This is a genomic window from Variovorax sp. GW821-FHT10B04, assembly GCF_059415645.1.
This window is the reverse complement of record NZ_JBWKNQ010000004.1, coordinates 561357-618340: the sequence shown is the minus strand read 5'-3', so window position 1 is coordinate 618340 and position 56984 is coordinate 561357. Positions and strand designations below refer to the sequence as shown.

At 67.8% G+C, this 56984-nt stretch carries 48 protein-coding genes (2 of these 48 cut by a window edge); 23 read left to right on the top strand and 25 right to left on the bottom strand.

From position 1 onward, the window contains the following. The 3 genes from AC07PZ_RS13940 to AC07PZ_RS13930 form a co-directional block, all read right to left on the bottom strand. Nucleotides 1-805 carry the 5' portion of an ABC transporter substrate-binding protein gene (locus AC07PZ_RS13940; RefSeq protein ID WP_495295687.1) on the bottom strand. The gene continues 785 nt to the left of window position 1, outside the view, so only the first 805 of its 1590 coding nucleotides appear in the window; its start codon is at nt 803-805; its stop codon lies off the left edge, out of view. Between the two features lie 55 nt (nt 806-860). Further along, nucleotides 861-2045 carry an alpha/beta hydrolase gene (locus AC07PZ_RS13935; RefSeq protein WP_495295686.1) on the bottom strand — a complete coding sequence of 395 codons (1185 nt, stop codon included), beginning with the start codon at nt 2043-2045 and terminating at the stop codon, nt 861-863. A gap of 338 nt (nt 2046-2383) precedes the next feature. Then, nucleotides 2384-3616 (bottom strand): acyl-CoA dehydrogenase family protein, encoded by a 1233-nt coding sequence (locus AC07PZ_RS13930; protein ID WP_495295685.1) that lies wholly within the window; start codon nt 3614-3616, stop codon nt 2384-2386. A gap of 201 nt (nt 3617-3817) precedes the next feature. On the opposite strand from AC07PZ_RS13930, the gene AC07PZ_RS13925 reads away from it, so the two are divergent. Continuing rightward, nucleotides 3818-5704 carry a DUF3857 domain-containing transglutaminase family protein gene (locus AC07PZ_RS13925; protein WP_495295684.1) on the top strand — a complete coding sequence of 629 codons (1887 nt, stop codon included), beginning with the start codon at nt 3818-3820 and terminating at the stop codon, nt 5702-5704. A gap of 67 nt (nt 5705-5771) precedes the next feature. On the opposite strand, the gene AC07PZ_RS13920 is transcribed toward AC07PZ_RS13925, so the two are convergent. The 3 genes from AC07PZ_RS13920 to AC07PZ_RS13910 all read right to left on the bottom strand — a co-directional run bounded on the left by AC07PZ_RS13920 (nt 5772) and on the right by AC07PZ_RS13910 (nt 9175). Continuing rightward, nucleotides 5772-6332, bottom strand: a complete 561-nt coding sequence (locus tag AC07PZ_RS13920) for a TetR/AcrR family transcriptional regulator (RefSeq protein WP_495295683.1) — start codon at nt 6330-6332, stop codon at nt 5772-5774. A gap of 12 nt (nt 6333-6344) precedes the next feature. After that, nucleotides 6345-7853, bottom strand: a complete 1509-nt coding sequence (locus tag AC07PZ_RS13915) for an MFS transporter (protein ID WP_495295682.1) — start codon at nt 7851-7853, stop codon at nt 6345-6347. A 71-nt stretch (nt 7854-7924) separates the two neighbouring features. Continuing rightward, nucleotides 7925-9175 (bottom strand): MFS transporter, encoded by a 1251-nt coding sequence (locus AC07PZ_RS13910; protein WP_495295681.1) that lies wholly within the window; start codon nt 9173-9175, stop codon nt 7925-7927. A 110-nt stretch (nt 9176-9285) separates the two neighbouring features. On the opposite strand from AC07PZ_RS13910, the gene AC07PZ_RS13905 reads away from it, so the two are divergent. Next, nucleotides 9286-10194 carry a LysR family transcriptional regulator gene (locus AC07PZ_RS13905; RefSeq protein ID WP_495295701.1) on the top strand — a complete coding sequence of 303 codons (909 nt, stop codon included), beginning with the start codon at nt 9286-9288 and terminating at the stop codon, nt 10192-10194. A 24-nt stretch (nt 10195-10218) separates the two neighbouring features. Here the strand turns inward: AC07PZ_RS13905 and AC07PZ_RS13900 are convergent, their stop codons facing one another. Both AC07PZ_RS13900 and add read right to left on the bottom strand, forming a co-directional pair. Then, nucleotides 10219-11208, bottom strand: a complete 990-nt coding sequence (locus AC07PZ_RS13900) for a Bug family tripartite tricarboxylate transporter substrate binding protein (protein ID WP_495295680.1) — start codon at nt 11206-11208, stop codon at nt 10219-10221. Continuing rightward, complete coding sequence (gene add / locus AC07PZ_RS13895) at nt 11205-12278, bottom strand: adenosine deaminase (protein WP_495295679.1); 1074 nt, start codon at nt 12276-12278, stop codon at nt 11205-11207. The genes AC07PZ_RS13900 and add overlap by 4 nt, the downstream gene beginning before the upstream one ends. A 125-nt stretch (nt 12279-12403) precedes the next feature. Here add and AC07PZ_RS13890 point away from each other — a divergent pair, with 125 nt between their 5' ends. Next, complete coding sequence (locus AC07PZ_RS13890; protein ID WP_495295678.1) at nt 12404-13384, top strand: LysR family transcriptional regulator; 981 nt, start codon at nt 12404-12406, stop codon at nt 13382-13384. Nucleotides 13385-13475: 91 nt separating this feature from the next. On the opposite strand, the gene AC07PZ_RS13885 is transcribed toward AC07PZ_RS13890, so the two are convergent. Genes AC07PZ_RS13885 through AC07PZ_RS13865 form a run of 5 tightly spaced genes read right to left on the bottom strand, consistent with a single transcriptional unit; the run spans nt 13476 to nt 18360 of the window. Continuing rightward, nucleotides 13476-14366 carry a ribokinase gene (locus AC07PZ_RS13885; RefSeq protein WP_495295677.1) on the bottom strand — a complete coding sequence of 297 codons (891 nt, stop codon included), beginning with the start codon at nt 14364-14366 and terminating at the stop codon, nt 13476-13478. A 14-nt stretch (nt 14367-14380) separates the two neighbouring features. Beyond that, nucleotides 14381-15322, bottom strand: coding sequence for a nucleoside hydrolase (locus AC07PZ_RS13880; protein WP_495295676.1), 942 nt, complete (start codon nt 15320-15322; stop codon nt 14381-14383). A 43-nt stretch (nt 15323-15365) separates the two neighbouring features. Beyond that, a complete protein-coding gene (locus AC07PZ_RS13875; protein WP_495295675.1) occupies nt 15366-16193 on the bottom strand; it encodes a carbohydrate ABC transporter permease in 828 nt (275 codons plus the stop codon). Next, nucleotides 16193-17050, bottom strand: a complete 858-nt coding sequence (locus tag AC07PZ_RS13870; RefSeq protein ID WP_495295674.1) for a carbohydrate ABC transporter permease — start codon at nt 17048-17050, stop codon at nt 16193-16195. Before AC07PZ_RS13870 ends, AC07PZ_RS13875 begins: the two co-directional genes overlap by 1 nt. Nucleotides 17051-17085: 35 nt before the next feature. Beyond that, nucleotides 17086-18360 (bottom strand): sugar ABC transporter substrate-binding protein, encoded by a 1275-nt coding sequence (locus tag AC07PZ_RS13865; protein ID WP_495295673.1) that lies wholly within the window; start codon nt 18358-18360, stop codon nt 17086-17088. Nucleotides 18361-18646: 286 nt separating this feature from the next. On the opposite strand from AC07PZ_RS13865, the gene AC07PZ_RS13860 reads away from it, so the two are divergent. Both AC07PZ_RS13860 and AC07PZ_RS13855 read left to right on the top strand, forming a co-directional pair. Continuing rightward, on the top strand, nt 18647-19717 hold the full coding sequence (locus tag AC07PZ_RS13860) for an ABC transporter ATP-binding protein (protein ID WP_495295672.1): 1071 nt from the start codon (nt 18647-18649) through the stop codon (nt 19715-19717). A 48-nt stretch (nt 19718-19765) separates the two neighbouring features. Continuing rightward, a complete protein-coding gene (locus AC07PZ_RS13855; RefSeq protein WP_495295671.1) occupies nt 19766-20794 on the top strand; it encodes a LacI family DNA-binding transcriptional regulator in 1029 nt (342 codons plus the stop codon). A gap of 61 nt (nt 20795-20855) precedes the next feature. On the opposite strand, the gene AC07PZ_RS13850 is transcribed toward AC07PZ_RS13855, so the two are convergent. Beyond that, on the bottom strand, nt 20856-21773 hold the full coding sequence (locus tag AC07PZ_RS13850; RefSeq protein ID WP_495295670.1) for a LysR family transcriptional regulator: 918 nt from the start codon (nt 21771-21773) through the stop codon (nt 20856-20858). A gap of 116 nt (nt 21774-21889) precedes the next feature. Here AC07PZ_RS13850 and AC07PZ_RS13845 point away from each other — a divergent pair, with 116 nt between their 5' ends. Next, nucleotides 21890-22729 (top strand): dioxygenase family protein, encoded by an 840-nt coding sequence (locus tag AC07PZ_RS13845; protein WP_495295669.1) that lies wholly within the window; start codon nt 21890-21892, stop codon nt 22727-22729. Nucleotides 22730-22764: 35 nt separating this feature from the next. Then, on the top strand, nt 22765-23388 hold the full coding sequence (gene ypfH, locus AC07PZ_RS13840) for an esterase (RefSeq protein WP_495295668.1): 624 nt from the start codon (nt 22765-22767) through the stop codon (nt 23386-23388). A gap of 155 nt (nt 23389-23543) precedes the next feature. Here the strand turns inward: ypfH and AC07PZ_RS13835 are convergent, their stop codons facing one another. Beyond that, nucleotides 23544-24341: a hypothetical protein gene (locus tag AC07PZ_RS13835; RefSeq protein WP_495295667.1), complete on the bottom strand. Its 798-nt coding sequence runs from the start codon at nt 24339-24341 to the stop codon at nt 23544-23546. Nucleotides 24342-24429: 88 nt separating this feature from the next. On the opposite strand from AC07PZ_RS13835, the gene AC07PZ_RS13830 reads away from it, so the two are divergent. Beyond that, nucleotides 24430-24558 carry a hypothetical protein gene (locus AC07PZ_RS13830; RefSeq protein WP_495295666.1) on the top strand — a complete coding sequence of 43 codons (129 nt, stop codon included), beginning with the start codon at nt 24430-24432 and terminating at the stop codon, nt 24556-24558. On the opposite strand, the gene AC07PZ_RS13825 is transcribed toward AC07PZ_RS13830, so the two are convergent. From AC07PZ_RS13825 to AC07PZ_RS13815, 3 genes are all read right to left on the bottom strand, one after another. Next, nucleotides 24555-26405, bottom strand: a complete 1851-nt coding sequence (locus AC07PZ_RS13825) for an AI-2E family transporter (protein ID WP_495295665.1) — start codon at nt 26403-26405, stop codon at nt 24555-24557. The genes AC07PZ_RS13830 and AC07PZ_RS13825 overlap by 4 nt on opposite strands. A gap of 128 nt (nt 26406-26533) precedes the next feature. Beyond that, nucleotides 26534-27727, bottom strand: coding sequence for a serine hydrolase domain-containing protein (locus AC07PZ_RS13820; protein WP_495295664.1), 1194 nt, complete (start codon nt 27725-27727; stop codon nt 26534-26536). After that, nucleotides 27720-28715, bottom strand: coding sequence for a Bug family tripartite tricarboxylate transporter substrate binding protein (locus AC07PZ_RS13815; protein WP_495295663.1), 996 nt, complete (start codon nt 28713-28715; stop codon nt 27720-27722). Before AC07PZ_RS13815 ends, AC07PZ_RS13820 begins: the two co-directional genes overlap by 8 nt. A gap of 168 nt (nt 28716-28883) precedes the next feature. Between AC07PZ_RS13815 and AC07PZ_RS13810 the strand changes: the two genes are divergently transcribed. The 3 genes from AC07PZ_RS13810 (at nt 28884) to AC07PZ_RS13800 (ending at nt 32389) form a co-directional block, all read left to right on the top strand. Continuing rightward, nucleotides 28884-29792 (top strand): LysR family transcriptional regulator, encoded by a 909-nt coding sequence (locus AC07PZ_RS13810; protein ID WP_495295662.1) that lies wholly within the window; start codon nt 28884-28886, stop codon nt 29790-29792. A gap of 93 nt (nt 29793-29885) precedes the next feature. Then, nucleotides 29886-30470 (top strand): putative pterin-binding protein, encoded by a 585-nt coding sequence (locus AC07PZ_RS13805; RefSeq protein WP_495295661.1) that lies wholly within the window; start codon nt 29886-29888, stop codon nt 30468-30470. A gap of 20 nt (nt 30471-30490) precedes the next feature. Then, nucleotides 30491-32389 (top strand): putative bifunctional diguanylate cyclase/phosphodiesterase, encoded by a 1899-nt coding sequence (locus AC07PZ_RS13800; RefSeq protein ID WP_495295660.1) that lies wholly within the window; start codon nt 30491-30493, stop codon nt 32387-32389. On the opposite strand, the gene AC07PZ_RS13795 is transcribed toward AC07PZ_RS13800, so the two are convergent. The 3 genes from AC07PZ_RS13795 to AC07PZ_RS13785 are packed head-to-tail and all read right to left on the bottom strand — an operon-like array spanning nt 32376 to nt 35949. After that, nucleotides 32376-34010 carry a GMC family oxidoreductase gene (locus tag AC07PZ_RS13795; RefSeq protein WP_495295659.1) on the bottom strand — a complete coding sequence of 545 codons (1635 nt, stop codon included), beginning with the start codon at nt 34008-34010 and terminating at the stop codon, nt 32376-32378. The two genes, AC07PZ_RS13800 and AC07PZ_RS13795, sit on opposite strands and share 14 nt — an antisense overlap. After that, nucleotides 34007-34585 (bottom strand): sugar dehydrogenase complex small subunit, encoded by a 579-nt coding sequence (locus tag AC07PZ_RS13790; RefSeq protein WP_495295658.1) that lies wholly within the window; start codon nt 34583-34585, stop codon nt 34007-34009. The genes AC07PZ_RS13795 and AC07PZ_RS13790 overlap by 4 nt, the downstream gene beginning before the upstream one ends. Nucleotides 34586-34596: 11 nt before the next feature. Next, entirely contained in the window at nt 34597-35949 is a 1353-nt protein-coding gene (locus AC07PZ_RS13785) for a cytochrome c (protein WP_495295657.1), read from the bottom strand. 554 nt (nt 35950-36503) lie between these two features. Between AC07PZ_RS13785 and AC07PZ_RS13780 the strand changes: the two genes are divergently transcribed. Further along, nucleotides 36504-39314 (top strand): hypothetical protein, encoded by a 2811-nt coding sequence (locus AC07PZ_RS13780; protein ID WP_495295656.1) that lies wholly within the window; start codon nt 36504-36506, stop codon nt 39312-39314. Nucleotides 39315-39343: 29 nt separating this feature from the next. Here AC07PZ_RS13780 and AC07PZ_RS13775 read toward each other — a convergent pair whose 3' ends face one another. The 4 genes from AC07PZ_RS13775 to AC07PZ_RS13760 all read right to left on the bottom strand — a co-directional run bounded on the left by AC07PZ_RS13775 (nt 39344) and on the right by AC07PZ_RS13760 (nt 44269). After that, entirely contained in the window at nt 39344-40549 is a 1206-nt protein-coding gene (locus AC07PZ_RS13775; RefSeq protein WP_495295655.1) for an ABC transporter substrate-binding protein, read from the bottom strand. A gap of 101 nt (nt 40550-40650) precedes the next feature. Then, nucleotides 40651-41853 carry an acyl-CoA dehydrogenase family protein gene (locus tag AC07PZ_RS13770; RefSeq protein WP_495295654.1) on the bottom strand — a complete coding sequence of 401 codons (1203 nt, stop codon included), beginning with the start codon at nt 41851-41853 and terminating at the stop codon, nt 40651-40653. 35 nt (nt 41854-41888) lie between these two features. After that, a complete protein-coding gene (locus AC07PZ_RS13765) occupies nt 41889-43466 on the bottom strand; it encodes a class I adenylate-forming enzyme family protein (RefSeq protein ID WP_495295653.1) in 1578 nt (525 codons plus the stop codon). Further along, a complete protein-coding gene (locus AC07PZ_RS13760; protein ID WP_495295652.1) occupies nt 43463-44269 on the bottom strand; it encodes an enoyl-CoA hydratase/isomerase family protein in 807 nt (268 codons plus the stop codon). Before AC07PZ_RS13760 ends, AC07PZ_RS13765 begins: the two co-directional genes overlap by 4 nt. A gap of 277 nt (nt 44270-44546) precedes the next feature. Between AC07PZ_RS13760 and AC07PZ_RS13755 the strand changes: the two genes are divergently transcribed. The 11 genes from AC07PZ_RS13755 to AC07PZ_RS13705 all read left to right on the top strand — a co-directional run. Beyond that, nucleotides 44547-45338: an ABC transporter ATP-binding protein gene (locus AC07PZ_RS13755; protein WP_495295651.1), complete on the top strand. Its 792-nt coding sequence runs from the start codon at nt 44547-44549 to the stop codon at nt 45336-45338. Then, nucleotides 45335-46141 carry an ABC transporter ATP-binding protein gene (locus tag AC07PZ_RS13750; RefSeq protein ID WP_495295650.1) on the top strand — a complete coding sequence of 269 codons (807 nt, stop codon included), beginning with the start codon at nt 45335-45337 and terminating at the stop codon, nt 46139-46141. The genes AC07PZ_RS13755 and AC07PZ_RS13750 overlap by 4 nt, the downstream gene beginning before the upstream one ends. Next, nucleotides 46138-48105, top strand: coding sequence for an AMP-dependent synthetase/ligase (locus AC07PZ_RS13745; RefSeq protein WP_495295649.1), 1968 nt, complete (start codon nt 46138-46140; stop codon nt 48103-48105). Before AC07PZ_RS13750 ends, AC07PZ_RS13745 begins: the two co-directional genes overlap by 4 nt. Further along, nucleotides 48105-48977, top strand: coding sequence for a branched-chain amino acid ABC transporter permease (locus AC07PZ_RS13740; protein WP_495295648.1), 873 nt, complete (start codon nt 48105-48107; stop codon nt 48975-48977). Before AC07PZ_RS13745 ends, AC07PZ_RS13740 begins: the two co-directional genes overlap by 1 nt. Next, nucleotides 48977-50023, top strand: coding sequence for a branched-chain amino acid ABC transporter permease (locus AC07PZ_RS13735; RefSeq protein ID WP_495295647.1), 1047 nt, complete (start codon nt 48977-48979; stop codon nt 50021-50023). Before AC07PZ_RS13740 ends, AC07PZ_RS13735 begins: the two co-directional genes overlap by 1 nt. A gap of 76 nt (nt 50024-50099) precedes the next feature. After that, a complete protein-coding gene (locus AC07PZ_RS13730) occupies nt 50100-51302 on the top strand; it encodes an ABC transporter substrate-binding protein (protein WP_495295646.1) in 1203 nt (400 codons plus the stop codon). Nucleotides 51303-51335: 33 nt separating this feature from the next. Continuing rightward, entirely contained in the window at nt 51336-52286 is a 951-nt protein-coding gene (locus tag AC07PZ_RS13725) for an SDR family oxidoreductase (RefSeq protein WP_495295645.1), read from the top strand. Beyond that, nucleotides 52283-53080, top strand: a complete 798-nt coding sequence (locus AC07PZ_RS13720) for an enoyl-CoA hydratase-related protein (RefSeq protein WP_495295644.1) — start codon at nt 52283-52285, stop codon at nt 53078-53080. Before AC07PZ_RS13725 ends, AC07PZ_RS13720 begins: the two co-directional genes overlap by 4 nt. Nucleotides 53081-53085: 5 nt before the next feature. Further along, nucleotides 53086-54936 (top strand): acyclic terpene utilization AtuA family protein, encoded by a 1851-nt coding sequence (locus tag AC07PZ_RS13715; RefSeq protein ID WP_495295643.1) that lies wholly within the window; start codon nt 53086-53088, stop codon nt 54934-54936. After that, nucleotides 54933-55892: a TetR/AcrR family transcriptional regulator gene (locus AC07PZ_RS13710; protein ID WP_495295642.1), complete on the top strand. Its 960-nt coding sequence runs from the start codon at nt 54933-54935 to the stop codon at nt 55890-55892. Before AC07PZ_RS13715 ends, AC07PZ_RS13710 begins: the two co-directional genes overlap by 4 nt. Then, nucleotides 55889-56984, top strand: the 5' portion of a protein-coding gene (locus tag AC07PZ_RS13705; RefSeq protein ID WP_495295641.1) for an acetyl-CoA carboxylase biotin carboxylase subunit. Its footprint extends 377 nt past the window's final position; the window shows 1096 of its 1473 coding nt (coding positions 1-1096); its start codon is at nt 55889-55891; its stop codon lies off the right edge, out of view. The genes AC07PZ_RS13710 and AC07PZ_RS13705 overlap by 4 nt, the downstream gene beginning before the upstream one ends.

The following is a 56984-nucleotide window of genomic DNA, read 5'->3' as shown; positions in this document are numbered from 1 at the left end:
GCTTGGCCGATTTGGACAGGCGCTGCGCATCGAAGAGTTCCAGATCGGTCCATTGCGAGAGCTGGGCTGTGCCGTTCTCCATGGCCAGCGCGCGCGACGAGCCATCCGGAATCACGCGGTAGAGGATGGCATCGAGATAGGGCAGGCCAGGCTTGAAGTAGGCCTCGTTGCGCACCAGGTGGATGTGCGAGCCGCGCACCCATTCCTTGAGCTTGAACGGGCCGCAGCCGATCGGGTTCAGGTTGGCCGGGTTCTTCATGATGTCGGTGCCGGCATAGACATGCTTGGGCATGATCGGCATGTTCGAGATGTCGAACGCGTTGATGAAGGCGCCGAAGGGCTCGCTCAACCGGAAGACCACTGTCGCCGGATCCGGCGCAGTGATCGAAGCGCAACGCGCGAAGATCGCCTTGGCGCGCGGATGCGCCTGTGGGAGGAACTCCAGCGCCGTGTAGACGACGTCCTCCGACGTGAGCGGCTTGCCGTCGTGCCACTTGATGTTGCGTTCGAGCTGGAACGTGTAGGTCTTGCCGTCCGGCGAGATGGTCCAGCTCTTGGCGAGGCTGGGCAGCGGCTTGAGGTCGAAGTCATAGGTCAGCAGGCTCAGGAACATCTTGCTCGCGACCGTCTGGGTCGGCGTCTGCTGGTTGACGCCGATGTTCAACGTCGGCGGCTCCGGCTGCAGGATGGCGTTGAGCGTTCCACCGGACGTCTGGCCGTGCGCCAGGGTGATGCCCAGCGGAATCTCGACCAGGCCGAGCGCGCCGCTCGTCAGCAGAAACTTATGGAAATCTCTTTTGTTCATGGGGCAATCCTCGGGGAGGTGAATGATGAGAAGTCGAAACGGTGGCGTCGTCGATTCAGTCGACGAGCAGTTTTCTGGAGCGAAGCCAGTCGCGCACGATCAGGGACGACGCGAGCAGCAACTCGGGCTGGCCCGCGTAATAGTGGGTGGCGCCGGGTATCACCTCGAAGGTCTTGTCGGCGCTGCCGCACGCGGCGTACAGCCATCGCATGTGCGGCTGAGGAACGCAGTCGTCGGCCTCGTTCTCGATGCCGAGGAAGGGAACGGTGATCTCCGAAACGCAGCGCAGTCCGTCGGCCCGGCTGTCATCGATCGACCATTGGGAGAGCCATGAACGCAACATGGAAAAGCGTGCCAGCCCGACCGGTCCGGTATTCACCGTCTCCGGATTGCCGAGATAGCACCAGCGGGCGCGTCGGCCATTGGGGTCGAGGGTCGCGTCAAGATAACGCGGGTCGGCCAGCGTGCGGTGTGTGACGAAGCCGCGCTCCATCTCCCCGGTGGCGGCGAGCCGGAGCTGGTCGAGGGTCTCGCGCACGCGTTCGGTGATGCGGCGCACGCGCATCAGTTGCGCTGCGCGGTAGTGCGCTATGAAGTCGTCCGAATAGCGGGGTTGATTTGGATTGTCCGGGCTGTAGATATCCAGTTCCGTGCGGCGCGGCGCATCCGGATTGGTGTCGTTCAGGACCGACGGATCGATCATGTCGCGCAGCATCACGGCACGTGACAGATGCGCCGCCTGGCACACCACCGCATCGGCGGGGATCAGGCGCGCGCCCACGATGTCGACCGGATCGCCGGCCGGCGTGTGCGTGATGCGCGGCCGCTCGGCCTGGGACTGATAGAACACCGAGAGCGATCCGCCGCCGCTCCAGCCGGCGAGGATCACGCGCTCGTAACCCAGCCGCTCCTTGGCATGCCGGATGTGAGCGCCCAGATCGACGATCACGTTCTCCATGATCAGCGCGGAGTCGTTCTTCGCATAGCGGCTGCCGGCACACAGCACATGGACGCCGAGCTCGGCCATCTTGCGTGGCACCGGGAGCAGCTGAAGCGTGGATGCCGGATGCATGAACACCAGCAGCGTCTTCGATGGTTTGCCGGCGGGACGCAACAGGATGCCTTCCAGATTCACCGAGCCCTGGTTGCCGGCGAAGCCATAGGTCTCGTTGAATGCCAGCGTTTCCTTGAAGTGGATATGCAGCCAGTCGGCGGAAATGGCATGCAGGGTCTCAGTCATTGCGCGGTCCTTCAGCGCAGCCTCGTGGGGCTGCATCGGTCAAACATCGTGGGTCGGCCGGAGGCATCCCGACAAACTCTATACAGTCGTATAAAAGAATGATGTCCGATGCTTCTCAGAAACGCAAGAGATTTCGCAAGACCGGTCGAGCACGGCAACGGCGCGGCGCGCCGGACTCCCAGGGACTCCGGCGGCGGCATGGGTGCGAGAAGATGGATGACGCCGGCGCGCGCAGCGTCGCGGGGCGGACGGCCGAGGCGGCCGTGCCCTGAATCCGGCGCGCGGATTCAGGGCGGGAATGTCGAGCCGGGAAGACCGGCTGCGACCTGCGGGTCAGGTCAGTGCGGGACCGCCGCCCTGCGCTTCGACAACTCGATCTTGGCGATCGCGTTGCGGTGCACTTCGTCCGGGCCGTCGACGATCCGCACGGTGCGCTGGTGCGCATAGGCTTCGGCCAGCCAGAAGTCCTGGCTGACGCCTGCCGCGCCATGCGCCTGGATCGCCCAGTCGACCACCTTGCACGACATGTTGGGCGCGACGACCTTGATCATCGCGATCTCGGCGCGCGCTTCCTTGTTGCCGACGGTGTCCATCTTGTAGGCCGCGTTCAGCGTCAGCAGGCGGGCCTGGTCGATCAGGCAACGCGACTCCGCGATGCGCTCGTGCCAGACCGACTGCTCGGCCAGCGGCTTGCCGAAGGCGATGCGTGCGCGAAGGCGGTCGCACATCAGTTCGAGTGCGCGTTCGGCGGCGCCGATCGAGCGCATGCAATGGTGGATGCGTCCCGGGCCGAGGCGGCCTTGCGCGATCTCGAAGCCGCGGCCTTCGCCCAGCAGGATGTTGCCGACCGGAACGCGCACGTTCTCGAGCAGCACTTCCATGTGGCCGTGCGGCGCGTCGTCGTAGCCGAACACCGACAGGTGGCGCAGCACCGTCACGCCGGCCGTGTCGCGCGGCACCAGCACCATCGACTGCTGCGCGTGGCGCGGCGCCTCGGTGTCGGTCTTGCCCATCACGACGAAGATCTTGCAGCGCGGGCTGCCGGCGCCCGAAGAGAACCACTTGCGGCCGTTGATGACGTACTCGTCGCCTTCGCGCGTGATCGTGCACTGGATGTTGGTGGCGTCGGACGAGGCCACGGCGGGCTCGGTCATGAGGAAGCCCGAGCGGATCTCGCCGGCCAGCAGCGGCTCGAGCCATTGGTCCTTCTGGGCTTCGGTGCCGTAGCGCTCGATGGTTTCCATGTTGCCGGTGTCGGGCGCCGAGCAGTTGAACACCTCGCCCGACCAGGAGACGCGGCCCATCAGCTCGCACAGCGGCGCGTAGTCGAGGTTCGAGATGCCGGGCACGCCGCGGTGCTCGTGCGGCAGGAACATGTTCCACAGGCCGGCCGCACGCGCGATCGGCTTGAGTTCCTCGATCAGCGTCGACACCTGCCAGGCGTTGCCCTGGCGGCGGAAGGCGTCCATCTCTTCGTGATAGCGCGCTTCGTTGGGATAGATGTACTGGTCGAAGAACTGCCGCATGCGCTGCAGCAGGTCCTGGGTCTTGGCGGAGGGTTCGGCGAACATGGCAAGGTCCTCGGAGGAATGAGTGGCCGCGGCGTGCGCGGGATACGTTGGATTAGAACGGCCGCGCCCGGCGGTCTTCGTCACGCTGGCGACCGATCGTCGCCTTGGCGACGGCGTGCATGCGGCCGTCGGTAGACTCTTGCGCAAGCCAAGGGCAACGCTTGCCGAATAGCCAACGACATCCCCTCACGAGGCACTTCGATGCGCATTCGGATTCCCGCTCTCCCATGGCTCGCCGCCGCCGCGCTGGCGCTTCTCTCGACACTCCCGGCCCTTGCGCAGGGCAGTCCGGCCACACCGGCCGCGCAGGTCTTCTCGTCCGGCACCAGCCACGACAAGCGGCACATCACCTACACGGTCCAGCGCGACGGCAGCTACGTGCGGGACGTCGAGCTCGTGCGGCTGGTGGACAACGATGCGGGCGTGCGCGCCGAAGGGCAGCAGACCGTGCCGTACAGCGCGAGCCTGCAGTCGGTCGAGATCGTGCAGGCCCGCGTGATCACCGCCAGGGGCGAGACCATCGACGTGCCGGCCTCGGCCATCCTCGACCAGCAGCCCTATCTGTCGCAGGGCGCTCCGGCCTTCAGCGACGTGGTCGCCAAGGCCATCGTGTTCCCGCAGGTCGGCGTCGGTGCGCGCACCGTCGTGCACTACCGCGTCACGCAGAAGAAGCCGATCCTGCAGGGCTACTTCAGCGCGGAAGAGTTCTCGTCGCAGCACGACGTGCGGCGCGACGTGGCCTACACCGTCATCGCGCCGGCCGACATGCCCATGCAGGTCGTCGGCGGTGGCTTGCCGATCGTGAAGACGACGCTGCCGGACGGCCGTGTGCAGTGGCGGGCGCAGACCACCAATGCCGTGGCGATTCCGCACGACATCGGCGGCGTTTCGTTCCGCGACTACAGCCAGAGCTTCGTGGCCAGCAGCCTGCCGTCGGGCGAGACGCTCGCCGAGGCCTACCGCAGCCTGGCGGGCGACCGCAGCCGGCCGACGGCCGCGGTGACGACGCTCGCGCAGTCGTTGACCCGTGACATCGCCGACCCGCGCGAGAAGGCGAAGGTGCTCTACGACTGGGTCCGCACCAACGTCCGGTACGTCGCGATCTTCCTTGGGCGCGGCGGCTGGCAGCCGCATGCGGTGGACGACATCCTGGCGGCCGGCTATGGCGACTGCAAGGACAAGGCGACGTTGCTGGGCGCGCTGCTCGAGGCGGCCGGCATCGCCAGCACGCCGGTGCTGGTGAACGCCGGCAACAGCTATTGGATGTCGGAGCTGCCGACCATCCAGTCCTTCAACCACATGATCACGTACGTGCCGGCGTTGAATCTCTACCTGGACGCCACCGAGCGCTGGGCGCCGTTCGGCGTGCTTCCGCCGGAAGACGCGAACAAGCGCGTGCTCCATGTGGCGGATGGCCGTTGGGCGACGACGCCGTCCTCGGAAGCGGTCGCGACGATGCTGCATCGCGTGACGACCGGCGCCGACGGGCGCGTCACCGGCCGGCTGGAAGTGAAGGGCCAGGGCGCGCAGGAAGTGGGAATGGGCCGCGCCTTCTCGGGATGGGACGCCATTCCGGACGCCACGCTGATGCCGCCGCTGCTGAATGTGATGCAGGTGCGCGGCGAAGGCCGGCTGGTCCGGGCCAAGGCCGGGGAGACGCGCGACCTCGCGTCGCTGGCGCTGGAGTACAGCGGCGCGGGCCCGATGGAGCTGCCGGGGCCGGGCGCCATGCGCTTGCCGGCATCGCCCTTCGTGCTCGTGGCCGGCCCGGCGGCGCTCTACCAGACGCCGCGGCGTTTTCCGTTCCCCTGCCCGTCGTTCACCTTGCGCGAGGAGTTCGACCTCGTGCTGCCCGACACGGTCAAGGTCACGCGCAACTTCGCGCCGCTCGCGCAGACGGCCGAGAGCGACGGCGCCCGGCTGCGCTATGCCGCGACGGTGGTTCAGGAAGGCCATCGCACGGTCGTGAAGCGCGAGCTCGTGGCCGAGCGCCTGAAGACCATCTGCAGCCCCGAAGACCAGCAGCGCTGGCAGCCGCTGATCGAGGCGGCGCAGCGCAACTTCAGGTCGCAGCTGCTGTACGAGTAGGCGTTTCAGGCCGGCAAGTGGCGCGACGATGTGGCGCCATTGCCAATGGACAGATGGCCGCTTGGATCTATTGCTTGGAATTCTTGGGCGGGGCGGACTCGATCACGGTCACGATCTGCTCGACGATCGATTGGCGGAGCGGGTCCGAAAGCTTTTTCCCTGACAACGACTCGTAAACCCAAAGTCCATCCGCGGCGAGTCGCGCAATGAAAGCAGCCAATGCCTGGCTGTCCTCGGGATCATTGGGGGGTGGTGAGCCCCAGCCATCGATCACAGCATCCCAAGGTGCGGCGGTTGCCGGACTTTCGGCCGAATGGAGTATGGCGACCAACTCGGCTCGATTGGCACTCTGGGAGCTGGTGCGTGCATACGCGATGGCGCGCTCCTTGGCGGTCGCCGCCGACTTGGATTTGCCCGCGAGGGACTCCAGGCTGGCTTCCCATTGGGCGGCGAGGTGTTCGTGGATTGCAAGGATCAGCGCGTCCCGCGCGGGAAAGTGATACATCATCCCGCCCCGCGTCACGCCGGCCTCTGCAGCGACGGAATCGAATGTGACCCCGATCAAGCCGTCACGGTTAACGACGCGAACGGCAGCGTCCAGGATCTTGTCGCGATTGCTCGGACGCATGGCTTCTTTTGTTCAATGCGAGTCGACACGCAAGCCGGACGACCCAGGGCCGTGACCTCGGAGCAATACCGATGTCACCAAGGCGCCGATGCCCAGCACGGCGACGATGACGTACATGACGATCAAGAAGCTCCGGTCAAAAGCCATCGATGCGGCTGCGATGAGAGTCGGGCCTACTGCACCACTTTGCGCAGCAGTCGCCAGCGCTTGAGTCATGCTGTCACGGGCATTATCGGAGACACCTGCCGGCAGTTGTATGCCCGCGGAATAGATCGCTGCCATCAGGCTTCCGAGCAGCGCCACGGCAAGCAAGCTCCCGAATTCGTACGAGACTTCTCCAACCGATGAGGCCATGCCCGCCCTGCTGCGTGGCACATTGCCGATGACTGCACCGGATGCCACGGACATCACCGCACCGAGACCGAATCCGGTGGTTGCCAGGCCCGTCGCGACCCATCCCAGGCTGGTGTGAAATCCGAAGCAAGTCAGGGCGACACCGGCCGTTCCCAAGGCCAGACCGCCGCCGATCAGTGGAAGAAGTCCTGTTCGGTGTACGAATGCACCTCCGAGCACACCGCTGGGAAGAGCTCCCATGGCGACTGCGCATACCAGGAGCCCGGCCTCGAGTGGGCTGAAACCCGAGACCAGTTGGTAGCGTTGTGTCACCACGAGTTGCAGACCCGCAATGGCGAACAACGAAAAGGAGCAAGACAGTGCGCCAGCCAGAAATGCCGGATTGCGGAAGATCGAGAAATCCAGCAAAGGGTATAGGAGCCGAGACTGTCGACGAACGAAGAGCGTGCACGCGACCACCATCACCAGCAACGCCGCGCCTGCGGCTCGCCAGGAGGTATCGGAATGTGCAATTTCCTTGATTGCCACGACCAGACCGACCAGCGCAAACAATACCTCCACCGACGAGACCAGGTCCCACGGCTTTGACGGGTCAGACTTGATGCGCGGCGCCAGGAAGAAGGCGCTGATGGATGCCGCAAGGACGACGGGCACGTTCAGCAGGAACACCGACCCCCACCAGAAGTGGTTCAGCAAGGCACCGCCGACGATCGGGCCCACTGCGCTTCCGACAATGGCCATGCATCCCCAGATGGCCATTGCGAGGTTTCGCTCACGTTCGTTCCTGAAGGTAATGAAGATGAGTGCCGATGTGGAAGGCATCATCGCGGCCGCGCCGACACCCAGCAATGCGCGCGCGGAGATCAGCATCAGAGCACTCGGGGCGAAGGCTGCAATCAGCGATGCAACGCCGAAGATGCACAGGCCGCCGAGAAACATCTGCCGGTGCCCTATGCGATCACCGAGCGTCCCGGCACCGAGCAGCAGGCCTGCCATCACCAAAGGGTACGCGTTGATGATCCAGAGCGACTGAATGCTGTCGGCTTGCAGGTCGCGCACCAACGTGGGAAGCGCGGTGTACAGGACGGAATTGTCCAGAGTGATCAGCAGCAATGCGCCTGCGACCGTCACGAGAAGCGCCCATCGGCGGGGTTTGGAATCGATCATTCAGTCCTGACGGCGCAAAGCCAATGTAGTAACTATACATTCTAGAATGTATAGTTACTCATCAACCATTTTTATGTGCCCGTCGGTCCCCGCGTTCCCACGGCGGATGGGTCACGCTGGCGCGACCTTCTTCCCAACCAGGCTACGAAAGGTGCCGCCGCAACAGCCATCAGCGCGATGACCGCGGCCACATAACCCACGCTGCCTGCGCCCCATGCCGGAATACTGAGCCCGCCGAGGATCGCGCCGAAGGCGATCCCCGCATTGGCGGCAGACACGTTCAGCGTGCCGGCCAGCGCCTGAGCGTGCGAGGCCGCCTTCATGACGCGGATCTGGCAGACCGGATACAGCGCCGTGTTCGCCACGCCCCAGACCGCCAATGCGAGCGCGAGCCATGTCCATGTGCCGGCCAGCAGCATCGTGGCGGCCATGCCGGTGGCCAGCAGCACACAGAAGGCCGCGGTCGTCGCCAGCGGATGCCGGTCGACCCAGCGCCCGCCCAGCCAGTTGCCGACGAGGCCGACGGCACCGAAGCCCATCAACCACCAGCCGAGCTGCGCTGGCGGTACGCCGGCGACATGCTCCAGCATCACGGCGAGGTAGGTGTAGGCCGTGAACATGGCCGTGAACACGAGCACCGACAGCGCGACGTTGGCGACGAAGAACGGATCGCGCAGGATGCGTGCCTGCTCGCCGAGCCGCAGCCGTTGCGGCGTGCGCAATGTCGGCATGCACTCCCGCATCGTCACCGCGATGAGCAGCGAGAGCACCGCCAGCACGCCGAACGCGCCGCGCCAGCCGATGACGTCCGCGGCCACGGTGCCCAGCGGAATGCCGAAGAGCATGGCGGCGGAAATGCCGAGATAGACCATCGACACCGCACGGCCCGCGCCCGGCGGCCCGGCCAACTGCCCGGCGGTCTCGCTCGCCGTGCCCCAGAACACCGGCAGCGCCAATGCGGGGATGAAGCGCGCGATCGCGAGAACCCACAGGTTCGGTGCCACCGCCGCCAGCGCATTGGCACCGGCGAACAGCAGCAGGATGGCGACGAACAGCCGCTTGCGCTCGATGTGCGAAAGCCAGGCCGTCAACACCGGCCCGAGGAGCATCACGACCACCGCGAACAACGTCACCAGCTGGCCTGCGGTCGAGATCGAAATGCCGAGGTCGCGCGCCAGCGCTGGCAGCAGCCCGACGATCAGGAACTCGGTCGTCACGATCACGAAGGCGGCGACAGCCAGGATGAAGATGGATGCATTCCGGCCGCAGGCGGTCGATGGCAGGTGGACGGTGTTCGGCGACACCGATTCGATGGGAGACATAGGGAAATCCCTGACAAACAATCCGGCAGAGGATATTGAGGAAAAGGGTTCTTGTTTTGGATGGTTATTCCATAGACTGTGGCATTCAATTCTCGAATGACAGGTGGTCTATGGGTCCATCGGAGCGCATGAAGGGCATCGAGGCATTTGTCGGCACTGCGGATGCCGGCAGCTTCACCGCGGCGGCCGAGCGCTTGAACCTGACGAATTCCGCTGTGGGCAAGGCGGTCGCTCGCCTGGAGGCGCGTCTCGGCACGCGGCTGTTCGACCGGACGACCCGCAAGCTGAGCCTGACCGACGCGGGCGCCGCGTTCTACCGCGTCTGCGTGCGCGTGATCGGCGAGCTCGAAGCGGCGGAGCAGGTGCTGGCCGCGGAACAACTGGCGCCTTCCGGCCGGCTCCGGGTGGACTTGCCGGCCACGTTCGGCCGCCTGAAAGTCATGCCCCTGTTGCTGGCGTTCACCCGGCAATACCCCGCCGTCCAGCCGCATGTGTCGTTCACGGACCGCTTCGTCGATGTGGTCGAGGAGGGCATCGACGTGGCCGTGCGCATCGGTGGCGACGACGCCTGGCCGGCCGCTCTGGGGCATCGCCTGCTGGGGGTCGATCACCTGATCTTCTGCGCGTCGCCCGGCTACCTCGCGCAACGCGGCACGCCGGCCTCGATCGAGGAACTGGGCGATCACGATGCGGTGACCTATGGGCGCGCGGATGGCAGCGCAAGCCCATGGCTGATCGCGCAGGGTGCGGGCGCCGTCGAGCGCCGCGTGGTGCAAGGCCGCATCGTCGTCGGCAATGCGGAGGCGCAGGTGGCGGCAGTGCTGGCGGACTGCGGCATTGCACAGCTCGCAACCTGGGTGGTCGAAGACGCCCTGCGCGAAGGTCGCCTCGTGCAGATCCTTCCGGACTGGGCGATCGACGGATTGCCCCTTCACCTGGTCTGGCAGCGCAACCGGCAACTGCTGCCCAAGGTCGATGCGCTGTTGAGCTTTCTCGGGCAGGCGCTGACCATCCGCTGATGCGTGCCTGGCGCGCCAGCCCTTCTATTCCGCGCTGATCTTCCCTTGCGTCACGATCGCGGAGAACTTCGCGTCTTCCTTCTTCAGGAAGGCGGCGAAGTCCTTCGGTCCGAGTGCCATCGGCGTCACGCCGCTCTCCTCGAACTTGCGTTGCAGCTCCGGCGACTTCAGCACCTCGAGCAGCTCGCTGTTGAGGCGCCCGACGATCGCCGGGTCGGTGCCGGTCGGCACGAAGATGCCTTGCCAGACCGTCACGTCGGCGCCCTTCCAGGCGTCCACCGTGGCGAGCGACGGCATGCCGGGCATCGCGGGCGACGGAGCGCCCAGCACGCCATAGGCCTTGATCTTGCCGGCCTGCACCTGCTGCATGACCATCGACAGCGGCAGCACCGCCAGGTCGATCTGGTTGCCGGCGAGGTCGGTCACGATCTGCGGGCCCACGCGGTAGGGGATGTGCACCATCGACACGTGGCCCTGCTGCTTGAGCATTTCGCCGCCCAGGTGCAGCGAGGTGCCGACGCCCGAGGTGGCGTAGCTGAGCTTGCCGGGTTGCGCCTTCATTTCGGCATAGAGCGCCTGGGCGTCACGCGCCTTCAGCTCGGGCTTGCCGACCAGCACCAGCGGTTGCGAGCCGAGCAGCGTGACCGGCTCGAAGTCCTTCAGGCCGTTGTACTTGACGGTGCTCGGCGTGACCATCCGCGCGATGACGATGGAGCTTTCGACCGACAGCAGCAGGGTGTAGCCATCGGGTTTGGCGCGGGCCGCCTTGTCGGTGCCGATCACGCCGCCGGCGCCGACGGTGTTCTCGATCACCACCGGCTGGCCGAGGCGCCGGGCCAGTTCGGGTGCGACCCAGCGCGCCATCACGTCGACGTTGCCGCCGGCCGAGTACGGGACGATCAACGTGATCGGCCGCGAGGGCCAGGTGTCGGCGATGGCGGCACCGGTGCCGAGGACGGCGCTGAGCGCCCAGGCGGAAAGAAGCGTGCGGCGCAGGAAGTTGGGGCGTGTCATGGGAGGCTCGTTGCGTTGGATGCGGTGGTCGAAAGGTGCGGCGCCGGGGCGATGGCCGCCAGCTGGTCGTCGAAGCGTTGCCGGAGCGCAGCCTTGGCCGCGTCGCCGAGCCAGCAGGCGTCGACGCCGGCCAGGCTCAAAGCGCCGGCCTCGGCCCAGCCCCACTGCAGGCCGTCCAGCACGTGCTGGTAGGTGTGGCTCATGTCGGTGTGGAACATGGCCGGGTCGTCGGTGTTGAGGGTGATGCGCAGGCCCGCATCGGCCATCTGCCGGATGGCCTGCAGCCGGCGGTCGCGGTTCTTCGCCACGCTGGTCACGCCGCAGGTCGTGAAGAAGACGCCGCTGTCGCGCGCGCGCTGCACCGTGGCCGCGTCGGCCAGCAGGTTGTAGCCATGGTCGAGCCGGTCGCACTGCAGCAGGTCGATGCAGTCGTCGAAGTGCGAGGGCGGTGCTTCCGCCAGCGTCTGGTTGTCCTCGCAGACGTGTGCTGTCTTGCGCAGGCCGGCCTGCGTGGCGCGCCGGTAGACCGCCTGGAAGGTGGCCGGCGGGCCCGCGCGTTCGGGGCCGTCCAGGCCGATGCCGACCACGCGCTCGTGGCGGTTCGCCAGCACCAGGTCCATCGTCTCGGCGGCACTCGAAGGCGACCATTCGCGGTCGAACGCGACCAGCAGCAGCGCCGATACGCCAAAGTCCCGCTCGGCCTCGGCGATGCCCGCCGCGAGCCCGTCGACCTGCGCGCGGTACGACGCGCCCGCGGGCATGAAGTATTGCGGGTTGAAGGACATCTCGGTGTGCAGCACGTTGCCGAGCCGGAAGGCGTCCTCGAGCGCCTCGTAGGCGACGCGGGCGAAGTCAGCCGGCGTGCGCAGCACCTGCGCCACCAGCCTCAGCACTTCGATGAAGTCGTAGAAGTCGCGGTAGACGTACAACTGGTCGGCCGGCCGCGGCAGTGCAAGGCCGTACCGGGCGGCGAACGCCGCGAGGGTCTGCGGGCGCAGGGTGCCCGCGACATGGCAGTGCAGTTCCACCTTGGGAATGCGGGCCACGAGCGTGGAAGAAAGTGCGTTCATGGAAGCGGTTCGATGAGGAGCCGCGACCTTAGGCCGAACGCCCCGTCGGCGCGAGACCACGCGATGGACTGGTGGTTATGGCGCCGCTGTTATGACCCCGCGACCGCTGCGGCACACTGTCGGGCATGAGCAAAGCGCCGCGCCCCGACCCGTCCGTCTCGCTTGCCGGGGACGACCCGGGCCGGCGGCTGGACCAGTCGCTGGTGCGCTCGCTGCATGCGCTGCTGTCGGAGGCGAGCGTGTCGGGCGCCGCCAGCCGGCTCGGCATCGCGCAGCCAGCGATGAGCCGGCACCTGAAGGCGCTGCGCGAACTCACCGGCGATGCGTTGCTGGTGCGCGTCGGCAACCGGATGGTGCTGACGCAGCGGGCCGAGTCGCTGCTGACGCCCGCGCGGCGCATCCTGGCGGACCTGTCGATGCTCACGGCCGAGGCGGCCGACTTCGATCCGGCCCGGCTGCGGCAGAGCTTCCGCCTGGCGACCTACGACTTCCTGCCGCGGCCCTTCTTCGCCGACCTGACGCGCCGCATGGCGCAGGCCGCGCCCGACTGCGACATGGTCATCCGCGGGCTCGGCACGCGCTTCGAGCACTACCAGCAGCTGGCCGATGGCGAGATCGACATGGTCATCACGCTGTGGCCCGAACTGCCCGCGCACCTGCGGGCCACGAACCTGCTGACCGACGGGCTGGCCTGCGTGATGCGGCAGGGCCATCCGCTGACCACGCAGCCGCTCACGCTCGAGGCCTATCGCCGTGCGAGCCACCTGTCGTCGCTGGAGCATGTGCCGGGGCAGGGCGCGATCCTCGATGCGCAGCTGGCGGACCTCGGGCTGGCCGTGCACACGGCGGTGCGCACGCAGTTCCTCGGCATGGCGCCATCGATCCTGGCGGCCACCGATCTCGTCTTCACCACCGGCCGGCTGCTGGCCGAGGACATGGCCCGGCAGGTACCGCTGGCCATCGTGGCGTTTCCCGGGCAGGTGAAGCCCTTTCGCTACAAGCTGGTGTGGCATGAACGCACCCACAAGAACCGCGCCATGGCGTGGTTCCGCGGCGAGCTGATCGAGGCGGCCCGCACGCTGGCGCGGCGCGCGCAGGCGGCATGACGTCTGCGCCGTGACGTGGCGAGTGGCAAGAGGGGCCGAAGAGACCTAAGAGGTCGGACCGGTTGATCCAGCCTCCGCGCCGGTCGGCCGTTCAGGCCGTCGCCGGCTCCCATGCGTCGATGTCGGCCGACCACGGCAGGCTCGACTGGCTGCCGCTGCGGGTGCAGGCCAGCGCGGCGGCCTTGCTCGCGCGTTGCATCGCATCGCGCAGCGTGTCGCCGCGGTCCAGCGCGGCGGCCAGCACGCCGACGAAGCAGTCGCCTGCCGCCGTGGTGTCCACGGCCGTGATCGGGTGGGCCGGCACGAAGCAGTCGCCGTCGGCCGTGGCGGCCTCGGCGCCGCGCTCGCCCAGCGTCCGGAGCACGTCGATGCCCAGTGTCTCGTGCAGCGCGCGTGCGCCGTCGCCGCAACCGAGCCAGCCGGCCACCGCGCGGGCCTCGCTCTCGTTCACGACCAGCAGGCTGCACAGCCGCAGCGCGGCCGGGTCGAGCCGGATGGCCGGTGCCAGGTTCAGGATGGTCCGCACGCCGGCCGCATGGGCGCGGGCGAGCAGCGCGGCCACTTCGGCTGGCCGGCTCTCCATTTGCAGCAGCAGCCAGTCGGCGCGGCCGAGCAGCTCGGCATCGACCTGGTCGGCCGCCGCCTCGCCATTCGCGCCCAGCGCCACCGCGATCTGGTTGCGGCCCTGCGCATCGACCAGGATCGACGCACAGCCCGTGTCCAGGGTCGCGGACTTGATGCGGCTCATGTCGACGCCGCAGGCCGCCAGCTGGCCGACCGCGACGTGCTGCAGCGGATCGGCACCGACCGCGCCGACCATCGCGACCTCGGCGCCGTCGCGCGCCGCGGCCACCGCCTGGTTCGCACCCTTGCCGCCTGCCTCCATCCTGAATCTCTTCGCGAGCAGCGTTTCACCCGGCGCGGGCGATACGTCCAGCTCGAAGATGAGGTCGGCATTCAGCGAGCCGAAGATCACGATCATTGGCGGTTCCGTTCTCAGGCGGCCGTGCCGGCCGTCGTCGCCTGCGTCAGCTTCTGGATGAAGTCGCGCAGGATCGCGTCGCGCTGCAGGTGCGTCACGTAGCGCATCAGGTGGCGGCTACGGTCGACGCTGAAGGTGATCTGGTCGGTGAGGATTGGCGTCGGCACCAGCACGCTCGGCGTCCAGTCGGCGTTCAGCAGCCAGGCGACGGCGACCATGTCCCAGATGACCTTGGACCAGCCGATGGGCGACAGTTGCCGTTCGTGCGCGAGTTCGGCGAAGCGCATCGCCAGGAACTCGCCGATGCGTCCGTGCGGGCGGATGTGCTGGTCGATCTCGGGGATCGTGCTGTGGAAGTGCGACACCACGCCCATGCAGGGCACGAGCACCAGCGGCACGCCGGAGTCGAACAGCACCTGCGCACCGCCCACGTCCTGCTTGAGGTTGAACTCGACCTGGTGCGGCCATTCGAGCGCGTGCCCGCCCAGCCAGATCACCACGACGCGGTCGATGATGTCCGGCGCCGCGAGCAGCGCGGACGCGATGTTGCTGATGGCCGCGATGGCGATCACATGGAGCGGCTCTTCCGGCGTGGCGCTGCGTGCGCGCGCGATCAGGTCGTCCACCGCGGGCGCGCTGCGCGCCTGCTTCTGCGGGCCGACGTACTCGGTCACGCCCTTGAACACCATGCCCTCGGGCGAGCGGTCCATGCGGTCGAGCAGGCGGCAGATCTCGTCGTGGCTCAGCTCCATGCCGTGGCCGGGGCTGTCCGAGCGCTCGTTGAAGAAGGGTGCGGCGTAGATCGCCTCCAGCTGGATGCGGTCCGGCGACAGCAGCGCCTGGACCACGGCGAACTGGTCGTCGATCTCGTTGTAGGTGTCGGTGTCCAGCACGGCGCGCATGCGGCCGGTGCGGGGCGTCAGCATGCGCAGGCGGTCTGCTTCCGAAAGGGTCACGGTTTTTCCGATCATGTGGTGGGAGTGAGGTGATGCGGCACGGTCATTCCTTGCCGCCGGTGGAAGCCACCGAGCTGGTGTAGTAGCGCTGCATGACGGTGAGGATCACCATCGGGATCAGCGAGATGAACAGCGCGCCGGCGAAGGTCAGGCCGTAGTTCACGTCGAACACGCTGGTGTACTGCGCGATGGCCACGGCCGCGACCTTGTAGTCGTTGGACGGCGCGATCAGCAGCGGCCACAGGTAGGCCTGCCACTGGAAGATGAACAGGATCAGCGCGCCGCTGACCAGCGCCGGGCGCGACAGCGGCAGGTAGATGCGCCAGAAGATCTGGAACCAGCCCATGCCGTCGACCTTGGCCGCATCGGACAGCTCGCGCGGGATGCCCGCGAAGAACTGGCGCAGCAGGAACACGGTGAGCCCGTTGCCGACGCCCGGCAGCACCAGGCCGGTGAAGCTGTCCTGCAGGCCGAGGTCGCGCAGCACGAAGTACAGCGGCGGCGCGATCGCGTCGAACGGGATCAGGAAGCTGATGATCATCGCGCCGAACACCACCGAACGGCCGCGGAACTCGATCACCGCCAGTGCGAAGGCGGCCGGTGCGCACACCAGCAGCCCGACCGCCACGGTGAGGAAGGACACCCACAGCGAGTTCAGGATGGCGCGGCCGAAGAAGCCGGTCCACAGCTCGGCAATGTTCTTGAAGGTGACGCGGTTCGGCAGCAGGGTCCAGACGCCGAGGTTCGAGATGTAGCGAAAGATGTCGTCTTCCGGACGCAGCGCACTGATGGCGATCCAGTACAGCGGCAGGAAGAACAGCAGCCCGAGTGCGGCGATCGCGAGCCGCTTGAACAGATGGCCGGCGAACATCAGCGTGCCTCCCGCGAATCGCTCATCAGCCGGAACTGCACCGACACGATGACCAGCACCAGGAGCACCAGCACGACGGTGGCCGCGGCGGCACTGCCGCGGTCGCCCTGCTCGAAGGCGCGCGTGTAGATGTCGTTCATGATCAGGTTGGTCGCGCCCTGCGGCCCGCCCTTGGTCAGGATCTGCACGGGCGCGAAGATCAGGAAGTTGGCGACCGTGTCGGCCACCAGCACGAAGGTCAGCGGCCGGCGCAACTGCGGCAGCGTCACGTAGCGGAAGCGCTGCCAGGCATTGGCGCCGTCGATCGTCACGGCTTCGTAGAGCGACTTCGGAATGTCCTGCAGGCCGGTGATGAGCATCGTCATCCAGTAGCCGACGCCGATCCAGCTGACCACCAGGATGATCGACAGGAAGGCCGGGTTCGGTTCCGTGAGAAAAGGCTGCGGCGCGATGCCGACCGCGGCAAGCAGCGAATTCAGCAGGCCGTCGGGCCGGTACGCCACGCCCCAGACCACGGCCGACACGCTCTGCGGGATCGCCACCGGCAGCAGGATCAGCGAGCGCCAGAAGCCCGTCATCGGCAGCTTGTTGTTCATCAGCAGCGCCAGGCCGAGCGCGACCGCGATCTGCAGCGGATTGACGATCACCGCGAACAGCAGCGTGGTGCGCAGCGTGTTCTGGAATTCGGGGTCGGTGAAGATGTAGACGTAGTTTTCCAGGCTGAAGCCGGTGGCGCCGGGCGCGATCAGCGAATCGCGAAGAGCCATGCCCGCCGGCCACAACCTCAGGACGGCGACGGCCGCCAGTGCCGGCGCCAGGAAGAGGAATGCGATCAGCGCATTGCGTCGTTGGAACATGGACTCTCCGGTCTCTGTCTTCTGCGGGCGATGGATCAGCGGATGCGCGACAGCGTCGACTTCAGCTGCGCCTGCGCCTTGTCCAGCGTCGCCTTCGGGTCGGCGCCGTTGCGGATGTCGCTGAAGGCGTTGTTCAGCACCTGCTCGAAGGCCAGGTAGCCGAGCGAGCGCGGGCGGCTGACGGTCGTGTTGGCCAGTTCATAGCTGATGACCTTGCGCACGGACGGGCCGACGTCGGGCTTGAGCCGGCTGGCGAAGGCGTCGATGTAGGGGCCGAAGGCTTCGTTGTTGGACGTGATGTACGGCGTGTACGTCGTGGTCAGGCCATTGCCGGTCGCGTTGAGCGTGATGAACTCGGCGAACAGCTTGGCCTCGGCCTTGTGGCCCGAGTACGGGTTGACGCCGATGGTCCACGAGTCGGTCGGCGTCGACGGCTTGCCGCCGGCGAAGTAGGGCACCAGCGCCACGCCGTAGTTCAGGCCCTGTGCGGCGTCGAAGGCGGCGATGTTCCAGGGGCCGGCGACGAAGAAGGCGGTCTCGCCCGCGGCGAAGCTGGCGGCCAGCTGGTTGATCGGGATGCCGCGCGGCGCCACGTTCTGCTCGAACAGCGAGGCGTAGAACTTCGAGGCTTCGATCCACTTCGCGTTGTTGACGTCCGGCTCCATGTTCTCCGGACCCTTCAGGCCGGTGCCGCCGCCGATCGAGGTGAACAGCGGCTCCAGCTGGTAGTAGCGGGTGATCTGTTCGAACATGAAGCCCCACTTGGCGCCCGAGGCCTGCGCCTTCTTGCCGAGATCGACGATCTGGGCGTAGGTGAGGCGGGCCTTTTCGTCGGTGCCCGGGTAGGCGATGCCGGCCTTGTCCAGCAGCGCCTTGTTGTAGAACATCATCTGGGTCGACGTCCACAGCGGCAGGGCGAACAGGTCGTTCTTGTGCGTCAGCACGCCATAGGCCTCCTTGCTCGTCACGGCCTTGGCGCGCGCCTGGAACTCGTTCAGGTTGAGCAGGTAGCCCTTGGTCGACAGCGCCGGAATGCGCGGGCTGTCGACCATGAAGACGTCGAGCCCCGGATCGCGCGCGCCGACGCGCGCTTCGATCTGCGGCGTCAGGCTGTCGAACGGAACCGTCTGGAAGTCGACCTTGATGTTCGGATGCGCCTTCTCGAAGGCGTCGATCGAAGGCTTGAAGACCTCGACCTTGTTCTGCGTCAGGAACCGGATGGTCACGGGTTCGGCAAGGGCCGCGCCCGACGCTGCAAGCGCCAGGACGCCGCTCGCGGCAACGATGGCCGCACGTTTGAGCATGTGCATGGAAGTCTCCATTGGATGATTGGGATCACGGGTCGTCCCGCGTTGCGGGCACGCGTTGGATTCGACACCTCGTCGCTGATGTGCACGCGTGTGCAGAATGTCTTCGCAGGCTGCTTCGATGTCAATACGGCCTAGGGTTTTCCCTCGTATATGGCTGACTGAAGAGAGGGTTTGCCGCTTGACCCGGGTTCGGCACGAATGCTAATCTGCACCCGCGTGCAGAATGCCGCATGTCCGCGGCTGGGCGCCTCGCGCCGGCCCTTCCTTCAGAGACAAGAGTTCCAAGATGTCCACCGTTGAGCTGCGTTCCTTCAAAAAGTCCTACGGCGCCGTCGACATCCTTCACGGGGTGAACCTGGCGATTGCCGAGGGCGAGTTCGTCGCTCTGGTCGGCCCGTCCGGCTGCGGCAAATCGACCATGCTGCGCATGATCGCGGGCCTCGAGGACATCACGTCCGGCGAGCTGCTGCTCGATGGCAAGGTCGTCAATACGCGCTCGCCCAAGGAGCGCAACATCGCGATGGTGTTCCAGAACTACGCGCTGTATCCGCACATGTCGGTGCGCGAGAACATCGGGCTGAACCTCAAGATCGCCGGCGTCGGCAAGGCCGAGGTGGCGGAACGCGTGACGGCGGTGTCCCGGCTGCTGAGCCTGGAGGACCTGCTGGACCGCCAGCCTTCGCAGCTGTCGGGCGGCCAGCGCCAGCGCGTGGCGATGGGTCGCGCGATCGTGCGCAATCCGGCCGCCTTCCTGTTCGACGAGCCGCTGTCGAATCTCGATGCCAAGCTGCGCGTGCAGATGCGCACCGAGATCAAGGCGCTGCACGCCAAGGTGCGGACCACCTCGATCTATGTCACCCATGACCAGGTCGAGGCGATGACCCTGGCCGACCGCGTGGTGGTGATGAACAAGGGCCGCATCGAACAGCAGGGCGCGCCGATCGACCTGTACGAGAACCCGATCAACATGTTCGTGGCCGGCTTCATCGGCTCGCCGTCGATGAACTTCCTGCGGGGCGTCGCCGGCGGCGATGGCGATGCGGCCTGGGTCGACCTGGGCAGTGGCATGCGCATCGACCTGGGCTCGCATGCCAAGGTCACGGCCGGGCGGCCGGTCGTGGTCGGCATCCGGCCCGAGCACCTGCAGATCGGCGCACCGGGCGTGCAGTTCGAGGGCATCGTCGACTTCGTCGAACCGACCGGCGCACAGACGCACGTCACCTTCACGGCCAAGGGGCTGACGCTGGCCTCGGTACAGAACGGCAACCCGGCACTGGCGGCCGGCCGGCCGGTGCGCATGGGCTGCGAGGTGGCGCAGCTCTACCTGTTCGACGGCACCACCGAAGCCCGGCTCTGAGCGCGGTATATTGGATTTCCCCCACCCGACAGAGATAGAGAAAGTCCGATGAGCGTGAAGAAGGCGGTTTCATCTTCCGATGTCGCTCGCCTTGCCGGCGTCTCCCGGTCGGCGGTGTCGCGCACCTTCACGCCGGGCGCCTATGTGTCCGATGAAACGCGCGCCAAGGTCATGGCGGCTGCGGAGGCGCTCAGCTACCGCCCCAATGCGATCGCGCGCAGCCTGAGCAAGAGCCAGAGCGGCTTGATCGGCATCGTGACGAGCAGCCTGGACAACCCCTTCTATGCGCGGCTGCTGAGCACGCTCGCCACGCTGCTGCAGGCGCAGGGCTACGGCATCCTGCTGGTGGTCGCCGACAACGCCAATTTCGACACCTTGATCGAGAGCCTCCTGGCCTACCAGGTGAACGGCGCGATCCTCACGACCGCGCCGCTGCGTTCGACCAGCGCGTTCGAGCTGCAGCGCTACGGCAAGCCGGTGGTGCTGGTCGACCGCTACCTGAACCAGGACCTGATCAGCTCGGTGTCGGGCGACAACCATGCCGGCAGCGCCGCGGTGGCCGACCTGCTGGTGCGCTGCGGGCATCAGCGCGTGGCGTTCCTGGGCGGTGACGAAGGCACGTCGAGCAGTCGCGACCGGCGCCACGGCTTCACGGATCGGCTCGCGCGGCACGGCATCGTGCTGTATGCGGAAGAGTCCGGTTTCTACAGCTACGAGCTGGGTGCCGTGGCGGCACGCAAGCTGCTCGCGCTGTCGCCGAAACCCGATGCGATCTTCTGCGCCAACGACGCGATGGCCGTTGCCGCCGTCGAAGTGGCGCGCGCCGAGTTCGGACTGCGCATACCCGAGGACATCGCGATCGTCGGCTACGACAACGCCGGCCCGGTCGGATGGCCGACCTACCAGCTGACGACCGTCGACCAGAACCTCGAAGAGATGGCGCAGGCCGCGATCGACCTGCTGGTGCGCAAGCTGGAGTCGGGCGACGTGTCGACCGAGCACCTGTCCGTTGCGCCGACGCTGGTGGAAAGGGCGACCACGCGCAAGGCGCCTGAGGTGGTCGGGAAGCCGGCCTGAGCTTGCGGCCCTTGCGCGCAACCGGTGCCGCAGTCGCCGGCTTCGCGCGCGGCCACGGCAGTCAGCCGCCATCCGCAGGCGCCGTCTGCCAAGGCGGCACCCGCATCGCCTCCACCAGAAAGTCCAACAGCCGACGCACCTTCAGAGGCAGCTGCTTGCGCGTCGGGTAGACGGCGCAGATGCTCAGTTCGGCTGCGCGGAAGCCCGGCATCAGCGCGACCAGCGTGCCGGCGCGAAGGTCGTCCTGCACGAGGAAGTCCGGCTGCAGGATCACGCCCTGGTGCGCCAGCGCCGCAGCGCGGCAGGTGTCGCCGTTGTTCGCCTGGATGCGCGCCCGCGTGCGGACGGCCACCTCGCCATCGGGGCCGGTGAAACGCCACAGATCTCCGGACGACCAATAGCTGTAAGAGACGACGTCGTGCCGCGCGAGCTCGTGCGGATGCGTGGGCGTGCCATGCGTGGCCAGGTAATGCGGCGACGCGCACAGCACCATGCGCGTGCTCGCCAGCGTGCGGCTGACGAGGTTGGAGTCGGACAGCCGTCCGATGCGCACCACCAGGTCGTAGCCTTCCTCGACCAGGTCGACGACCCGGTCCGACAGCACGATGTCCAGCGTGACCCGCGGGTTCTCCTGCGCGAAGCGCCCCCAGAGAGCGGCCAGGTGCAGTGCGCCGAAGGTCTGTGGCGCGCCGATGCGCAGGCGGCCCTGCGCCTGGCCGGCGCTGGAGCCGACCTCGGCTTCGGCGTCCTGCACGGCCTGGATCACCTCCTTGCACCGCTGGTAGTAGGTCTGGCCTTCATCGGTGAGGGACAGGCGGCGTGTCGTGCGCTGCAGCAGTCGCACGCCGAGATGCGCTTCCAGTTCGGTGACGTGGCGCGATACGGACGGCTTCGACAGCGCCATCGCATCGGCGGCGCCGACCAGGCTGCCGGCCTCCACCACCGCCGCAAAGGTCTTCATGGCTTGCAGGACATCCATAGTCTCGAATTTCAAAACAATATGTGCCGAGTATCTGGCTTTATCGACACGTGGATAACCAATACAGTGCGCGGTCCTGCTGTCACACCCGTCTTCCCCACGTCTCAAGGAGTCTCATGCGACTGCCCAGTCTTTTCCTCTCGCACGGCGCACCCACGTTCGCACTCGAACCCGGCCGGGCCGGCCCCTTGCTGAAAGCCGTCGGCGAGCGCATCCGCGCACTGCCTGGCGTGCGTGCCGTGCTCGTGGTGTCGCCGCATTGGCGCACGCGCGGCCTGCGCATCGGCGCGGCCGAGCGGCCGGAGACGATCCATGATTTCGGCGGTTTCCCCGCACCGCTTTACCGTCTGCAATACCCCGCCGCAGGCGCGCCCGATGTGGCGGAAGAGGTGGCCGCCCAGCTGGCGCAGGCCGGCCTCGCGGCGGGCTTGTCGAGCGGCCAGGGCCTGGACCATGGCGCGTGGGTTCCCCTGCTGCACATGCTGCCGGACGTGCCATTGCCGGTGCTGCAGCTGTCGCTGCCGATCGAGCTGCGTGCGGCCGATGCGCTCGCCCTGGGCCGCGCCCTGGCGCCCCTGCGCGACCGTGGCGTGCTGATCGTGGGCTCGGGCAGCCTCACGCACAACCTCTACGAGTTTCGCCAGTCCGAAACCGAGACACCGGAAGGCTACGTGCATGAATTCGTGCAGTGGGCGCGCCGTGCCGCCGTGGCCCATGACGATGCGGCGCTGGTCGACTTCCGCGGTGCGCCGCACAGCCACCGCGCCCATCCGTCCGACGACCACTACCTGCCGCTGCTGGTCGCGGCCGGCGCCAGCGGCGCGGGCGAACCGGTGGAGGTGATCGACGGCGGCGTGACCTACGGCGTGCTGTCGATGGAAGGCTATGTCTTCGGCGACCTGCAGTCCGCGCACGCCACCGAGCGGGCCACTGCCGCCGACACCCACGCCGCCTGAGCATCGTCCAGATACATCCCGATCAGGAAAACGCCATGTCCTTCGATTCCATCCTCGTTCAGCGCCCCGAGGGCGCCGCCACCCGACTCGTGCTGCTGATGCATGGCGTCGGCTCCGTGCCGCAATCCATGCTGGGCGTTGCGCGCTGGTTCGCCAGCCGCGACAGCGGCGCCTTCGTGGTGAGCGTCGCATCGCCAGAACCATCCGACATCTCGAACGGACTGCAATGGTTCTCGGTGCGCGGCGTGACCGAGGGAGGCCGCCAGCCCCGCGTGGACGCGGCCATGCCGCGCTTCATCGCCACGGTGCAGCACTGGCAACAGACGGCCGGCGTGGACGCGCAGCGCACCTGGATCGCCGGCTTCTCGCAGGGCGCGATCATGGCGCTCGAATCGACCCGGCTGCCCGCGGCGCCGGCGTCGCGCATCGTCGCCATCGCCGGTCGTTTCGCAACGCTGCCGGAGCGCCGGCCCGACGCGACCATCCATCTGCTGCATGGCACGGCCGACCCGGTGATGCCGGTGGCACTGGCGCAGGCCGCGCAGGCGAGGCTGTCGCAGCTGGGCGCCAGCGTCACGCTGGACATCGCACCGGGCGTCGGGCACGAGCCGAATCCCGTGCTGCTCGAGCTCCTGACCGTGCATCTGCCGCCGGGCTGAGCAGCTCTGATCGAGAGCTGGGTGATGGGTGATGCACCCCGCCGAATCCGACCTGATCAAGACCGGCCGGGGCGCGCTGTGTGCGCAGCTCCTGGGCCTGGGTTTTCAGCCCGCCACGCTTCGTGCGCGAGGGCCGGGGCCGGCGCGGCGGCCGGTCAGAAGCGCGCCTTGATGAAGGCGCTCGGCCCCTGCAGCTTGACGCGCAGGCGGGTGTCGATGTCGTCGTCCCGCTTCAGGTCGATGTCGCTGACGCCATAGGACAGGACCAGGCCGACGTTCTTGATGGGGAACCATTCGACCCCGAGCGCCGCGTTGTAGATGCTGCCGTGCAGCTTCCCACCGTTCTTCCAGACACCCGACGCATCCGCGAAAAGGCGCAGATCGGGGGTGATCGCATGGCGCACGCCGACCTCCAGCAGCGGCGCGATGGCGTCTTCGCTGGCGCTGGCCGCGTAGCTCGCCGACGCGCCGTTGACCGTTGCCGTCGCGCGCGCATCGAGATCGATGCGGTAGTAAGCCGCGCCAGCGCCCAGGCCGAGGACGGTGTTGCCCGAACCCAGCCACCATTTGTAGGCCAGCTTGCCGAACTCGAGCTGGGTCCGCAGGCTCGCGTCGGCGGAACCCGCGAACTGGTTCTGGCCCAGCGCGAAGCTGCCGTTGACGCTGTCCGAGTAGGTCCTGTCGTAGCGGTAGTAGTCGAACGAGAAGCCCTGGCTGTCGAACAGCAGCACGTCGATCGTCAGCCGCGGCATCGTGACGGCGTCGCGCTTGACGTTGCCTGAATCGAGCGTGCCGTAGGGCGTGTCGGCGCGCGCACCGAAGGTCGGCTCCGCATGGAAGCCACCCACCGAGATGCTCACGCGGTCGAGTGCGGGAGAAACCTGTGCGGCGGCCGGCGTGGCCGCGAAGCCGATGGCGACGAGCGAGGCGGCGAGCGCGGTGAGGCGGGTCACCGAGCGAGCGCGTGTTTCGGATCTACCGGATCTGTCGGCCTGGCCATGCGTCGTGGGCAGTGGCAGCAGTGCGGAAGGCGGCGGGTGCATGTTCTTCATCCTCTGTGTGGCTTGGGACGAGGAACATACATTCCAGAAGAATGTAGGGGCCGTCGGACAACCGCGCATCGTCCTGGGCGCGGCGATCCGCAACGGCCTGCAGGGAAGCTGCCGCTAGCTCGACTTCAGCCCCCGCAGGACGAGGGCCTCGGCCTCCAGGAAGGAATGCAGCACCAGGTCCACCTCGCCGCGGCAGGCCTCCTCCGGCGCCGCCGTGTCGTCGAGCGGCAGGCGCACGGTGGCCAGCACGGCCTGCGGCATCGACGCACGCAGCTGTGCCGCGGCGGAGCGCCACGCCTCCAGCGTCTCTGCGGTCGGATAGACCAGGAACAGCGTTCCGACCAGCGCCGACTTGTCCGACATCGACGGGTCCTGCGGCTGCTGGAGCGACACGCTGCGGGCGTCGACATCGTCCCGGCGGAGCGCCTGCACGAGAAGCTCGGTCAGCAGGTCGTCGCGCTCCGTGCCGAAGCCGGCGCACAGCACGACCGAACGCGAAGGCACGTCCAGCGAACCCTGCCACGGGCCGAGCCGCGATTCGCGGATCTGCCGGAGATGGGCGCCCACGTTCACCTCCGACAGCGAAACCGTGGAGCGCCGCCGCCGGGTGCGGCGGCCGAATTCGGCGCGTGCCAGGTTCTCGAGCAGGCGGAACATGATGGTCTTGATGCGCTCGCGCTGCCGATCGTCGATGCGTCCCGCGCGAAAGTCCGCCGCGGCGAGCGACAGGCCCGGCAGCAGCACGTGATCGCAGTACTTCGCGAAGCCGGCGCGGCGCAGGTAGGCGTGGGCGTCCTGGATGATCGCCGCCGGATTGCCCGACAGCGCGCGCTGGTAGAAGCGCTGTCCCGCATTGAGCCCTGGCGCCTCGGTCAGCAGGATGGCGAAAGGCTCCATGGCGCGCACGTGCCGGCCCACGACCACGATGCACAGCGTGAGCGGTGTCGACAGCAGCAGCCCGACCGGCCCCCACATGGCGCCCCAGAAAAGCGCCGAGACGATGACCGCGAGCGGCGCCAGTCCGGTGCTGTGGCCATAGACCTGCGGCTCGACGACGTGCGCCACCAGCAGCTCCAGCGCAGCGAAGAGGCCGAGGCTCCAGAGCAGCAGCGACCAGCCCGGATCGACGGCCGCCGCGAAGACCGCGATCAGCGCCGCCGCGGCAAGCACGCCCACGTAGGGAATGAAGCGAAGCAAGGCGCCGATGGAGCCCCACAGCGCTGCATGCGGCACGCCGATGAGCCACAGCCCCATCCCGACCACCACGCCGAAGGTGGCGTTGACGACGAACTGCGACAGGAAGAACCGGGACACGCCGTCCGCGGTCTCGCTCAGCGCCTGAACGGTCGGCCCCAGTTCGGCCACGCCGATCACCCGGATGAACCGGTCGCTGAGCGACTCGTGTTCGAGCAGGATGAAGATGAGCAGCACGAAGACGATGCCGGCCTCGCCCACCGGCCCCCAGACCGACGACAGCAGCCTCGACACGATGTCGCCGGCGGTCGGCGCGGACTGCCGTATCTGCACCGGCAGCGGCTCGTTCGGCAAGGTGGCGTTGGCGTTCGCCCGCGAACGGGGTGAGGAGGCGGCGGTGGCTGGAGCCGGCGCGTTCTGCGGCACGACGCCCTTGAGTTCGGCTTCGAGCCGTTCGAACGGGCGCACCGTGACCTCGCGGATCGACTCCACCTTGGACGTGATGGCCGCCTTGTACCGCGGGAAGTCCGCACCGACCGCGACCAGCTGCAGCGTCAGCACCGCGCTCATCCAGACGACGCAGACCGCCACGAGCACCACCGACACCAGCGTCGCCGGCGTGCGGCCCAGGCGGAGCCGGCCGAGCTTGCGCACCAGCGGCGCGATCACCAGGCTCAGCACACCGGCGATCGCGATCGGCCTGAGCACGTCCTGACCGAAATGCAGCAGCAGCAACAGGCAGGTCGCGGGCACGACCTTGCCGAGCGTCAAACGTTGGGAGGGAGAAGAAAGCGGCTTGTCCATGCGTGGCCTGAGGTCCGACCGCTCGCCATCGGGCGGTTTCCTCGTAGTGTGCCCGGAGCCGTCGGCCAGCGCGAACGCCGGCCGCCCCGTTGCACTCACATGCGGCCGACCGCCTCGATCAGACCGGCGAGTTCCGCATCCCGGTCATGTTCGACGGCGCTCAGGTAGCGCGGTTCGGGGTAGGCGGCGAGGTTCACCAACACGAGCCCGCGACGTCGATCGATGAACATGCGCTGCCCCGAATGTCCCATGGCCAGCACCGCGCCGTCGTCGCGAAGCCACCAGCCGAAGCCATAGCCCGTGATACCCAAGGCCTGGCGGTGGGTGGCGTTGAAGGTCGCCGGAATGTCGAATGCGCGCGCCGTCGCCAGGTCGACCCAGCCGGGCGGCAGCACCTGCGTGTCGCCGATCCTGCCGTCGTCGAGCACCAGCTGGGCGAAGCGGCCCATGTCGCGCAGCGTCATGCCGGCCCGGCTGCCGCCGATCTCCTGGCCGCCTTCGGACTCGAGTGTGTAGTAGGCATCGAACTCCATGCCGCATGGTTGCCAGATGCGGTCGGACATGTAGTCGGCGAGCGTGCCGCCCGTCGCGGCGCAGATCACCGCGCCCAGCAGGTAGGTGTCGCCGGTGTTGTAGTGCCATGCGGTACCGGGCGCGTGGGCCGATGGCCGTTCGCGCAGCATGGCGAGGACGCCGCCGGGCACCTTGTCCGCGAGCGACTTGCTGTAGCGGTTCACGTCGGAGTTCTTGTCGGTGTAGATCTCCGACCAGGCCACGCCGGACGACATCGTCATCAGGTGCCGCACGGTGGCCTGCGCGTAGCCCGAGCCGCCCAACTGCGGCATATAGCGCGTGAGCGGGTCGTCGATGCTGCCGATGGCGCCGTCCCGCAGGGCCGCGCCGACCAGCATCGAGGTCATCGACTTGACGGTCGACATGGTGCTCCAGCGGTCCTGCGGCTGAAGGCCGAGGCCGTAGCGTTCGAGCACGATCTGGCCGTGGCGGATCACCAGCAGTCCGGCCACGCTGTTGCGGTCCATGAAGGTCTCGACATCGCGTGCTTCGCCGTCGATCGACCAGCCCGGTTCGCAGGCCGGCCCGCGCGGCAGCGGGCGCGCGACCGGGCCGCGACGGATCGTGCGGGTGGCGAAGAGCCGGTCGACGATGCGGTAGCCATAGGCCTGCAGGCAGGGCGACCACAACAGGAAGTCTTCGCCGCGCGGGAGATGTTCTCGTGGCTCGGCCAGCGCGGTGGCCGGTGCGTCGGCGCGCAGCAGCGGCTCAGTCATTCTGGATGCCGAGACGACCGATGACCGGGCCCCAGACCGCGGCTTCGCGCTGCATGGTCTGCCGCACGGCGTCGGGCCCGAAAGCCGTCGGCGGGTCCATGTACAGCGCGTCCATCTGCGCCTTGATCGCGGGGTCGGCCCAGAATTTCCGCGTCTCGGCGTTGAGCAGGTCGATCACGTTGCGGGGCGTGCCCTTGGGCACCATGAGCCCGTACCAGCCGCCGGCCGGGAAGTCGGCAAGACCGGCTTCGTAGACCGTCGGCACCTGCGGCAGCGCCGCGGAGCGCTGTGCGCCGAAGACGACGATCGGCACCACCTTGCCGGCCTTGACCTGCGGCACCACGCTGGTGATGGCGTCGGCGGTCAGTTGGACCTCGCCGGCGACCAGGCCCATCATGGCCGGCGCCGCGCCCTTGTAGGGCACGTGGGTCATCTGGATGCCGTAGTGCTGCGCGAGGAACTCGACGTTGAGATGGGTGGAGTTGCCCTTGCCCGCCGAACCATAGTTGAGCTCGCCCGGCTTCGCCTTTGCCAGCTTCACCAGATCGTCGACCGAGCGGATGCCCGCCGCCGGATTGGCGATCAGCACCTGGCTGGTGCCGGCCAGCATCAGCACCGGGTCGAAGTCCTTCACCGGGTCATAGGAAAGCGTCTTGTACGAAAACGGGTTGAGCGACATGTTCGAGGTGCTTCCGAACAGCACCGTGTAGCCGTTGGCGGGCTGCTTGGCGACATAGCTCGCCGCCACGCTGCCGTTGGCGCCGGGCCGGTTGTCGACCACCACGGCCGTGCCGATCGACTTGCCGACCTGGCTACCCCAGGCGCGTGCCAATGCGTCGGCAGCCCCGCCTGCGGCCACCGGTACAACCACCGTGATCGGACGGGTCGGATAAGCCTGTTGCGCCCCGGCGGATGCGGCTGTGATGCCGGCGGCCAGGACAAGTGTGGACAGCGCAGGGCGGTGGGTCGTGAGGCTTGATAGGTGCATGGCGTACGGAAGAGACAAGAAGCGGGAGCGAAGGCCGGCTCGACGGTGCGTGGATGGAATGTACGAACGACCTCGCCGAGCGTCCAATGCATTGTTTTTTAAATTCCCATTACTCAGAATCATGCAAATGGCCTCCTCGGGCTTGACGCAAGCGGCATTGAAGACCTCATGAACCTCCAGCAACTCGACCATCTTCTTGCGCTGATAGAGACCGGCTCCTTCAGCCGCGCCGCCGAACAGGTACATCTCACCCAGCCGGCACTGAGCCGCAGCATCCAGTCTCTGGAAGAAGAGCTGGGTGCGCCGCTGATCGACCGGCTCGGCAAGCGCAAGGAGCTCACGCCGGTCGGCCGGCTGGTCGCATTGCGCGCACGCCGCATCCGGCTGGAGGTCTCCGAACTCAAGCGCAGCGTGCAGCTGCTGGCCGAGCTGGAAACCGGTTCGGTTCGCCTCGGGCTCGGTCCCGCGCCGGCGGCCATGCTGTCGGTGCCCCTGCTGCGGCACATGGTCGAGCGCTATCCGCGCATCCGCCTGCAACTGTTCGGCGGGCCACCCGAGCAGCAATTGCAGGCGCTGCGTGCGCGCTCGGCGGACGCCTTGGTGATGCACCGGCGCACTATTGCGCCGCACGACGATCTCGAGATCGAGTTCTTTCCGCAGATGCGGCTGGGCTTCGTCTGCCGGCGGGACCATCCGCTGCTGGCATTGAAGAAGATCGGCTTGTCGCAGCTGAAGGGCTTTCCGCTGGCGGCCAGCGGGCTGGGGCTGAGTGGTGAGATCGTGCAGGAGCTCGACGAGCACTTCGGTCGGCCCGCGCACCTCGCCGATGCGCTCCAGTTCCAGTCCGAAGAGCCGGCGTGCCTGATCGAGACCGTACGCAACAGCGATGCGATCTTCTTCGGGGTGCTCGAGGTCGCACGCACGCAGCTGGACGAGGGCTCGGTGGTCGAGCTGCCGCTCGTGCCCGCATTGAAGATCCGTTCGCAGTTTGCCTTCGTGACGCTCGAAGGCGCGAGCGAGTCCGCGGCCTTGAAGGTGGTGCGTGGCTTCTGTGCGGGTGCCATGCACGATCGATGATCGGCCTGTCCGTTGGTTGCAACTTGTGGCCGTATGCCTGGCGATTTTCGGGATCCGCAAAGATAGAATAATTCGAGATCAGACCCGTGTCGATTGCAGCCGACCACTGATCCGATTCCGGTTGGGCTGCTGGTGCGAGCGGACCTGGCCGTGTCCGTCCGCTGGGAGAATTCGATGATGCGCACTGTCAACCGGCGGGGTTTTCTCGCGCGGTGTTCCGGCCTCGTAGCGGGCTCTCTGGCGGTGCCTGCGCTTGCCGCTGCGCCGATCCTCACCGTGCGAGGTGCCATCGAAGGCGCCGATGCAGGCGGCAACCGGCGCTTCGATCTGGCGGCGTTGCAGGCCATGCCGCAGACCTCGTTCAAGACGGCGACGCCGTGGCAGAAACTGCCAGCCACCTACAGCGGCGTGGCGCTCGGCACATTCCTTTCATTGTTGAAAGCCAAGGGCACGAAGGTGCGGCTCCTCGCGCTCAACGACTACGCGGTGGTTGCCGACATCAAGGAGCTGGTCGGCAACGGCGCGCTCCTGGCGATCGCAAGGGACGGGGTCGCACTGCCGATCTCCGACAAGGGTCCGATCTTCGTCGTGTTCCCTTTCGACAGCGACGCAAAGCTGCGCACCGACAGCGTCTATCTTCATTCGGTCTGGCAACTGTGTCAGATCGACGTGCTGTAGTCCGGCCGCATCCTCGGCCCATGCGACGCTTCCGCAACGTACTCATCCTGACGGCGGTCGCACTGGTCGTTCTGGTCATCGCGGTGACGGTCACATTGGCCAATTACCTGATGTGGACTTCGCAATCGACGCGCTTCAACACCACGCTCGAGATCGGGCAGCTGTCCGCGGAGCTGTTCCGCTTCGAAGTCGCCGTCTCCGACCGCTTTCTCCGGGACTCCAGCACCAGCCAGGCCGAAGTCGACCTGCGGTACCAGATACTGCTCAATCGCCTGGCGGTCATCGACAACAGCGACACGTTCAGCGCCTTCGGGCATGTATCCGGCGGCACGGAGGAGTACGCGGCGATCAGTGCGGCGGTCGGGCGTGTGGGTACCGAGCTCGCGAACATGGACAACCCGGCCATCGCGCGGCAGGTCATGAACGAACTGCTGCCGCTCAATGGCCGCATGCTTCGCCTGGCGTCGAGCACGCAAAGCGTGCTGACCGACCGCATCGCGCAGAACCAGGGCAACCTGGGACGCGTCGTCGCGGTGGTGTCCGCCATGGTCGTGATGCTTCTTCTCGTCGGGCTGGCTCTCGTCGGCTTCGTGCTTCGCCTGAATCGGCGGTCGGACCACGACGCGCGCCACGACGCGTTGACGGGTGTGCTGAACCGGAACGGCTTCAACGCGGCCTTGGCGAGCCGCCCGGTGGCCGGTGCATGTGCCATCGTCCTGTTGGACGTCGATCATTTCAAGGACATCAACGACCGGCTGGGCCACGATGCCGGCGATCGCTTCCTGATCCAGTTTGCGGCCCGGACGTCGGCGGCCGTGCAGGGCTCGCAACTCTTCGCCCGGCTGGGCGGTGACGAGTTCGCGATCGTCTTCTTCGGCAAGGAGGTCGAGCGCCGCGCGGAGGCCTGCTGCGAGGAAATCGCCGAGGCGCTGGCGGTGCCGTTCGAGGTCGGCGACTTTCGGCTGAATGCGAGCGCCAGCATGGGCATCGCGGTGAAGACCTGCGGAGATTCGGAGGACCCCGCCATGTTGCTGAAGGGCGCCGACATCGCGCTCTATGCGGCCAAGGGCGCCGGACGCGCCTGCCACCGCACCTTCGACCCGGTCATGCGCGACCTTGCCCTGCGCGAGCAGAGCCTGCGTCGAGGGCTGATCGGCGCCCTGCCGCGCGCGGAGTTCACCTTGCGCTTCCAGCCGATCGTCGAGATCAGCGACGGCAAGACCGTCGGCTTCGAGGCGCTGCTTCGGTGGATGCACGCCGACATGGGACAGGTGTCGCCGGCCGAGTTCATCCCCGTGGCGGAAAGCAGCGGGCAGATCGTCGCGATGGGGCGCTGGGTGATCGAGGAAGCCCTGCGCGCGGCAGCGGATTGGCCCGACGACATCTTCATCTCGATCAACCTGTCCGCGCGGCAGTTCACCGACGCGACGCTGGGCGAGTTCGTCGAACGGTCGATCACGCGCTTCGGCGTCGCGTCGCAGCGCATCGTGTTCGAGATCACCGAGAGCGTGCTGGTGCACAACGAGGCCGCCTTCATCATCGCCGGCCTGCGTCGGCTCGGCGTGCAGATCGCGCTGGACGATTTTGGAACGGGCTTCGCGTCGCTGAGCTACCTGCGCCGGTTCGAGTTCGACAAGATCAAGATCGACCAGTCCTTCATTCGCGCGGAGCATGACGATCCGCGCAACGCGGTGATCGTGCGCGCCATCTGCGAGTTGGCGGACGACCTCGACCTGGAGGTCATCGCCGAAGGCGTCGAGACGCCGGCGCAGCGCGCGTTCTCGCAAGCGGTGGGTTGCCGCTATGCGCAGGGCTTCCTGTTCAGCCGGCCGCTGCAGGCGGTCGACTGCGCCGACCGCTGGTCGACGACGGCCGCTGCCGGGCCGCAGGTTCAGCCGCCGCCGCTCAGATCTCCTTGATCAGCGTCTCGGCGATCCGCACGCTCAGGGCAGCGCCCGTGAGGGTCGGGTTCATGCACGACGCCGAGGGCATGACGCCGGTGCCCGCGATGAACAGGTTCGGATGGTCGTGCGTGCGGCAGTCGCGGTCGACCACCGAGTTCTTCGGATCGTCGCCCATGATGGTCGTGCCCATGATGTGCTGGCGGTCCTGGTGCTTGGTGTCGACGTTCAGGACGTCGGCATTCATCAACTGCGCCATGCGCGCCAGGTCCTTCAGCGCGAAGTCCCGGCCGGCGTTCCAGTAGTCGTTCACGCTGTAGTAGATCTCGGGCACGGGCAGGCCGATGCCGTCCTTCTTCGTCTTGCTGGGGACGATGCGGTTCTGCGGTTGCGCTTCGGTCTCGAAGTCGACGGCCACGTTGAGCGAGCGTGCCGACTGGCGGCGGATCTCCGCGTCGAGCTTGCTGCCCAGCACGCCCTTGGCGAGCAGCGACGAGGCGATCTGCGAGCTCGGCACGGTGTTGCGGAACTTGGTCTTGTAGCTCGGGATGTCCTTGCGGAACTCGCCGTCGCGGTAGTTCAGGTACACCAGCAGCTCGGTCGGACCCTGGCCCGGCCAGACGTCCTCGTTCATCATGATGTTCATGCTGATGCCGGTATGGCCCATCAGGTTGCGGCCGACCTGGTCCGACGAGTTGGCGATGCCGTTCGGGTACTTCTCCGAGGTCGACATCAGCAGCAGCTTCGGCCCTTCGATCGCATACGCGGCGAGCACGAAGTGGCGCGCCGTCAGTCGGTGCGAGCTGCCGTCGGGCTTCTTGTAGAGCACCGCCGTGATCTTGCCGTCGTCGCCGGCCTCGATCTTGTAGACCACCGCGTTGTCCAGCAGCTTGGCACCGGCGCGTTCGGCTTCGTCGATGTGCATCGAGCCGTCGTACTTGGCGCCGATCGGGCAGACCGGGTTGCAGTTGTTGTTGCCGGCGCAGACCGGGCGGTTGCCGTAGGGGCGCGTTGCGCGGCCATGCGGCTCGATCACCGGGTTGTAGCCGCCGGGCGCGAGCATCTCGGCCGCACGCGTCATGAAGTACGGCTCGTTCAGGCCCTTCATCGGAAAGGGCCTGGAGCGCGGGGGCCAGGCGGGGCCGCCATGGCCGCTCTCGTCCTGGCCGTCGACGCCCGACACGCCCAGCTCGGCCTCGGCCTCGCAGTAATAGGGTTCGAGTTCGTCGTAGCTGATCGGCCAGTCGCGGCCGCGGCCGTAGAGCGTCTTCAGCTTGAAGTCGTTCGGAATCATCCGCCACAGCGCCGAGCCGAAGTGCCAGGTGGTGCCACCGACCACCCGCAGGTACTTGGTCGGGTACGACACCGGGCCGACCTGCTGCAGGTAGTTGCCGTAGGTCGACGGAATGTGCGGCGGGTTGGGGAAGGGCGACCCGGAGCCCTGGGCCTTCATGTTCGCCAGCGACAGCTTGACCGGCGAATTGCGGTAGGTCTCGACGATGTCGGCGCGCTTCACCCGCGGGCCGGCTTCCAGGATGATCACCGACTTGCCCGCCTTCGCGAGTCGGTTGGCGATCACGCCGCCCATCACGCCCGACCCGATCACGATCAGGTCCGCATCAAACTCTTTGCCGCTCATCGTTGCATCTCTTTATTCGGCGTCGTCGACAGGTTGGCCGGCTTCTCGCCCCACGAGTTGGGGCCGCCGCCGTAGCTGGGAATGACCAGGACATCGGCCGTCGGCCGGTACATCAGCGCGTCGGCGTAGCTGACCAGCTCGACGTCGGTGTCGTTGTTGACGATGCCGAGGTACCAGGCCGAGACGATCTGCGTGATGGTCTTGCGCAGGGGGTCGCTCAGGTCCGGACGGGCCAGCAGTTCGTCGATGTGGGATGCCTTGGCATCGTTCACGTAGCGCTGCAGCTCGGCCGCGGCAGCGGCGAACTTCGGATCGAGGCGCGCCAGCGACGCCTGGTAGCGCGTGGCGAGCCCGGCCGCGAGCGGCTGGCCGCCGGTGAGGAACTCCGACAGCCGGAGGAACTCGGTCGACGCGGCGTCCGCCGCAAAGGCGTTGGTGGTGCCGAGGACCGTGGTGCCGCCGATGGCGAGCACCGCGCCCGCCGCCACGGCGGTGCCGAGGAGCGCGCGGCGCGAGATCGGGAACGCGACGGGAAAGACGTTGGCGGTGCGGTCCGCGGTCGTGGGGTTCGACATGGTCGGTGCTCCTAGTGGGCGCGGCGACGGCTGCGCGAACGCAGGGCCACGATGAGGATGAGTGCCACGATCAGCACGACGATGCCCGGCACGATCAGCGGACGCATCTGCACGATGAGGGGCGGCTTGCCGCCGGCGCGCAGTGCCTGCACGTCACCGAGGCTGACCTTCACCGCCGGGTTGCCGTAGTGGCCGAGCACGTAGTTGCTCACGTCGGTGATTTCCTGGTCGCTCAGGCGATCGGTGAAAGAAGCCTTGTCGCCGAAGGCGGGCATGAAATGCGGCTGGCCGTCCACCGTGCGGTCGACGCCATGCAGGATGGTCGCGATCAGGTTGTCGGGCCGGTCGGCGCCGGTCGCCGTGTTGTGGAACAGCGAGGGGTAGTTTCCGTTCGGGGTGCCGGCGCCGCCTTCCTGGTGGCAATGGGCGCAGCTGCCGCTGTACACGCGCCAGCCCGGGTCGACGCCGGTCGTGAGGCCGCGCTGATCGACCTCGGTGTTCGACGCCGCACCGTAGGCGAAGCGCGGCTTGGCTTCGGCGCTTGCCACGGCCGGCACCTGCTTCAGGTAGACCGCGACGGCCTTCAGATCGGCCTCGGGCAGATGCTGCAGGCTGTGCTCGATCGCCTCGGCCATCGGGCCGGCGGCCTGGGCCTTGCCGTGCACCCGGCCGGTCTTGAGGTACTGCACCAGCTCGGCTTCGCTCCATGCGCCGATGCCGCTGGTGGCGTCGGAGGTGATGTTCGGCGCATACCAGGGGCCGATCGATCCGCCCGAGAGGAAGGCCTTGCCGTCCTGCTCGGCCATCATCGCGTTGCGCGGCGTGTGGCAGGTGCTGCAGTGGGCGAGCGCGCCCGCGAGATAGGCACCCCGGTTCCACTCGGCCGACTGCGAGGCATCGGCCACGAAGCGCTGGTCCTTCAGGAACAGCGCATTCCACACCGCCATCGAGAAGCGCAGGTTGAACGGGAAGGGCAGCGCGGTCTCAGGTGCGCGCTTGTCGACCGGCGCGACGCCATGCATGAAGTACGCATAGAGCGAGGCGGTGTCGTCGTCGCTGAGCTGCGTGTACGACGTGTACGGCATCGCGGGATACAGGTGCGCGCCGTCCTTGCGGATGCCCTGGCGAAGCGAGCGGCGGAAATCGTCCAGCGTGTAGTCGCCGATGCCGTCGGACTTCGACGGCGTGATGTTCGACGCATAGATCGCGCCCAGCGGCGAGTCGATCGGATAGCCGCCGGCGAAAGAGGCGCCGCCCTTCGGTGCCGTGTGGCATGCCGCGCAGTCGGCCGCAACCGCCAGCAGCCGGCCCTTCTCGATCTGCCCGGCATCCGGCCGTGCGTCCTGTGCGTGCGCCGCTCCCATGAAAGCGGCCAAACCCAGCCCCAGCGCCCCCCAAAAAACCGAGGCGCAAAACCCTGAACTGCGTAGCCGCATCGTGCCGGACCCTTGTGTTGTTCTGCATGCCTGCACCCTCGGCGAATCCTGGGGCAGGCGATCTTCGTGAGGCGCGATTGTGGTTTCGATCCACCCGACGAGCAGGCCGAGATGTGGTTTGTCCGTGCGTTCTAGTCACGTTTACCCTGATTGCGCACACGGATGGATTTGTTGTGGCATGTTGTCTGTCGTCTGATAACCCCATGGGAAATTCGCCAGAGGTCTGACAACCGAGGAAGGAATGCGGCTTTTGTCCTTTCGCACGGGTTGCGGCGCTGGCTGACATGGCTTGTCTCGGGACGGTGGCTCAATCGCAAAATCGAAGCTCAGCAACCTACGATGTCGAAAACGCAGCACTCGGAACGCGCAATCAAGCTCAAGCCCCGGCAGATGAAGCGGCAACGCCAGCAGCAATCGCTCGTACAACAGCATCGCCCCGTGCACTATCCCGAGCCTGAAGTCCCGATCTGGAAGCCGCTCGGTTGAGCCAGGAACCTGATCCGCGTCGCCTCGCCGAGGTCGCGCTGATCGATGCAGACGCCGTGATCGCGCGCCTGCTGCCGCTGTCCGACGCCACCGGCATGGCGTCGATCCCCTTGCAGGAACACCTGGCGTCGGCCTGGTTCAGCCGGATCGACGCATTGCGATCGCTTGGCCGAACCATCGAGATACCCGCCGTCGCAGAGGCCTTGTGCGCGCATTTCGACCCGGATTCGACGCCCATCGCCACGCGCCTTTCGGGGGCGACCTCGGCCACCGCGCCGGCCGCCTGGCCCTGGATCGCGCGTGCGTTGTGCGAGAAGGCCGCGGCGTTGGCCGAGATGGGCCAGGTCGAAGCCGCGCTGGCCTTGCTCGAGACCGTGCAGCAGCGCTTCGACAGTGCGACGGCGCCAGCGCTGCGCGAGTGGGTCGCTGTCGCCGGCCTGGAAGAGGCGACATGGCGCTCGGGCGTTGGCGCCACCTTCGCCCGCGTCGACATGGTGCGGCATTGCCAGCGCCTGATCGATCGCTTCGGCCGCGACGACTGGCCGGCAACGCGCGTCGTGGTGGCGCGTACGCGCAACCGGCAGGCCCATCTGCTCGCGCAGCTCGACTACCACGACGACGCCCTGGCCCGCTTCACGTCGCTGCATGACGACCTCCTCGGTGCGGACGCGCCGGCGCTGCAGGAGCAGGGGGCCGACGCGCTCCATGCGAAGGCGAGGCTGCTCCAGCGCCTGGGCCGCCACGACGAGGCCCGCGATGCGCTTCAAGCGCTGACCCAGGCCTGTGCCGACGCCGTGCACCCGGGCCTTCGCCAGACGCTCGCCTTGGCGCAGGCCGACCGGTTGCTCGATCGGCAGCGCGACCGCTTGCTGAAAGAGGGCGGCATCGAGGCCGACACCGCAGTCATCGACGCCTGCGACGCGCTGCTGGCCAGCCACGAGAACAGCACCGACACCATCGTCGTGCGCTGCGTCAACCAGGCCCTGCGAGTGAAGGCTGGCGTGCTGCGTGCGCGCGGTGAAGCGCCCGCCGACATGGCCATGGCCGACGAGTTGACCGAACGGCAATGGGCGCGGTATGCCGGGCATCCCGATGAACGCGTCCAGCGGGAGGTCGTGCTTGCCATGCTCGACCGCCTGGCATCGGTCGAAGACACCGAAGAGGAGTTGACCGGCTACCGGCGGTTGCTCGCGCGCTTCGGACAATCAGCGGGCGCGCCGCTGCAGGCGCTCGTTGCGCGCATGCGGCTGCGCGAGGCCTGGGCCTTGCGCAGGCTGGGTCGTGCCGATGCCGCGCTGGCTGCGCTCGACGATCTGCTCGACGCCCACGCCGCCGCGGACGATGCAGACGACGACGAGGGATGGCGCGAAACCATCGCACAGGCCATGGACCTGCGGGCCGACCTGTGGAACGACCAGGCGCCGGATCCTCATCCGCGCCAGAACGGCCGGGACGAGGCCGGTGCCGTGATCGATGTCGCCGTGACCGATGCCGAATCCCGGTATGCCGAGGCGGTCGACGCGCTGCGCGTCCGCTTCGCGGCGGACCCGTCGTCCGAGATCCGGACCATCGTGGCGAATGCGTGCTATGTGCTCGCGATGAACTGGCGCGAGCGACTGCACTTTGCGCAGGCCGTCGATGCCTACGCCGCTTACCTGCGGGCGTTCGCGGCCGACACGAGTCCGGCGATCGAGGCCCTCACGGCCAAGGCCTGGCTCAATCAGGGCTATGTGCTGATGATGCTGATGGACCGCGAAGCCGACGCGCTGGTGGCTTACGACGCGCTCATCGCGCGCTTTGCACAGGCCACCAGCGCCGACATGCGCGACACCCTGGCCAAGGCCGCGGCCAGTCGCCTGACCTGCCTGAACCGGCTCCAGCGCCAGGGCGTGGCGGTCGACTATGGCGCGCAGTACGAAGACCTGTCGCTGGCGCAGCGCGACGCGATCGGTGCTGCCATCGAGCGCGGCCGCGTGCTGGCGGTCGAGGGCAGGCACCGCGATGCGATCGCCTGCTACGACGAAGTGTTGAATGCGCATGTCGAATCGCTGCATCCCGAGCTGCGCCGCCAGTGCCTCGATGCCATGGTGCGCAAGGGCTACAGCCTGGGCCGCCTGGCGCAGCGCGAGGCCGCACTGGCCGTGAACGACGAGATCATCGCGCGCTACGGCGACGACCTGTCGACCAGCGTGGAGAAGGACGTGGCGCTCGCCATGTCCAACCGGGCCGTGCAGCTCGACAAGCTCGATCGCCATGACGAAGAAGTGCAGACCTACGATCGGATCATCGCGCGCTGGCAGGCATCGGACGTCGCCTACCTGCGCCAGCGGGTCGCAAGTGCGCGCTACTGCAAGGCCATCACCATCGCCGACAGCGACCTCGACGGTGCGCTCGCCCTGTACGAGGAAGTCATGCGCACCGGCATGCATGCGCCCGAGGTCGCCATCCGTCTCGAAGCGGCGAAGTCCGCCGTGAACCGCTGTTACCGGCTGCGCAATGCGGGCCGCCCTGCCGAAGCCGTGGCGTGCGGCGAGGCCTTCCTGCAAGTCTGCGGCGCAGAGACCGATGTCGACATGGCGGCGCAGGTGGTCAAGGTCCGCATCGGCCTGGCGCGCGCGTATGGCCAGTCGGGCCAGGCAGCGCGGCAGATCGAGACCATCGAGGCGCTGCTCGCCCTGCCCGCGACCGCATTGACCGAAGCGCAACGCAGCGAACTGTCGGTTGAATACCGCAAGGCCAGGCCGGCATCCTCGGCGCTCGGAAAGGCCGTGCACGCATTGGGCAACTGGTTCGATCGGCGAAAGTAACCCGGGAGGTCGTCAGCCGTGTCCCTGCGCTATTTCCAGAGTGCGCATCGGCTTTCGGCCCGGGTCGTGAAGACGTCGTTGCCATTCAATGTCTTCACCAGCTTCGTGTAATCCCAGGGCTCCCGGGACTCGGCCGGCGACTTGACCTGCATCAGGTACATGTCGTGGACCATCCGGCCATCGGGGCGGATGACGCCCTTGGCATAGAAGTCGTTGATCGGCGTCTTCTTGAGATACGCCATCACGGTGTCCGCATCGGTGGTGTTCACGGCATTCACCGCCTTGAGATAGTTCATCGTTGCCGAATAGTCCCCGGCTTGCAGGTCGGTCGGCATGCGCTTGGTCTTCTCGAAGAACTTACGGCCGAACGCGCGGCTCTGCTCATTGAGATTCCAGTCCCAGCTGGTGGTGAACAGCAATCCTTCCGTGTTCTTGAGTCCCATGCTGTGGAAGTCGCTGATGAAGACCAGCAGTGCGGCAATCTTCATGTTCTTCGAAATGCCGAATTCCTTCGCCGCCTTGATGGCATTGATGGCGTCGCCGCCGGCAGTGGCCAGCCCCAGGATCTGTGCCTTCGAGTTCTGGGCCTGCAGCAGGAAGGACGAGAAGTCCGATGCGTTGAGCGGATGCCGTACCGCGCCGAGCACGGTACCGCCCTTGGCCTTGACCACGGCAGCGGTATCGGCTTCCAGGGCCTGGCCGAACACATAGTCGGCCGTCAGGAAGTACCAGGTCTTTCCGCCGCCCTCCACGACGGCGCCGCCCGTGCCCCGGGCCAGCGCCACGGTGTCGTAGGCGTAATGCACCGTGTAGGGGCTGCACTGCTCGTTGGTGAGCGCCGGACTGCCGGCACCGATGCTGATGAAGACGCGCTTCTTGTCCTGCGCCACCTTGGCCATGGCCAGCGCCGCGCCGGAGTTGGAGCCGCCCAGCAGCATGGTCACGCCCTGCGTGTCGATCCACTCCCGCGACTTGGACGCGGCGATGTCCGCCTTGTTCTGGTGGTCGACGCTCAGCAGCTCGATCGGCTGCCCGAGCACCTTGCCGCCGAAGTCGTCGATCGCCATCTGGACCGCAATGGCGCCATTCTTTCCGTCGATGTCGGCGAAGAGGCTCGACATGTCGGTGACGAAGCCGACCTTCACCTTGTCCGGCGTGGCGGGCTGGGCGAGCGTCTGCGGCACCAGGCCGGCGGCGGCGAGCAGGAGGACGAGTGACTTCAAGACAGTGGGCATGACGAGGTCCTGGTGAGATGCGGAGGAGATACCGAAGCGATGCGGGTGAAGGGTGGCCGGCAGGCCATGGAGCGCATGGAGGGCGTGAAGGACGGCGGCGATCAGCGCTTGAGCAGCTCGTCGCTGATGATCACCTTGCGGACTTCCGTGGTTCCGGCGCCGATCTCCAGCAGCTTGATGGCGCGGTACAGCCGGTTGACCTCCGACTCCCAGATATAGCCGCTGCCGCCATGGATCTGCACGGCCTCGTTCAGCACCTTGTTCATGGTCTCGGCCGCGTACATCACCGAGGCGGCCGTGATCATGTGGATGTCGCCACGCCCACCGCCGCCGATCTCGAGGTCGTTCGCGGCGCGCAGCGCCTGGTAGGTGAAGGCGCGCATCGACTCGATCCAGACATACATGTCGGCCAGCTTGGCGCGGATCATCTGGAAGTTGGCGATGGGCTGGCCGAACTGCTGGCGGGTGCGCGCGTAGTCGACGGCCAGTTGAAGGGCGCGCTCCGAAATGCCGAGGCAGATCGGCGCGATCATGGCGCGCTCCAGGTCGAGCCCGCTCATGACGACCTGAACGCCGCGGTCTTCGCCGCCGACCAGGTTGGCGGCCGGCACGCGGCAGTCGTCGAACACGAGTTCGGCCGTCTGGCTGCCGCGGAAGCCCATCTTGGTGAGCTTCTGCGCCACCTTGAAGCCGGGCATGTCCTTCTCGACGATGAAGGCCGAGATGCCCTTGGCGCCCTTGGCCTTGTCGGTCTTGGCATAGACCAGCATCACGTCGGCGACCGCGCCATTGGTGATGTAGATCTTCGTCCCGTTGAGCAGGTAGGCGTCGCCGTCGCGCGTTGCGGTGGTGCGCATCGAACCGAGCGCGTCCGACCCCGCGCCCGGCTCGGTGAGGCCGAGTGCGCCGACCGTCTTGCCGCTGCACAGTCCCGGCAGATAGCGGCGGCGCTGCGCTTCGTCCGCATTGCGATAGATGTTGTAGAGGCAGAGGTTCTCGTGCGCCACCCAGCTCAGCGCCAGCGCGTGGTTCCAGCGCGAGAAGGCCTGGACCACGAGCCCGCTCGCGAAGAGATCGAGGCCGACGCCGCCATAGGTCTCGGGCACCGGGATGCCGAAGTACCCGGTGGCGCCGATCTGCGCAAAGGCCTCGGGTGGCCACCACTCCTCGTTGTCCATGCGCGCCGAGAGCGGATAGAGCTCTCGGCGGCCGAAGTCGTCGGCCTGTTCGAGGATCTGCTGCTCGTCGTCGGACAGCCCCGAGAAGCGTTGCGCGGCCGAGCGGGTTGGATTGCTGTTGCTCATGGGTCTTCAGGCAGGAGTTGGAAAGGTGGTGGCGCTCAATCGACGCGCTGGTCGTGCGACAGCGGAAAGCGGGCGAGCTCGTGCCGCTGCAGCTTTCCGGTGGTGCTGCGCGGCAGTTCGTCCGAGCGGACGAACTGCAGGTAGCGCGGGCGCTTGTAGCCGCTCAGGTGTTCACGGCACCAGGCGACGATCTGGTGCCGGTCGGCGTCGTGGCCCGGCCGCAGCACCAGCATGGCCTTGATGGCCTCGCCCCAGCGCGCGTCGGGCACGCCGAAGACGCAGACCTCCTGCACGGCAGGGTGGCGCGCGATCACGGCCTCGACTTCGGCGGGATAGACGTTCTCGCCGCCGGTCTTGATCAGGTAGCGCTTTCGATCGACGAAGGTCAATGTGCCGTCCGCTTCACGCCGCAGCAGGTCGCCGGTATGCAGCCAGCCACCGGCGAAGACCTCGGCGTTGGCAACGTCGTCATCCAGGTAGCCGGACATCACGCTGGGTCCGCGCACCACGCATTCGCCGGGCTCTCCGACCGGCAGGTCGCGCATCGCGTCGTCGACGATGCGGATCTCCAGCAGCGGCGACGGCAGCTTGCGCAGCGGCGGCAATTCGCCCGGACCGGAACGCCGATGCGCCAGCAGGTAGCTCACCTCGCTCTGGCCGAACGCGTCGTAGAAGTCGATGTTGCAGGCGCGCGTGAGGTCCGCGATGACCGTGGGCATCATGTTGGCGTAGCCGATCGCGAAGCGCAGGCTCGACAGGTCGTGCGCGCCCCGCTGCGGATGGTTCAGGAAGTCGGTGATCACGCCGGGCAGCAGCAGCGTCCAGCTCAGGCGGTCCCGCTCGATGAGCTGGAACATCTGCAGCACGTCGGCGCGCGCGAAGGCCGCGAAGGTGCCGCCGGTGCAGAAGGTGGCGTACAGGGATTCGTCGCCGCCGCAATGGAACAGCGGCAGCCAGCCGACGAAGCCGTCGTTCTCGGTCAGGCCGAACCACTGCGCGAGCCGCAGGCCGCGGATGGCGGCCGCGCGCTGGCTGATGAGCGCGCCCTTGGGTGCGCCGGTCGTTCCGCTGGTGAAGAGGATGTTGTGGATGTCGTCGCCATGCGCGACGCGCGGCGGCTCGTCGGCGCTGGCCTGCCGCAGCAGCGTCTCGTAGGGCGTGAACCCGTCGATGGCGTCATCCCCGAATGCGATCCAGTCACGGATACCGACCGCATCGGCGCGCAGTCCGTCTGCGACCGGTGCGAGCGGCGCCGACACGAACAGCGCAACGGGCCTGCACTTGCGCAGGCATGCCGCCAGCTCGTTCGGATGCAGGCGGATGTTCAGCGTCGCCACGGTGATGCCCAGCGCGGCAAGGGCGGCATAGCACTCGACGTATTCGGGCCGCGTCTCGGACAGCACGGCGATGGTGTCGCCCCGGGCGAAGCCGAGGTCGCGCAGCGCATTGGCCAGCGACCAGGCGCGGCGTCCGACTTCGGCATAGCTGCGCCGGCCGTCCAGCCACGTCACGGCGATGCGATCGGCATGGACCTGGAAGGCGCGGCGGAAGAGCGCATCGACGGTGATGTCGGCCGCCTGCGCCGCTGCGTCGCGCCAGTCGGCCGTGTTCATGGCGTGGCCTCGTGCGGCGTGCGTTCGCGCCTCGCCGCACGCGACATGAAGTCATCGACGCGCCGGACGAAGTCTTCCGTGGCGGCGCAACGCAGGAACGCCGCCTTCTCGCGTGCCAGCTGGGTCTCGAGCGCCTCATGCGACTGCGCGGCCACCAGCTGCTTGAGTTCCTCGACCGATTGCCGGGGCAGCGCCGCGAGATCGCACGCCCGGCGACGGGCCTCGGCGTCGGCGCTCTCGCCGTCGACCACGCCATTGATCAACCCAAGCGCCATCGCGTCCTCGGCCGAGAGCGGGCCGGGTGCGGTGAGCATGTCGAACGCGCGCGCCGCACCGAGTTGCCGGCCGAGCCGGAAGCTGAGGCCGCCGTCCGCCGGTGCGCCGAGCCGCGGGTAGGCCACGACGAAACGCGTGCCGCGTGTGGCCACCACCATGTCGCAGGCCAGCGCCAGGGAGAAGCCGCCGCCCGCAACCGCGCCGTGCACGCTGGCCACCACCGGCAGCCGCAACCGGTGGAGTGCCATCACGTCGGCATGGAACGCGTCGATCATGCGTTCGATGAAGGCCGGCATGTCGGCTCGGTGGGCGTGCATGGCGGCGATGTCGCCGCCGCCGCAGAACGAGCGGCCCGCACCGCGCAGGACGACGGCACGCGCGCCGGGAACATCCGCCGACTCGACGATGCTGCGGTGCAGCGCGAGTGCCATCGGATGGTCCAGCGAATTGAGTGCGGCGGGCCGATTCAGCGTGATCGTGACGATCTCGCCGTCGACCTCCAGCAGTACCGGGGATGCGTCGTTCATAGGTCTCCAAATCGTCCGCTGCGATGCGTATCTGTTGGCGTTGACCCTAACTCAATAAACGATCGACGCCGGAGCGCAATCAGACTCCGCTTTGCTGCGTTTGAGAAGGTGCCGATCGCTAGGTTTAACCCTTATCTCTATTTTTTGAGTCAGGGTCATAAAGTCATTGACATGGCATTCGGTGCGTCGCAAGATCCGCCGCACAACAGACGCCATACCTGGCGCGGAGACAAGCAGTGAACCTTCCTTCATCCATGGCTGTCATGGGCTGGCGCGCATGCTGAGCGTGACCAACCTGCAGGTGTTCTACGACCATGCGGTCGAGGCCGTGCGCGACGTCTCGCTCGAGGTGGGCGAAGGCCGCATCGTTGCGCTGCTGGGCAGCAATGGCGCCGGCAAGTCGACCGTGCTCAAGGCGATCTGCGGCGTGCTGTACCCGGAGGAAGGCGCCATCACGGGCGGCGCCATCCGTTATCGCAACGAGCCGCTGGAGCGCTGCGCGCCGCATGAGATCGTCCGCAGGGGCCTGGTCCAGGTGCCCGAAGGGCGCCGCCTGTTCGACACGCTCACGGTCGAAGAGAACCTGCTCATGGGCGGGTACGTGCGCCCAGCGGGCGATGCGGCCGCGTCGATGGCCAACATCTTCAAGCTGTTTCCGGCGATCGAGGCGCACCGCCACCGGATCGCGGGGTACCTGTCCGGCGGACAGCAGCAGATGGTCGCGATCGGCCGCGCGCTCATGGGCGAGCCCCGGCTGCTGCTGCTCGACGAGCCGTCGCTCGGGCTGGCGCCGCAGATCATCACGGAGATCTTCGACGCCATCCGCAGGCTGCGCGACGAGCGCGGCCTGACGGTGCTGCTGGTCGAGCAGAACGCCCGGCTCGCGCTGTCGCTGGCCGACTACGGCTACATCATGGAGCGTGGCCGCGTGGTGCTCGACGACACGCCGCAGAAGCTGCTGGCCAACGACGACGTGCAGGAGTTCTATCTCGGCGTCCAGGCCGGCGGCGCGCGCCGCAGCATGCGTGAGATCAAGCACTACAAGCGGCGCAAGAGGTGGCTGTCATGAGCGCGGACATCGTCGCCGCCGAGCCGCCGGTGCTGCTCGAGATGCGGGGCGTCGGCAAGCGCTTCGGCGGGCTCGAGGCGCTCTCGGGCATCGACCTGCAGGTGCGGCAGGGCCACATCCACAGCGTGATCGGGCCGAACGGCGCGGGCAAGACCACCTTGTTCAACCTGGCGTCCTGCCTGCTGGCGCCGAGCGCGGGCCGGATCGTGTTCGACGGCGAGGACATCACGGGCGCACCTGCGCACAGCCTGTCGAGGCGCGGCATCGCGCGCACCTTCCAGAACCTGGCGGTGTTCAAGCACGAGACCGTGATCGACAACATCCTGACCGGCATGCATGCACGGCTGCCGACCGGCATCTTCGGTGCCGCGCTGTTCTGGGGCAGTGCGCGGCGCGCCGAGATCCAGGCGCGCGAGGTGGCCGAGGAGATCGTCGAGTTCCTCGAGATCGAGACCATCCGCGACCTGCCCGTCGGCACGCTGTCGTACGGCCTGCAGAAGCGCGTCGAACTCGGCCGCGCACTGGCCATGCAGCCGCGCCTTCTGCTGCTCGACGAGATGGTGTCGGGCATGAACCAGGAAGAGACCGAGGACATCGCGCGCTTCATCCTGGACATCCGCGAGGAACGCAACGTGACCGTGATGATGATCGAGCATGAAATGGGCATCGTGATGGACATCTCCGACCGGCTCTGCGTGCTGAACTTCGGCCGCAAGATCGCCGATGGCACGCCGGCCGAGGTGGCGGCCGACCCGGCGGTCATCGCGGCCTACCTCGGTCAAGGCGAAGGGGCTGTTGCATGAGCGCCGCCCGGCCGCCCGAAGGCGATCGGCGCCGCAGCCCGAAGGGCGTAGGTCGCTCAGCGAGCCGCACGGACCACACCGTGCGGGCGGACACGCAGCTGCCGCCCGGCGTCGCGGAGCGAAGGGCGACGATGCCCGGCCTGCTGAAGCACCGTGCGGCGACCACGCCATCGCGCGTCGCGCTGCGCGAGAAGACGCGCGGCATCTGGCGCGCCGTGACCTGGGCCGACTACTTCGAGCGGGTGCGCGCCTTCGCGCTCTTCCTGCGCAGCGAAGGCTTCGGCCCCGGCGACAAGCTCGCGATCGCGTCCGACGGCACGCCGGAATGGTTCTTCGCCGACCTCGCCGCGCAGTCGCTCGGCGGCGTCACGGTGGGCATCTACCCGACCAACCCGTGGCCCGAGCTGCAGTACATCGTGCGCCATTGCCGCGCCAAGGTGGTGGTCTGCGGCGACCAGGAGCAGACCGACAAGGTGCTCGATGCGATGCGTCACGACGGCGGCCTGCCGGACCTGCGCCGCGTCCTCACGGTCGACTGGAAGGGGATGCGCCACTACACCGATCCGGCGTTGCTGCCCTTCGCCACGGCGCTCGAAAGCGGCCGGGCGCTGGCGGCCGATGCCGGGCAGATCGCGGCCTTCGACGCGGCGCTCGACGCGGTGGACGCCGACCAGGACGCGTTGATCGTCTACACCTCCGGCACCACCGGCATGCCCAAGGGCGCGCGGTTGTCGCATGCGGGCATCGTGTCCGACGCGGCTGCGCTCGGCGCGGTCCAGGGCTTTGCGGGGAAGCCGCTCACCGTCGTGTGCTATCTGCCGCTGTGCCACGTCGCGGAGCGGCTGATGTCGCCGGTGATGCAACTGGTCTATGGCTCGATCGTCAACTTCGCGGAGTCGATCGACGCCGTCACCCACAACCTGCACGAGATCGGCCCGAGCTTCTTCTTCGGCGTGCCGCGCATCTGGGAAAAGCTGCAGTACGAGATCCTGATCAAGTCGCGCGATGCACGGCCGATCGCGCGACGCGCCTTCACGCGTGCGCTGGCCATCGCCACCCCGATCGCGGAGCGCACCATCGCCAACGGCGGGCGGCCGGTCAGCCTGCGCGACCGGTTCGTCGCCTGGCTGCTGCGGGTCACGGTCTTCAGCAACCTGCTGGCCGGCGTCGGGCTCGACCGTGCCTGGGTGGCGATGACGGGCGGCGCCTCGATCTCGCCGTCGGTCATCCTCTTCTTCCGCGCGCTGGGTGTGCCGATCTACCAGATCTACGGCATGACCGAGACCAGCGGCGCCAGCCATTCGCAGTCCGCGGCGATGTCGCGCCTGGGCTGGTGCGGCCCGTTGCTGCCGGGCGTGGTCGAGCAGCGCGTGGCGCCCGATGGCGAGTTGCAACTGCGCGGCGCGATCGTCTTCAAGGGCTACCTGTACGACGAGGCGGCCACCCGCGCCGCCTTCGACGACGGATGGCTGGGCACCGGCGACGTGGTCGAGCTCGACGAGGCCACGGGCCAGGTGCAGGTGGTCGACCGCAAGAAAGCCATCCTCATCACCAGCGGCGGCAAGAACATCACGCCCTCGCTGATCGAGAACGCGCTCAAGGAGAGCCTCTACATCAGCGAGGCGGTGCTTCTCGGCGACGGGCGCCACTTCATCACGGCGCTGATCCAGATCGACCTCGACACCGTGGGCAAGTGGGCACAGGAGCGCGGCATCGCCTACACCACGTACGAAACGCTGGCGCGCCTGGCCGAGGTCAACACGCTGATCGCACAGGACGTGAAGCGCGTGAACGACCGCTTCTCGCGCGTGGAGAACATCCGCAAGTTCGCGATCCTGAAGAAGCAGCTCGACCACGACGACGGCGAGCTGACCGCCACGATGAAGGTCCGGCGCCGCGTCATCGAGCAGAAGTTCGCGGCCGAGATCGAATACCTCTACGGACCGGAGAAGGTGGCTGCCTGATGAACTACTTCCTCAACCTCGTCACCTCCGGGCTGGTGATCGGCACGCTGTACGGGCTGGTCGCGATGGGCTTCGCCATCGTCTACCGCGCCACCGGCATGGTGAACTTCGCGCAGGGCGAGGTGATGATGCTGATCGCCTACATCAGCTTCAGCCTGGCCACCATTCCGGGCATGGGCTTCGTGCCGTTGCTGGTGTGCGTGCTCGCGGCCTCGGTGCTGCTGGGGCTGGTGATCGAACGCGTCTTCATCCGGCCGATGCTGGGCGAGCCCATGTTCTCGCGCGTGATGGTCACCATCGGCCTGGCGGTCGTGATCCGGTCGACGGTGATCCTGATCTGGGGTGTCGAGCCGACCGCCTTCCCGCGGCCGTTCGGCAACACGGTGATCCGCTTTGCGGGCCTCGCGCTGTATCCGGGCCAGATCTTCGCGCTCGTCTCGCTGGCGGCGCTGTGCCTGGCGATGTGGGTGTTCTTCGCCCGTTCGCGCGTCGGCATCGCCATGCGTGCTACGTCCAACAACGAGACCACCGCGCTGCTCATGGGCATCGACGTGAAGCGCATCAGCGCGGCCGCCTGGTCGCTGTCGGCGGTGTTCGCGGCCTTCGCCGGCCTGGCCTTCTGCCTGATGTTCAGCCTCGAGCCGGAGATATCGCAGATGGGCCTGCGCGGCTTCCCGGCCACCATCCTCGGCGGGCTGGATTCCGTGCTGGGCGGTGCCTTCGGCGGACTGGTGATCGGCGTGGTCGAGAACCTGGCGGGCGGCTACCTCGGCCGCGGGCTCAAGGAGATCGCCGGCTTCGTGCTGATCGTCCTGGTGCTGATGGTCAAACCCTACGGCCTGTTCGGCCAACGCGAGATCGAGAGAGTCTGATGCGCAGCAGAACCTACCAAACCTCCTACGCCGAGCTGGTCGCCCTGGCCAGCCAGCGCGCCACCTGGTGGTGGGCATCGGCCGGGCTGGCGCTGCTCATGGCCGCGCCGCTGTACTTCGGCGCGCACGGGCTCAACCTGCTGACCACCATCTTCGTGGTGTCGATCGGCGTGCTCGGGCTCAACCTGCTGTCGGGCGTCGCCGGCCAGATCTCGCTCGGCCATGCGGGCTTCCTGCTGATCGGCGCCTACGGCCAGGCCATCCTCACGACCGACTACGGCGTGCCGAGCCTGCTGGCGATACCGCTGGCAGGTGCCGTGGCCGCGGTGGCGAGTCTCGTGGTCGGCATCCCGTCGCTGCGGCTCAAGGGCCTCTACCTCGCGATCACCACGCTGGCCTTCACCTTCATCGTGCGGCACGTGGTGCTGTTCGCCGAGAACGTGACGCGGGGCTCGGCCGGCATGCCGGTGGACGCCCTTTCGGTGTTCGGCTTCTCGTTCAAGAGCGACCAGCGCTTCTTCTACGCCGCGCTCGCCTTCCTGGTGCTGTTCGTCTTCATCACGCTCAACCTGATGCGCACCCGCATCGGCCGTGCCTGGCTGGCACTGCGCGACCACGACATCGCGGCGCGTGCGATGGGCATCGACCTGATGCGCTACAAGCTCCTGGCCTTCATGGTCAGCGCGTTCTACACCGGCGTCGCGGGCGCGCTGGTGGCCTTGCAGACGCGCTTCGTCAATGTCGACACCTTCAGCGTGCTCATCAGCATCGAGGCGCTCGCGATGGTCATCGTCGGCGGCATCGGCCGCATCCATGGCGCGATCCTCGGCGCCGTGCTCATCCTGCTGCTGCCCGAGGCGCTGACCTTCGGCTTCGCCCTGTCGGGCGACGGCTTCCGCACCCTGATGGCCGACCGCATCTACGAGGTCAAGGGCCTGCTGTACGGCGTCGTGATCCTGCTGTTCCTGCGGCTCGAACCCGAAGGCATCGCCGGCATCTGGCGCAAGACCAAGCGCTTCTGGGTCCAGTGGCCGCTGTCCCAGTGAAGACGGAAACGAAGAAGAAGAGGCAACGCATGGCGCGGAATCGTCCGGCGCCGGCGATCACGACAGGAGACAGGAAATGAGCATGAAGAACAAGGCTTCCATGGTCCGCCGGTTCGGCGGGTCCGCTGCTTTTCTCGCGCTGGCTGCGACCTTCGGCGCGCACGCGCAGGACGTCGGCGTGACGCCCACCGAGATCCTCATCGGCGAGGTGCAGCCGATGTCCGGGCCGGCCTCGCTGATCGGCAAGGCCGGCGCGGCGGGCTCCAAGCTCGCCATCGCCGAGATCAACGCGGCGGGCGGCATCAACGGCCGCAAGCTGCGCGCCATCTATGAAGACGACGGCTACGTGCCGGCGCGTTCGGTCTCCGCCGTCAAGAAGCTCATCGATTCCGACAAGGTGTTCGGCATCACCGGAACCACCGGCAGTTCGCACATGGTCGCGATGCTGCCGACCATCGAGGAGGCGAAGATCCCGACCATCGTGCACATGGCGCCGAACCCCGCGGTGGTGTCGCCGCGCAGGCCGACCGTCTTCATGATCGGGCCCGACTACGACTATGCGGGCTACGTGCCGATCCGCTACATGGCCGAGAAGATGGGCAAGAAGGGCGCCAAGTTCGGCATCCTCTACCAGGACGACGACTTCGGCAAGGCGCTGCTCGCGGGCTACAAGAAGGCGGTGAAGGAATTCGGCCTCGACAGCGTGGCGGAGATTTCCTTCAAGCGCGGCGCCAAGGACTTCTCGGCCGAGGTGCTCACGCTGAAGGACAAGGGCGCGACCGCCGTCTACCTGGGCACGCTCACGACCGAGTCCGCATCGATCATGTCGGAGTTCCGCCGGCTCGACATGGACGTGACGCTGGGCACGCTCTGGGCCGGGCAGCTGCCCGCCGCCGTCAAGCTGGCGGCGCCGTCGGACTACCAGTACCTGATCCCGGACTACTACGCCTCCAACTACGACCCGGCCGGCGTCGCGCTGATGACCTCGGCCAAGAAGTACCTGAGCGCGGACGACTACGCCAACTTCAACCGCTACACCGTCAGCGGCTACGTCGGCACGCAGGTCTTCGCGGAGGGCGTGCGCCGCTGCGGCGCCAACGTCACCCGCACCTGCGTGGTGGCCCAGCTCGACAAGCTGCACGACTTCAAGGTCGGTGGCCTGAGCGGCCCGGTGTCGCTCGACAACCCCAAGGGCCAGGCCGTGCTGCCGATCAAGCTGTTCCAGACCGATCCGAAGTCCGGCACGGTCAAGTCGCTGACCGACTTCGTCGCCTACTGAATCCCTCCCACTCAACGCCTGCACGCCGCCAAGATGCCGATCGACTCTTCTTCCATTACCAGCCGCGAGCGCTACCGCTCCGTCTTCCGCCCCGGCCTGTTCGAAGGCCGCACCGTCGTCGTCACCGGCGGCGGCAGCGGCCTGGGCCGCTGCACCGCGCATGAACTGGCCAGCCTGGGCGCGCACGTCGCGCTGGTCGGGCGGCAGATGGCCAAGCTCGATGCCGTCGCGCAAGAGGTGGCGGCCATCTATCCGGAGCGCGCCGGCGACATCAGCAGGCACAGCTGCGACATCCGCGACGAAGCCGCGGTCAAGGCCACGGTGGCCGAAATCCTCGGCGTGCACGGCCGGCTCGACGGTCTCTTCAACTGCGCAGGCGGGCAGTACCCGGCGCAACTGCGCGACATCTCGCTCAAGGGCTGGGACGCGGTGGTCCGCAACAACCTGAACGGCACCTTCCTGTTCTCGCGGGAATGCTTCGTCCAGTGGATGGAAGCGAATGGCGGCAGCATCGTCAACATGCTGGCCGACATCTGGGGCGGCTTGCCGGGCATGGGGCATTCCGGCGCGGCGCGCGGCGGCGTGCTGACGCTGACGGAAACCGCCGCCTGCGAGTGGGGCCATGCGGGCGTCCGCGTCAATGCGGTGGCGCCGGGCTGGATCGCGTCGGCCGGCATCGACACCTACGACGACGACTACCGCAACCTGCTGCGCGGCCTGCGCACCAAGGTGCCGCTGCAACGCTTCGGCACCGAGGCCGAGCTGTCGTCGGCCGTGGTGTACCTGCTGTCGGAGGCGGCCGGCTTCATCAACGGCGCGGTGATCCGCGTGGACGGTGGCGTGCCGACGGCGCGCCACACCTGGAACCTGGCGCCGGCCGATCGCAGCGCGCCCTACGACGGCTTTCCGCAATACCAGGCACCCGTCACCTTCTCCGAGCCCGCGCCGAGCACGGGCCGACCAGCCGATCAGGACGCGCCATGACAGAAGCACACGACACGCCGCAGGTGAAGGTCGAACGCCGCGGTGCGGCGTGCCACGTCACCATCGACCGTGCCGCCGCGCACAACACCATGACCGACGTCGTCATGACGCAGCTTGCCGATGCGCTGCGCCAGGCCGAGGCCATGGAAGGCGTGCGCGCCATCGTGCTCACCGGCGCGGGCGACAAGACCTTCTGCGCCGGCGGCCAGATGAAGCCGAGTGCCGACGGGTCGCCGTTCGCGCTGGAGCCGGGGCGCTTCGACCATCCGGTGGCGGAGCTGTTTCGTGCGCTCGACCGCTGCAATCTCCCGGTCATCGCCCGTGTCAACGGGGGCGCCTTCGGCGGCGGCCTGGGGCTGGTCTGCGCCTGCGACTTCGCCGTGGCGTCGGACCAGGCGATGTTCGGCACGACCGAGGCCCGCGTCGGCGTCTTCCCGATGATGATCCTGCCGCTGCTGATGCGCGTGATCCCGCGGCGCCGGCTGCTGGAGATGTGCTTCTTCGCGCACCGCTTCAGCGCGGAAGAGGCGCGCGGCTTCGACATCGTGAACCAGGTCGTGCCCGCCGCCGAGCTCGACGCGGCGGTCGACGCGATGGTCGCCAGGCTGGCGGCCAATTCGCCGGTGGCGCTGCGCATCGGGCGCCGTGCCATCTCGGCGATCGGCGATCTCTCGTTCGCCGACAGCCTGAACCTCGCGCAGTCCATCCTGCCCGTGCTGGCGCAGAGCGAAGACGCGCGCGAAGGCATGCGGGCGTTCGCCGAACGCCGCGCGCCGGTCTGGCCGGGGCGATGAACACGATGAGCACGATCGACCCGAGCACCGCGATGACCGCCGGCCCCGCCGCTTCGACGCCACGCCGCACCCGCCCGTTGCGCATTGGTTGCGCCAGCGGCTTCTGGGGCGACTCGGAGGCCGGTGCGGCGCAACTGGTCCGGCACGGTGACATCGACTACCTGGTGTTCGACTTCCTGGCCGAGATCACGATGTCGCTGCTGGCGCGCGCCAAGGCCAAGTCGCCCGACGCTGGCTACGCGCCGGACTTCGTTCGCGTGATCGCCGCGCTGGCGCCGGAGCTGCGTTCGCGCGGCATCCGCGTGGTGTCGAACGCCGGCGGCATCAACCCGGCCGCCTGCCGCGACGCCTTGAAGAAGGAACTCGACGCGCAGGGCATCGCGTTGCGCATCGCCGTGGTGGAAGGCGACGACCTGTCGGACCGCGCCGCCGAGCTGCGCGCGGCGGGCGCACGCGAGATGTTCAGCGGCGCGCCCATGCCCGAGAACCTGCTGAGCATCAATGCCTATCTCGGCGCGCAGCCCATTGCCGCGGCGCTCGACGCGGGTGCCGACATCGTCATCACCGGCCGCGTGGTCGACAGCGCCGTCACGCTCGGCCCGCTGGTGCATGAATTCGGCTGGGCCTGGGACGACTGGGACCGCCTGGCGACGGGCAGCCTGGCCGGCCATGTGATCGAGTGCGGGGCGCAAGCCACCGGCGGCCTGTTCACCGACTGGGAGCGTGTGCCGGGCTGGGACGACATGGGTTTTCCGATCGTGGAATGCGAGGCCGACGGCGCCAGCCTCGTGCTGACCAAGCCGCCCGGCACCGGCGGGCTCGTGAGCCCGGCTGCCGTGGCGGAGCAGATCGTCTATGAGATCGGCGACCCGACGGCCTATCTGCTGCCCGACGTGCGTTGCGACTTCTCGCAGGTGCGCCTGGCGCAGGACGGCACCGACCGCGTGCGCGTGAGCGGCGCGCGCGGCGGCCCGGCGCCGGGCAGCTACAAGGTGAGCGCGACCTTCGCCGACGGCTGGCGCCTGCTCGGCACGCTGATGATCGGCGGCGCGGATGCGGCCCGCAAGGCGCAGCGCGTGGGCGAGTCGATCCTGTCGCGCTGCCGCCGGCTGATGGCCGAGCGCGGGCTGCCCGACTTCACCGAGACCAGCCTCGAGGTGCTCGGCGCCGAAGCCACCTACGGCCCGCATGCGCGAGCCCAGGCCACCCGCGAAGTCGTGCTGAAGATCGCGGCCAAGCATGCGTCGCGCGCCGCGCTCGACCTGCTGGCGCGCGAGATCGCGCCGTCGGCGACGGCCATGGCGCAGGGCATCACCGGCTTTGCGGCCGGCCGTCCGTCGCCATCGCCCGTGGTGCGGCTGTTCTCGATGCTGACCGACCGGCGCAGCGTGGTCGCGCGCGTCAGCGTGGATGGCGAGCCATTGGGCTTCGCCGAGTCCGTGCCGGCGTCCGCGCCGGCGCCGGCTGCCGAGGCAGCGCCCATTCCGTTCGTCGGTACGCCGGGCACCGGGCCGACGCAGCGGGTGCCGTTGATCCGCATCGCCCATGGCCGCAGCGGCGACAAGGGCGACATGGCGAACATCGGCGTGATCGCGCGTTCGCCCGAGGCCTATGAACTGCTCCTGCGCACGCTCGACGCCGCCACCGTGGCGGCGTACTTCGCGCACGTGTGCGGCGGGCGGGTCACGCGCTACGCGTTGCCGGGCTTTCTGGCGCTCAACTTCACGCTCGAGAACGCGCTGGGCGGCGGTGGCATCGCATCGCTGCGCTACGACCCGCAGGGCAAGGCTTTTGCTCAAATGCTGCTCGACCTCCCGGTGGAGGTTCCGACCGCATTGCTCGAAGGCCTCCCATGAAATCCACTGCCAAGAATCTCTCCAGGACGACCACTGCCAAGGCGGCAACCAGTGCCGTTGCATCCGCCGCGCCGTCCACGCCCCTGCCGGAAGCGCAGGCGCCGCAGCTCGTGCCGAACACCGCCGGCAAGCCGACGCCGCGCCGGCTGCGCCGGGCCGCGGAGATCCTGGCTGCCGCGCGCGCGGTGTTCCTCGACAAGGGCTTCGAGCGCGCATCGGTCAGCGAGATCGCGACCCGCGTCGGCGTGGTCGAAGGCCTGGTGTATTCCTACTTTCCGACCAAGCGGGACCTGCTCAACGAGGTGCTGCGCGGCATGTACGAGCCGCTCATCGCGGACATCGCCGACGGCTTCTCGCGCATCGTCGGCCTGCGCAGCCGGCTGCGCTTCCTGGTGTGGCGCCATCTGCGGGTGTACATCGAGGAGCCCAACCTGTCGCGCATCGTGCTGCATGAAGTCCGGACCAGCCCGGAGTACTTCAAGTCGGTGCTGCACGACCTGCACGTGCGCTACACCTCCTTCCTGCTGCGCACCGTGCGAGAGGCGGTGGCGCAGGGCGAACTGCCGGCCGATACCGACGCCGAACTGGTCCGCAGCATGGTGTATGGCGGCATCGAGCATCGCATGTGGGCCCTGCTTTACGGGCGCGGCAGCATCGATGTCGAAGCCACGGCAGACCGCTACACCGCGATGCTGATGCAGGGGCTGCTTGCGGGCGGCTCGGCACCGGCCGATCCGGTCGGCCAGGGCCTGCCTGCGGCCGACACGGCCGGCAACGGGCGCGACGACATCGAGCGCCGCCTCGAACGGCTCGAACGCATCGTGGCCGCCACCACCAACGCCATTGCGCCCACCGCAGCGGCCGGCCCGGACGCGCAGCCGCGCGCCATCGCTTCCGTGGCTTCCGCACCTCCCGTTTCCACCCGATCCGCCGCCAGGCGCAAGCCGTCCTCATGACCCTCATCCGCAAGCTCTTCATCGCCAACCGTGCAGAGATCGCGCTGCGCATCGTGCGCACCGCGCAGCGCCTGGGCATCGACACCGTCGTGCCCTGGCACCGGCAGGACCGCCATGGTCCGGCCTTGTCGGCCGCCACCGAAACGGTCGAGGTCTTCGGCGATCCCCCGGTGGCCGCCTGGCTCGATGCGCAGGCCATGATCCGCGCGGCCCTCGACAGCGGCTGCGACGCGGTGCACCCCGGCTATGGCTTCCTGTCGGAGAACGCGGCCTTCGCGCAGGCGGTGGCCGACGCCGGACTGATCTTCGTGGGGCCACCGGCGTCGGTGATCGAGCTGATGGGCGACAAGATCAGCGCGCGGCGCTTCGCGGTCCAGCACGACGTGCCGGTCACGCCTTCCGCGGACGAAGCGGACGATCCGTCGACCTTTGCCGAGCGGGCACGCGCAGTCGGCTTCCCGCTGCTCATCAAGGGCGCGGCCGGCGGCGGCGGCAAGGGCATGCAGATCGTGCGGCGCGAGCAGGACCTGGCGGCGGCCATCGTCACGGCGCGCGGCGAGAGCCAGCGCTACTTCGGCGATGGCCGGCTCTTCGCCGAGCGCTTCGTCGAGCAGCCGCGCCACATCGAAGTCCAGGTCTTCGGCGACACGCAGGGGCACGTCATCCATCTCGGCGAGCGCGAGTGCTCGATCCAGCGGCGCTTCCAGAAGCTCATCGAGGAATCCCCGGCGCCGGGCCTCGCGCCGGAGCTGCGCGAGCGCATCTGCGGCGCCGCCGTGCGGCTGGCCGCCGCGGCGGGCTACGTCAATGCGGGCACGGTCGAATGCATCGTGTCGCCCGACGGCGAGTTCTTCTTCCTGGAGATGAACACGCGCCTGCAGGTGGAACACCCGGTGACCGAACTCGTGACGGGGCTCGACCTGGTCGAGCTGCAATTGCGCGTGGCGCAGGGCGAGGCGTTGCCCCTGGCGCAGGCGCAGGTCGCGTGGTCCGGCCACGCGATCGAATGCCGCATCCTGGCCGAGGACGCCGACGCGGGCTTCGTGCCCGACACCGGCCGCGTGCTGCTGCTGCGTGCGCCGCAAGGGCCGG

Bases quoted from the DNA above. Each gene is read 5' to 3' on its own strand.
- AC07PZ_RS13750 (WP_495295650.1), top strand. From the start codon at position 45,335: ATGAGCGCGGACATCGTCGCCGCCGAGCCGCCGGTGCTGCTCGAGATG.
- AC07PZ_RS13800 (WP_495295660.1), top strand. From the start codon at position 30,491: ATGCGACGCTTCCGCAACGTACTCATCCTGACGGCGGTCGCACTGGTC.
- AC07PZ_RS13775 (WP_495295655.1), bottom strand. From the start codon at position 40,549: ATGCCCACTGTCTTGAAGTCACTCGTCCTCCTGCTCGCCGCCGCCGGC.
- AC07PZ_RS13790 (WP_495295658.1), bottom strand. From the start codon at position 34,585: ATGTCGAACCCCACGACCGCGGACCGCACCGCCAACGTCTTTCCCGTC.
- AC07PZ_RS13930 (WP_495295685.1), bottom strand. From the start codon at position 3,616: ATGTTCGCCGAACCCTCCGCCAAGACCCAGGACCTGCTGCAGCGCATG.
- add (WP_495295679.1), bottom strand. From the start codon at position 12,278: ATGAACGCACTTTCTTCCACGCTCGTGGCCCGCATTCCCAAGGTGGAA.
- AC07PZ_RS13735 (WP_495295647.1), top strand. From the start codon at position 48,977: ATGCGCAGCAGAACCTACCAAACCTCCTACGCCGAGCTGGTCGCCCTG.
- AC07PZ_RS13830 (WP_495295666.1), top strand. From the start codon at position 24,430: ATGTTCTTCATCCTCTGTGTGGCTTGGGACGAGGAACATACATTCCAG.
- AC07PZ_RS13890 (WP_495295678.1), top strand. From the start codon at position 12,404: ATGAGCAAAGCGCCGCGCCCCGACCCGTCCGTCTCGCTTGCCGGGGAC.
- AC07PZ_RS13760 (WP_495295652.1), bottom strand. From the start codon at position 44,269: ATGAACGACGCATCCCCGGTACTGCTGGAGGTCGACGGCGAGATCGTC.
- AC07PZ_RS13925 (WP_495295684.1), top strand. From the start codon at position 3,818: ATGCGCATTCGGATTCCCGCTCTCCCATGGCTCGCCGCCGCCGCGCTG.
- AC07PZ_RS13900 (WP_495295680.1), bottom strand. From the start codon at position 11,208: ATGACACGCCCCAACTTCCTGCGCCGCACGCTTCTTTCCGCCTGGGCG.
- AC07PZ_RS13820 (WP_495295664.1), bottom strand. From the start codon at position 27,727: ATGACTGAGCCGCTGCTGCGCGCCGACGCACCGGCCACCGCGCTGGCC.
- AC07PZ_RS13875 (WP_495295675.1), bottom strand. From the start codon at position 16,193: ATGTTCGCCGGCCATCTGTTCAAGCGGCTCGCGATCGCCGCACTCGGG.
- AC07PZ_RS13755 (WP_495295651.1), top strand. From the start codon at position 44,547: ATGCTGAGCGTGACCAACCTGCAGGTGTTCTACGACCATGCGGTCGAG.
- AC07PZ_RS13915 (WP_495295682.1), bottom strand. From the start codon at position 7,853: ATGATCGATTCCAAACCCCGCCGATGGGCGCTTCTCGTGACGGTCGCA.
- AC07PZ_RS13710 (WP_495295642.1), top strand. From the start codon at position 54,933: ATGAAATCCACTGCCAAGAATCTCTCCAGGACGACCACTGCCAAGGCG.
- AC07PZ_RS13715 (WP_495295643.1), top strand. From the start codon at position 53,086: ATGAGCACGATCGACCCGAGCACCGCGATGACCGCCGGCCCCGCCGCT.
- AC07PZ_RS13860 (WP_495295672.1), top strand. From the start codon at position 18,647: ATGTCCACCGTTGAGCTGCGTTCCTTCAAAAAGTCCTACGGCGCCGTC.
- AC07PZ_RS13795 (WP_495295659.1), bottom strand. From the start codon at position 34,010: ATGAGCGGCAAAGAGTTTGATGCGGACCTGATCGTGATCGGGTCGGGC.
- AC07PZ_RS13885 (WP_495295677.1), bottom strand. From the start codon at position 14,366: ATGATCGTGATCTTCGGCTCGCTGAATGCCGACCTCATCTTCGAGCTG.
- AC07PZ_RS13785 (WP_495295657.1), bottom strand. From the start codon at position 35,949: ATGGGAGCGGCGCACGCACAGGACGCACGGCCGGATGCCGGGCAGATC.
- AC07PZ_RS13850 (WP_495295670.1), bottom strand. From the start codon at position 21,773: ATGGATGTCCTGCAAGCCATGAAGACCTTTGCGGCGGTGGTGGAGGCC.
- AC07PZ_RS13935 (WP_495295686.1), bottom strand. From the start codon at position 2,045: ATGACTGAGACCCTGCATGCCATTTCCGCCGACTGGCTGCATATCCAC.
- AC07PZ_RS13855 (WP_495295671.1), top strand. From the start codon at position 19,766: ATGAGCGTGAAGAAGGCGGTTTCATCTTCCGATGTCGCTCGCCTTGCC.
- AC07PZ_RS13910 (WP_495295681.1), bottom strand. From the start codon at position 9,175: ATGTCTCCCATCGAATCGGTGTCGCCGAACACCGTCCACCTGCCATCG.
- AC07PZ_RS13815 (WP_495295663.1), bottom strand. From the start codon at position 28,715: ATGCACCTATCAAGCCTCACGACCCACCGCCCTGCGCTGTCCACACTT.
- AC07PZ_RS13745 (WP_495295649.1), top strand. From the start codon at position 46,138: ATGAGCGCCGCCCGGCCGCCCGAAGGCGATCGGCGCCGCAGCCCGAAG.
- AC07PZ_RS13730 (WP_495295646.1), top strand. From the start codon at position 50,100: ATGAGCATGAAGAACAAGGCTTCCATGGTCCGCCGGTTCGGCGGGTCC.
- AC07PZ_RS13845 (WP_495295669.1), top strand. From the start codon at position 21,890: ATGCGACTGCCCAGTCTTTTCCTCTCGCACGGCGCACCCACGTTCGCA.
- AC07PZ_RS13920 (WP_495295683.1), bottom strand. From the start codon at position 6,332: ATGCGTCCGAGCAATCGCGACAAGATCCTGGACGCTGCCGTTCGCGTC.
- AC07PZ_RS13870 (WP_495295674.1), bottom strand. From the start codon at position 17,050: ATGTTCCAACGACGCAATGCGCTGATCGCATTCCTCTTCCTGGCGCCG.
- AC07PZ_RS13740 (WP_495295648.1), top strand. From the start codon at position 48,105: ATGAACTACTTCCTCAACCTCGTCACCTCCGGGCTGGTGATCGGCACG.
- AC07PZ_RS13725 (WP_495295645.1), top strand. From the start codon at position 51,336: ATGCCGATCGACTCTTCTTCCATTACCAGCCGCGAGCGCTACCGCTCC.
- ypfH (WP_495295668.1), top strand. From the start codon at position 22,765: ATGTCCTTCGATTCCATCCTCGTTCAGCGCCCCGAGGGCGCCGCCACC.
- AC07PZ_RS13905 (WP_495295701.1), top strand. From the start codon at position 9,286: ATGGGTCCATCGGAGCGCATGAAGGGCATCGAGGCATTTGTCGGCACT.
- AC07PZ_RS13865 (WP_495295673.1), bottom strand. From the start codon at position 18,360: ATGCACATGCTCAAACGTGCGGCCATCGTTGCCGCGAGCGGCGTCCTG.
- AC07PZ_RS13765 (WP_495295653.1), bottom strand. From the start codon at position 43,466: ATGAACACGGCCGACTGGCGCGACGCAGCGGCGCAGGCGGCCGACATC.
- AC07PZ_RS13720 (WP_495295644.1), top strand. From the start codon at position 52,283: ATGACAGAAGCACACGACACGCCGCAGGTGAAGGTCGAACGCCGCGGT.
- AC07PZ_RS13770 (WP_495295654.1), bottom strand. From the start codon at position 41,853: ATGAGCAACAGCAATCCAACCCGCTCGGCCGCGCAACGCTTCTCGGGG.
- AC07PZ_RS13810 (WP_495295662.1), top strand. From the start codon at position 28,884: ATGAACCTCCAGCAACTCGACCATCTTCTTGCGCTGATAGAGACCGGC.